Here is a 57671-nt window from a genome sequence, read left to right on the forward strand (position 1 = left end):
TCGACGAATGGCAGCGCGGCGTCATATTCGACGGCAACGACGAGTTGGCGCTCGCCAGCGACAACCTGCGCGCACTCGCGATCGAGCAAGCCGGTGACTATTCCCACCAGCAGATCATCGCCTGGATGCATCGCCACGACATGACGTTGGATTCAGCCGCCGAAGCATTGGGCTTGAGCCGGCGCATGCTCGCCTACTACCGCAGCGGCGAAAAGCCCGTCCCCAAGAGCATTGGCTTGGCGATGCTGGGATGGGAGGCCGAACAGGCAGGGTTTGATTATTCGAAAGTCGCCTGAGAACGCAGTCGCCAAAGACGACTGGCCGGCGATCGCATTGCCGCAGGGCGTTATCGCCCCCTCAACCGCCGTAAAGCGCCTTGCGCGACGCACCGGTCAGTTCGGCGGCCAGCTTCGCGGCGGTGGACGGCGGCAGGTGTTCGCTGAGCTTGGCGTAGACACGGCGGCCTTCGGCCAGTTGCGCGTCGGCGTCGTCGCCGGCGCCCTGCACCATCAGCACGAACTCGCCCTTGCGCTGGTTGTCGTCGGCCTCGACCCGCGCGTGCAGGTCGGCCAGGGTGCCGTCGAGCACGGTCTCGAACAATTTGGTCAGTTCGCGCGCCATGACTGCCGGGCGGGCGTCGCCGAACGCGGCGCGGCAGTCGGCCAGGGACTCGGCGATGCGGTGCGAGGCTTCGTAGAACACCAGGGTGCGTGGTTCGCCGGCCAGCCGCGCCAGGCGCTCGCGGCGCGCCGAGGCCTTGGCCGGCAGGAAGCCCTCGAAGGCGAAGCGGTCGCTGGGCAGGCCGGCCACGCTGAGCGCGGCGATCGCCGCGCAGGCGCCGGGCACCGGGCTGACCCGGACCCCGGCCGCGCGTGCGGCGCGCACCAGGCGGTAGCCGGGGTCGCTGACCAGCGGGGTGCCGGCGTCGCTGACCAGGGCCAGCGACTGCCCCTCCAGCAGGCGCGCGACGATGCGCTGCGACAGCGCCTCTTCGTTGTGTTCGTGCAGCGCCAGCAACGGCCGCTCGATGCCGAAGTGGGCCAGCAGCTGGCCGCTGCGGCGGGTGTCCTCGGCGCAGATCGCCGCCACCGAGCGCAGGGTCTCCTGGGCGCGCGGCGTCAGGTCGGCGAGGTTGCCGATCGGCGTGGCGACGACGTGCAGGGTTCCGGGCTGGGCGCTCATCTACGGGCTTTCCATGGTCAAGGGTAGAATCGTAGCGGTTTTCCCCGGCGCGCCTGGCGTGCCCAGCCGAATGGACCAGAAATGAACAAGCGATTCGCAAGGATTTCCGCCCTGTCGCTGCTGGCGCTGCTCGTCGCCGGCTGCGCCACCACCAGCGTGACGCCGAGCGCCTCGCCGGCCCAATCGGCGGCGCTGGCGCTGCTGGACCAGGGCAAGCCGAAGGACGCGGCGCAGCAGCTCGAGGCGCAGGCCGCCAGCGCCACCGGCAGCGCCCGCAACCAGTTGCTGGGCGACGCCGCCTTCGCCTGGTACGAGGCCGGCGATACCGCCCGCGCGCGCAGCCTGCTGGCGCAGGTGCAGCCGCGCCAGTTGCCGCCGCTGAGCAAGGTACGGGTGGCGCTGGTCGAGGCCGAGCTGGCCCTGGCCGACCGCCAGCCGGCCAAGGCGCTGCAGGCGCTGGGCAGCGATCCGCAGGCGGTGCCGCAGAACCTGCGCGCGCGCTGGCACCTGGCCCGCGCGCAGGCGCTGGAAGGCACCGGCGACGCCACCGCGGCGCTGGACGAGCGCGCCCGCGCCGACAACGGCCTCAGCGGCCAGGCGCGCAGCGACAACCAGCGCGCCATCGTGCGCCAGCTGGCCGCGCTCAACGACGCCACGCTGCAGGCGCGCGCCGCCGCGCTGCCGGCCGGCGACCCGCTGTACAACTTCGTCGGCCGCGCCCTGCTCAGCCGCGGCCTGGCGCTGCCGCGTCCGTTCGACCGCGGCGAGCAGTGGGGTTTCGACACCAGCAAGCGGCCGCCGGCCGAGCGCGACGGCTATCGCCCGCCGGCCAAGCTGGCGGTGCTGCTGCCGCTGAGCGGCAGCCTGGCCACCGCCGCCGCGCCGGTGCGCGACGGCCTGCTCGCTGGCTACTACGGCGAGACCCGGCGGCGTCCTGCGATCGACTTCATCGACACCACCGGCACCGCGGCCGGGGCGCTGGCCGCCTACCAGAAAGCGGTCGACAGCGGCGCCGATTTCGTGGTCGGCCCGCTCGGCCGCGACGAGGTCACCGCCCTGTTCGGGCGCGACGCGCTGCCACTGCCGGTGCTGGCGCTGAACCGCGGCACCCACGCGCCGCCGGGCGGCAGTGCCGGTTTCTCGCTGGCGCCGGAAGACGACGGCATCGCCGCCGCCGAATACCTGCTGGCGCACGAGCGCCGCAACGCGCTGGTGATCGGCAGCAACGACGACAACGGCCGCCGCGCGGTGGCCGCGTTCCGCGACCGCTTCAGCGAGCGCGGCGGCAAGGTCGCCGGCAGCGTCAGTGTGGCCGACACTCCGGGCGACATCGGCGCGCAACTGCGCAACGCCGGCGCCGCCGACTCGGTGCTGCTGGCGGTGAAGGGCAACACCGCCCGCGCGCTGGCGCCGCAGCTGGCGCTGGCCGGTTTCGCCGGCAAGACCCGGGTGGCGACCTCGCAGTTGGTACTGGGCACCGGCAAGCCCGAGGACGACCTGGTGCTGGACGGCATCGTCTACCCGAGCGAGCTGTGGAACGTGCGCGGCGTCGGCGGCCTGCCGGCGGCGACCAGCGTGGCCGACATGCTGCCGACCGCGCGCGGCCCGGCCGGGCGCCTGTTCGCGTTCGGCTACGACGCCTGGCAGATCACCGCGTATCTGGAAAAGCTGGCGACCGGCAAGGACAACGGCCTGCGCGGCGCCACCGGCGTGCTGCACCTGGACGGCTTCGGCAACATCGTGCGCACCCCGGCCTGGTCCACCTTCAGCGGCGGGCGCCCGACCCCGCTGCCCGATGGAAACTGAGCGGCGCCGACGCGGCAACGCGGTGGAAGCGGCGGCGCGCGCCGAACTGGAGCGCGCCGGCCTGCGCCTGATCGCCGCCAACGTCGCCTTCCGCGGCGGCGAGCTGGACCTGGTGATGCAGCAGGCGCAGAGCCTGGTGTTCGTCGAAGTGCGCTACCGGCGCAGCGCCGCATTCGGCGGCGGCGCGGCCTCGGTCGATCTGCGCAAGCGCCGCCGCCTGCTGCTGGCGGCGCAGCTGTTCCTGGCCGCGCATCCGCAGTACGCCAACTGGCCGTGCCGCTTCGACGTGGTCGAGGCCGAAGGCGATCCGCCGCGGCTGACCTGGCTGCGCGACGCCTTCCGCGCCGAGGATTGCTGAGGTGCCCAGCGTCTTCACCCACGCCGCGGTGCCGCTGGCGCTGTGGGCCGCCGCCGATCGCGGGCGCATCTCCACGCGACTGCTCGGCGCCGGCATCGTCGCGGCGATGCTGCCCGACGCCGACGTGCTCGGCTTCGCCCTGCACATCCCCTACGCCGACGCCTTCGGACATCGCGGCGCCAGCCACTCGCTGCTGTTCGCCGCGGCACTGGGCATGCTCGGCGCGTTGCTGCACCGGCCCCTGCGCGCCGGCGCGCTGCAGGCGGCCGTCTGGCTGTTCGTCTGCACCGCCTCGCATCCGCTGCTCGATGCGATGACCTCCGGCGGCCTCGGCGTGGCCCTGGCCTGGCCGTGGAGCGAACAGCGCTGGTTCGCGCCATGGCGGCCGATCCGGGTCTCGCCGTTCGCCAACGGTTTCTTCAGCGCGCGCGGCATGGCCACGCTGCTGTCGGAACTGCGCTGGGTATGGCTGCCGCTGGCGCTGGCCGTGCTCACCTGGAAACTGCTGCAGCCGCCCTCGCCCTCCACTTCGTCGTCGCCACCTTCACCATGACCACCGCCCTGCCCACTGCGCTCACCGACACCCTTTCCGCCCTGCTCGGCACCGAGGGCTGGCGCACCGACGCCGACAGCCGCCGCAGCTACGGCGAGGACGATTCGCGGCGCTGGGCCCTGGCCGACGCGGTGGCGCTGCCGCAGACCCGCGAGCAGGTGCAGGCGATCGTGCGCGCCTGCCGCGCGCACCGCGTGCCGCTGGTGGCGCGCGGCGCCGGCACCGGCACCGCCGGCGCCGCGGTACCGTTCGCCGGCGGCGTGGTGCTGTCGTTCGCACGCATGAACCGCATCGTGCAGTTGCGCCCGGCCGACCGCTGCGCGGTGGTCGAACCCGGCGTGCTCAACGGCGACCTGCAGCAGGCCCTGGCGCCGCACGGGCTGTTCTGGCCACCGGATCCGTCCAGCGCGGAGATCTGCAGCGTCGGCGGCAACCTGTCGACCAATGCCGGCGGACCGCGCGCGGTGAAGTACGGCGCCACCCGCGACAACGTGCTCGGCCTGGTCGCGGTGACCGGCAGCGGCGAGCTGATCCGCTGCGGCGGCGCCTACACCAAGGACGCCACCGGCTACGACCTGACCCACCTGCTGGTCGGCAGCGAAGGCACCCTGGCGCTGATCGTGGAAGCCACGCTGAAGCTGTCGCCACGGCCGCTGGCGCAGGCTGGGCTGCGCGCGCTGTACCGCGACGCCGCCGCGGCCGCTGCCGCGGTGTCGCGGCTGATGGCGCAGCCGAGCACGCCGACCATGCTCGAGTTCATGGACCGCAGCGCGATCGCGCTGCTGCGCCGCAATGGCAGCGACGTGCCCGAGGCCGGCGCGATGCTGCTGATCGAGGCCGACGGCGACCACGACACCCTGCCCTACACGCTGCAGGCGTTGGGTGCGGCGGCCGAGGGCGAGGGCCTGCTGACGCTGGACGTGGCCGCCGACGGCAGCGCGCGCGACCGTCTGTGGGCCGCGCGCCGCGCGCTGTCGCCGGCGCTGCGCACGATCCGTCCGGGCAAGATCAACGAGGACGTGGTGGTGCCGGTGTCGCGCATCCCTGAGCTGGTCGCCGGCGTGGAAGCGCTGGCCGCCGAGTTCGACCTGCCGATCGTCGCCTTCGGCCATGCCGGCAACGGCAACCTGCACGTCAACATCATGTACGCGCCCGACGACGACGGCGAAACCGCGCGCGCGCAGGCCGCCCTGCCGCGACTGTTCGCGCTGGTCCTGTCGCTGGAAGGCACGCTGTCCGGCGAACACGGCATCGGCGTGGCCAAGCGCGACTACATGGACCAGGCCTTCAATGCCGCCACCCTGGATGCGATGCGTGCGATCAAGCGTGCGCTGGATCCGGATGGGATCCTCAATCCGGGGAAGGTGTTGCCGGGGTGTTGAGGTGACTCGGGACTCGGGATTTTCCGCGGGTGCGGAGTATTTGCGATTGCACTGTGGGAGGGACTTCAGTCCCTCCCACAAAATCGGATGGATCGCCGCTTCGGCAAGGCCGGCTTTCCTTTAAGAACTCACCACTTTGTTATCGAATCGCTCGACGGTGATTTGGCTCCGGACATCATTCTGCAGTCCCGAGTCCCGACGAAAGCCCCCTGCAACATCAGGCAGGAGCACGCCACGTTAGCCATGGCACTGCACGCCGATGAAGCGCAGCCCCACGCCCGGCTCGGTGGCGATGTAGCGCGGGGCCACGGCGCTGTCGCCGAGTTTCTGCCGCAGCTTGCCGACCAGGATGCGCAGGTAGTGGGTGTCGTCCTGGTGGGTGGGGCCCCACAGTTCGCGCAGCAGTTGCGGCTGCGTCACCACGCGGCCGCTGTGTCGCAGCAGCAGGGCGAGCAGCGCGTACTCCTTGCGACTGAGCGGCAGCGCTTCGCCGTCCAGGCGCACTTCGCGCAGCCCCAGGTGGATGTGCAGGTGGCCGTCGTCGAACACCGGCTCGGCCTCGCCGGCCACCGGCTGCATGCGCAGCAGCACGCGGATGCGCGCCATCAGTTCCTGCACGCCGAACGGCTTGGTCACGTAGTCGTTGGCGCCGGCGTCCAGCGCCTGCACCTTTTCGTCCTCGCCGGCGCGCACGGTGAGCATGATCACCGGCACCGACGACCATTGCCGCAGTTCGCGCAGCACGCTGTGCCCGTCCTGGTCGGGCAGGCCGATGTCCAGCACCACCAGTTCGGCGCCGTGCGCGGCCAGTTGCGCCAGGCCGGCGGCGCCGGTGTCGGCCTGCAGCACGCGGTAGCCTTGCGCGCGCAGGCTGATGTCGAGGAAACGGCGGATCTGCGGCTCGTCGTCGATGACCAGCACGCGCGGCGGCGGAATCGGATCGGCGTGGGACTCAGTCGGCATCGGGGCGGGACGGCGGCGCGGCGGGTTCGATGAGCGGCAGGGTAATTCGGATCGTGGTGCCGCGGCCATCGGGGCCGGGCAGCGCCTCGACGCTGCCGCCGTGCGCGCCGATCATGCCCTGACAGATGGTCAGGCCCAGGCCGGTGCCGTGGCGGCCGCGGTCGCCGCGCTCGACGCTGTAGAACATGTCGAAGATGCGCGCGCGCTCGTCCTCTGGAATGCCCGGGCCGCGGTCGCTGATGTCGATGCGCAGGCGGCCCTCGACCATGCCCGCGGCGACGCGGATCGCCGCATCCGCCGGCGAGAACTTGGCCGCGTTCTCCAGCACGTTGAAGATCGCCTGCTCGACCAGCGCCGGGTGCACCCACAGCGTCGGCAGCTCGGCGGCCAGGGCGATATCCAGCCGCACCTGCGGCTGGTAGCGCTGCAGGCGCCGCGCGGCCGAGCCGATCAGTTCGTCCACGCCGATCCAGTCGCGGTTCAAGGTCAGCCCGGTGTGACCGAGCCGGGTCATGTCCAGCAGGTTCTGGATGTAGCGGTCCAGGCGTTCGCCTTCCAGTTGGATCGTCTCGAGCAGGCTGCGGCGATCGTCCGCGTCCATCGCCTTGCCGTAGCTGGACAGGCTGCTGGCCGCGCCGATCATCGCCGCCAGCGGCGAGCGCAGGTCGTGCGAGACCGAGGACAGCAGGGCCGAGCGCAGCCGCTCGGTCTCGCCGCTGACCCGCGCGCTCTCCAGGTCGGCGACCAGCCGCGTGCGCAGCGCGGCCTGGCCGATGTCCTCCACCATCGCCTCGGCCAGGCGCTGCTGCTCCAGGCCCGGGCGCTGCACGCCGGTGCCGAAGCGCAAGCCGACCACGCCGATGGTGCCGTGCTCGTGGCGCACCGGCAGGAACCACCAGCTCGCGCCGGCCAGCGTATCGGTGAAGCGACCGGTGGCCTGGCCGTGGCGCTGCGCCCAGTCGGCGGCGCTGCGGTCCACCGCGGCCATCGTCGGCGCGTAGTCGTCGGCGCCGTCATGCGCGCGCTCCAGCGGCTGCAGGCGCAGCCAGGCCTCGGCATCGAGGGTGCCGGCGAGCGCACGGCGCCCAGCCTCCAGCACCTGGCCGAGGTCGGCGGCACTGGTCAGTTCGCGGCCCAGCCGCTGCAGCGCGGTGGTCTGCGCGTTGACCGCGCGCAGCGCCAACACCTGCATGCGCAGGCGCGAGGCCAGGCGCCCGGCGACCAGGGCCGCGACCAGGAACAGCAGCACCGTGACCACGCCCTGGCGCGCGCCGATCTGGAAGGTGAAGCGCGGTTCGATGAAGAAGAAGTTGTAGCTGAAGAAGCTCAGCAGCGCCGCCAGCACCGCCGCGGTCATCCGCGTCTTCGATGCCACCATCACCACTGCGACGATGAACACCATCGACAGGTCGTCGATGCCGACCCAACTTTCGGCGATCCAGGCCACCACCACCGCCAGCGCCGAGGCCACCGTGGCGAACAGCAGGTCGTCGCGCGACAGCCAGTGCGCGGGGCTGCGCCAGCGCCGCCGCGCCCGCGCGCGCGCTTCCGGCGAACTGATGATCACCAGTTCGTAGTGCGCGCCGCGTTGCAGCAGCTGCTGGGTCAGCGTGCGATTGATCATGCGCGCCAGCGGACGCTCGCGGGTGCGGCCCAGCACCAGCGTGGACACGCCGCTGCGCGCGGCGTGGTCGAGCAAGGCATCGGCGACGTTGGCGCCGTGCAGCAGCGCGGCCTCGCCGCCCAGCCGGCGCGCCAGCGCGAAGGCGCGGTCGATCTCCAGTTGCCAGTCGGCATCCGGCTGCGCCTGGGTCTGCACGGTGACCACCGTCCACGGCGCGCCGCGGCGCTCAGCCAGGCGCCGCGCTACGCGCACCAGGTAGTCGGACTGGCCGCGCCCGTCGATCGCCACCATCACCGTGCGCCGCAGCGCCACGCTGGTGCGGCCCTGCGCGGCCTGCACGTCGCGCAGATCGTTGTCGACGCGGTCGGCGGCGGTCTGCATCGCCAGCTCGCGCAGTGCGGCCAGGTTGGACGGCGAGAAGAAGGCCTGCAGCGCCTGCCCGGCCTGCTCGGGCAGATACACCTTGCCCTGCTGCAGGCGTTCGATCAGCTCGCGCGGCGGCAGGTCGACCAGCACGATGTCGCGCAGGCGATCGAAGATCGCATCGGGCACGGTCTCGCTGACGCGCACGCCGGTGATGCGGTGGACCACATCGTTGAGGCTTTCCAGGTGCTGGATGTTGACCGTGCTGTAGACGTCGATGCCGGCGTCGAGCAGTTCCTGCACGTCCTGCCAGCGCCGCTCGTGGCGGCTGCCCGGCGCGTTGCGATGGGCCAGTTCGTCCACCAGCACCAGCGGCGGGCGCAGCGCCAGCAGCGCATCCAGGTCCATCTCGTCCAGGGTGCGGCCGCGGTACTCCAGCCGCCGCCGCGGCTGCACGGTGAGACCCTCCAGCAGCGCCGCGGTCTCGGCGCGGCCGTGGGTCTCGACCACGCCGACCACCAGGTTGCTGCCCTGCTGCTGCAACTGCCGCGCACGCGACAGCATCGCGTAGGTCTTGCCGACCCCCGGCGCCGCGCCGAGGAACACGGTCAGGCGCCCGCCGCGCTCGCGCTGCAGTTCGCCGATCAGGGCGTCGGCCTGTTGGGTGCGGGGGTCGGGCATTTGGAGCTGGGAATGGGGAATTGGGAATGGGGAATCACAAAGCCTACAGCGCGGCGCGCCTTACCGCTTTTGCTCCCTCCCATTCCCGATTCCCGTTTCCCCATTCCCGGCATCCAAGGCCAGATTCAGCGCCAGCACGTTCACCCGCGGCTCCCCCAGCACGCCGAACTGGCGCGGCTGGGTCTGCGCGGCGACCAGGGCGGCGACGCTCTGCGGCGGCAGGCCGCGCGCGGCGGCCACGCGCGCCACCTGAATCCGCGCCGCGGCGACGCTGATGTCCGGGTCCATGCCGCTGCCGGACTGGGTGACCAGGTCGTCCGGCACCTGCGCCGGGTCGATGCCCTCGCGTGCGGCCACCGCCTGGCGGGTGGCATCCAGGCGCTTGCGCAGGTCGGGGTTGCTGCGCGCCTGGTTGCTGCCGGCCGCCGACATCGGATCGTACTTGGCGCCGGACGGACGCGGCTGGAAGTAGCCGGCGGCGGCGAACGGCTGCGCCACCAGCGCCGAGCCGACCACGCGGCCATCGTGGCTGCGCAGGCTGCCATTGGCCTGCTCGGGGAACAGCGCGCCGGCCAGCACGGTGGCCAGCAACGAGTACAGCGCCGCGGACGCGAGCACCAGCAGCGGCAGCACCAGCACCGCGCGCCAGCGCATCGGTTCGCGAAGGGAAACGGAAGACACGGTCATGGAGGCAATTCCGAAGGAGCGTGAGAATCGGCGCTGGGGTCAGCCCAGCGCCACCAGCAGCAGATCGATGGCCTTGATCCCGACGAACGGCAGCAGCACGCCGCCCACGCCGTAGATCAGCATGTTCCGGCGCAGCAGCGAGGTCGCCGAGGACGGGGTGAAGCGCACGCCGCGCAGCGCCAGCGGGATCAGCGCCGGGATCACCAGCGCGTTGAAGATCAACGCCGCCAGCACCGCGTTGGTCGGGCTGGACAGGCGCATTACGTTCAGCGCGGCCATCTGCGGGATCGAGGCGGCGAACAGCGCCGGCAGGATCGCGAAGTACTTGGACACGTCGTTGGCCAGCGAGAAGGTGGTCAGCGCGCCGCGGGTGATCAGCTGCTGCTTGCCCACTTCCACCACCGCCAGCAGCTTGGCCGGATCCGAATCCAGATCGACCATGTTGCCGGCCTCCTTGGCCGCCTGGGTGCCGGAGTTCATCGCCAGGCCGACGTCGGCCTGGGCCAGCGCCGGCGCGTCGTTGGTGCCGTCGCCGACCATCGCCACCAGGCGTCCGCCGGCCTGCTCCTGGCGGATGCGCGCCAACTTGTCCTCGGGCGTGGCCTCGGCGATGTAGTCGTCGACGCCGGCCTCGGCGGCGATGGCCGCGGCGGTCAGCGGGTTGTCGCCGGTGATCATCACCGTCTTGACGCCCATCGCGCGCAGCCGCGCGAACTTCTCGCGCACGCCGTGCTTGACCACGTCCGACAGCTCGACCACGCCCAGCACGTGCCGGCCCTCGGCCACCACCAGCGGCGTGGCGCCGCTGCGCGCGACCTGCTCGACGCGGCTCTTCAGTTCCGCCGGCACCTGCCCGCCCAGCGCGGTGACGTGGCGGATCAACGCATCGGCGGCGCCCTTGCGGATCGACCGCGGCGGCTGCATGCCGTTGGCCGGCAGGTCGACGCCGGACATGCGCGTCTGCGCGGTGAAGGCGACGAACTCGGCGCCCGCCGGATCGGCCGGCGGCAGGCCCTGTTCGCGCGCCAGGCGCACGATCGACTTGCCTTCCGGTGTCGGGTCGGCCAGCGACGACAGCATCGCCGCCTCGCGCAGCTGCGCCACGTCCACGCCACTGAGCGCATGGAACACGGTGGCCTGGCGGTCGCCGTGGGTGATGGTGCCGGTCTTGTCCAGCAGCAGCACGTCGACGTCGCCGGCCACTTCCACCGCCTTGCCCGACTTGGCCAGCACGTTGGCCGACAGCGCGCGGTTCATGCCGGCGATGCCGATCGCCGGCAGCAACCCGCCGATGGTGGTCGGGATCAGGCACACCAGCAGCGCGATCAGCAGCAGCGGATCCACGTGCACGCCGACGAAGCCGGCGATCGCCGGCAGCGAGGCGACCACGATCAGGAAGGTCAGGGTCATCGCCGCCAGCAGCATGGTCAGCGCGATCTCGTTCGGCGTCTTCTGCCGGTTGGCGCCTTCCACCAGCGCGATCATCCGGTCCAGGAAGCTGTGGCCCGGCTCGGCGGTGACCTTCACCAGGATCTCGTCGGACAGCACCTTGGTGCCGCCGATGACGCCGGAGCGGTCGGTGCCGGCCTCGCGCAGCACCGGCGCCGATTCGCCGGTGACCGCAGCCTCGTTGATCGTGGCTAGGCCGTGCACGATCTCGCCATCGGCCGGGATCAGCTCGCCGGCCGACACCACCACTAGGTCGCCCGGGCGCAGTTCGGCGGCGGGCACGCTGGTCTCGGCGTCCAGCCGCACACTGGCGACCCGGCGCGCCACCAGGTCCTTGCGTGCGCGCCGCAACGAGGCGGCCTGACCGCGGCCGCGGGCCTCGGCCACCGCCTCGGCGAAATTGCCGAACAGCACGGTGACCAGCAGGATCGCGGTCACCGCCCAGCCGAAGCCGGCCGGGCCCTGGCCGGACACGGTGATCAGCGCCGACAGCAGCGTGCCGGCGAACACCACGGCCATCACCGGGCTGCCCAGCAGGTGCCGCGGCGACAGCTTCAGCACGCTGTCGCGCAAGGCCGCGCGCAGCGCCGCGGCATCGAACAGCCCAGGCCGGCGCGCCGGCGAAGAAGCCACGGAAGTAGAAGGAAGCGGGGTGCTCATCGTCGTCGTCTCAGTGCGCGGCCAGGGTCAGGTGATCGGCGATCGGTCCCAACACCAAAGCCGGCGTGAATTGCAGAACGGTCAGGATCGCGATGACCGCGATCAGGGTCAGCGCGAAGGTCGGGGTTTCCACCTGCAGGCTGCCGCCGGTTTCCGGCGCCACCCGCTTGCGCGCCAGTTGCGCGGCCACGATCAGCGGCACGATCAGCGCCGGATAGCGGCCCAGCAGCAGCACCACGGTGCAGCTCAGGTTCCACCATGGAATGCCGTCGCCCAGCCCCTCGAAACCGGAGCCGTTGTTGGCGAACGCCGAGGTGTACTCGTAGAACACCTGGCTGATGCCGTGGAAGCCGGGATTGGAAGTCGCCGAGATCGAGGCCGGCAGGGCAAGGGTGATCGCGGTGAAGCCGAGCAGCACCAGCGGCTGCAACAGGATCAGCAGCGCCAGCAGGCGCACTTCCGGCGCCTCGATCTTGCGCCCGAACAGTTCCGGGGTGCGCCCGGTCATCAGGCCGGCCAGGAACACGCTCAGCAGCAGGTACACCAGGAACTGCTGCAGGCCGCAACCGATGCCGCCCCAGATCGCGTTGATCAGCATGTTGACCATCGCCACGCCACCGGTCAGCGGCGCCAGCGAATCGTGCATGGCGTTGACCGAGCCGTTGGAGGTCTGCGTGGTCAGCGACGACCAAGCCGCCGAGGCATCGACGCCGAAGCGCACCTCCTTGCCCTCCATCAGCGCGGCACTGCCGGGCGCGTGGCCTTCGGCCCACAGCGACACCGCGGTGGACGCCAGCGACATCACCAGCATGCTGCCGAACACCAGCGCGGTGAACTTTCGGCGCCCGGTGAACGGGCCGACCATGAACGCCACCGCCACCGGGATCAGCACGATGCCCAGCATCTCCAGCAGGTTGGAGAACGGCGTGGGATTTTCCAGCGCCATCGCGCTGTTGGGGCCGTACCAGCCGCCGCCGTTGGTGCCGAGCTGCTTGATCGCCACCATCGCCGCGACCGGGCCGAGCGGGATCTTCTGCGTCTGCTGGCCGGCGCTGGCGTCCAGCGGCGTGGCGACCGGACCGGCCGCCAGCGTCGAAGGCACGCCCTGCTGGGTCAGCAGCAGCGTCCACAGCAGGCACAGCGGCAGCAGGAAGCGCAGGGTCGGACGGATCACGTCGGCCCAGTAGTTGCCAAGATCGACCTCCTGCGCCGTCTCGCCGCCAGTCGCGGCCGCCTTGCGCGCCGCATCCTGGCCACGCCCACCGAACAGGCCGCGCAGCGTCGCCGCGACCAGCGCCAGGCCCATCATCGGGGTGATGAACTGCAGGCCGACCACACCCACCGCCTGCGACAGGTACGACAGCTGCGCCTGGCCCGAGTAGTGCTGCTGATTGGTGTTGGTCAGGAACGAGACCATGGTGTGCAAGGCCACGTCCCAGCGCATGTTGGGCACCGCATCCGGATTGAACGGCAGCCAGGCCTGGGTCACGAACAGCACGAACACCAGCGCGCCCAGCACCAGGTTGCTGGCCAGGAACGCGCCGGCATAGGTGCGCCAGTGCATACCGCGCGCCGGATCGGTGCCGAGCAGGCGGTACAGCGGGCGTTCGATCCAGCCGAACAGCGCGTCGCCGCGCATCGGCGCCCCGCGCATCACCTTGGCCAGGTACAGGCCCAGCGGCCATCCCAGCAGCAGCGCGAGCGCATAGACAAGCAATGTATCGATCATGGAAGTGGCACTCGGCTCAGAAATCTTCGGGGCGCAGGATCACGTACAGCAGGTAACCGGCCGCGACGATCACCGCCACGCCGCAAACGAACGAAAGCCAACCGCTCATGGTCTCAACTCCGAAACAAAGGGACGGCCCGCCGCAGGGCAGGCCGCAATCGTGTGGGAACACCGCCGGACGCGGCATGCGCACGGAGGCAGAAGGGAAGCGCAACATGGCCACGCACGCCGGGTCGGACAGGCCTTCTGGCCCAGGCCGGCATTATCGAAGCCGCCGCCATAAACTCTCCGTGGCGAAGGCGCGCGGCACGCATAAATTCTGCGTAAAACCGCGCGACGCAGGCGCGTGCGCCACGTCTGCCGGCGCCGCGCCGCCGCCTGCACGGCAGCGCGCGACGACCTCAGTAATGCAGGATCGCGTCGATCAGCGCCGTCGCCTGATGGTTGCGGCGCCCGCCGTCGTAGGCGGGGAAATCGTAGGCATGCTCGTAGCGCAGCTCCGGGCGGATCTCCAGGTCCTGCGACACCCAGTGGGTGAGGCCGATGGTGTGGCTGGAGTAGCGCGTGGCGAAACCGGTGCGCTGGCCGTCGTGGTCGTTCACGAACTCGTTGCGGATCGCCAGCATGTCCGACGCGCCGAGCTGGATGTTGACGTAGTTGACGATGGCGTCGGCAGTGCTGCGCCCCAGCGGGAAGTCCGGCGCCTCGCCCAGCGCATAGCCCGGGCGCCCGGTCGGCGCGTGCGACTGCGACGGATCGGTGGCCAGCGCCTGGTCGCGCACGTAGATGTGGTAGGCCTCGGTGAGCATGTGCACCTTCGGCGAGAAGCGGTGGCCCCAGGTGAGCACGAATTCCTGCAGGTTGTTGTAGGTCTGCGCGGCGTTGTTGTACGACTCCACGCACGGATACAGCATGTCGTCGTTGCTCTTGGAGACCCAGCGCAGGCAGGCCTGCGCGCTCAGGCGGCTGGTCGCGTCCCAGATCGCCGAATCGTCGCCGCCGTGCACGCCGAGCTGCAGCGTCCACTGGTCGTTGAGCTTGGTGGTGGTGAGGATGCCCATGTTGGTATAGGCATCGACCGTGTACAGGATCGAATGGGTCAGCAGGTAGTTGTTCGGCGAGAACTGCGCTTCGATGTCCGGCAGCGACAGGTAACGGCCGACCGTGACCAGCATGCCCTGCGCCACCGACGGCAGGTACAGGTCCACGTGCGCGATCATCGGATCGTTGCCATAGATCTTGCCGTTGAGCGCGCTGTTGGGCTGCGGGTGGTGCAGCAACTGGTCGCTGGTGACGCCCTTCATCGTGGTGTAGTGGTAGTCGTAGCCGTACAGGTCGTCGAGGTGGAAGCCCCAGTCGACATGGTCGGTCTGCACCGTGTCCGGCACGCGCTGCAGGCGGATCAGCGCCTGGTTGAACTCGCCGCGATTGGGCCGCGTGGAGTAGGACAGCGGGTAGTTGCTGCGCGAGGACGTGCTGGCGTTGAGCGAGGGATTGATCCAGCCGTACAGCTCGATGCGGTTGCGCTGCATCCATTGCCCCACGCGCGTGCACGCCAGCGCCTTCTCCACCGGATACTGCGCATTCTCGTTGGGCACCCCGACCGGGTAGTCCACCGCACCAAGCTGCCATTCGGCCGACGGAAACGGCGGCGAGGAGAACGGCGCCGGCAGCCCCCGGCGCGCCGGCGTCGGCGCATCGGGATCGGCCGGTTGCGCATCCTCGCGATAGGCCGAGGCCAGGCGCGAGAAGAAGCCATTGGAACAATCTGCGCTGCGTGCCGGCGGCACGGGGGCGGGCTCCGATGCCGGCATCGCCTCCGACACGGGCGCAGCCAGGCCCACGGCGGCGGCATCGCCGGCGCACAGCACGGCCAGGGACAGGAACAGGGGATGGAACTTCATGGACATCGCGACGTCGGCTCGCAAGGAGCCGTCCTTCGTTGGGTGGAGGGGCAACGACGACGCGCCGCTTCACGCGCACGCGCCATCGCAGGCGATACGCCGGGTGGCGCATCGCGGGGAGGAAGTTGGAATGCAGCGCCGCGGTGGTGGCGGCGCTATGTCGTCAACGCGCGTGCAGTGAACGCGCGCGGCCGTGTGGCGGCGGATGCTGCAGCGCGCTGCGGCAGCCATGGTGGTGTCGCGGCGCACGCGGCATGGCCGCCACGCGGACGCGGACGGCACGCCGTTGCGTCTGCGGCACGCGGCGCCTGCAGGCGATCGGTGCGGCCTGCGACACGCTCAAGATTGCAGCCATCGATTCCACGCAAGCATCCCCGTCGTCAGCGCGGAAAGTATAGGAATCGCCGAATATCTTCGTTGCAAAGCGCAGGCGGGTTCGAATAAAAGCTACGTAAATTCGTGTGCTGTGCTGGCGTGGTGTGCGCGCTGCTGTGGCGATGCGCGATGCCGTACCCTCATCCGCCCCTGCGGGGCACCTTCTCCCGGTGGGAGAAGGGAGAGGCCAAAGCCCCTCTCCCGCCGGGAGAGGGGTTGGGGTGAGGGTCCGACGCGCGAAGCGCTGCGCTGATCAAGCTGTACACGGTTACGCCCTACCCTCATCCACCCCTGCGGGGCACCTTCTCCCGGGGGGAGAAGGGAGAAGCCCAAAGCCCCTCTCCCGCCGGGAGAGGGGTTGGGGTGAGGGTCCGGCGCGCGAAGCGCTGCGCTGATCCGGCTACACGAGGCTGCGCCCGTACCCTCATCCGCCCCTGCGGGGCACCTTCTCCCAAGGGGAGAAGGGAAGCGCCGACTATCTCAGTGCAATGGCACACTCAAGAACGACGGCGTCGCCGCTGGCGAGCTGAAGCTCACGGTGCCGCCGAAACGGCTGGCCGAGGCGTAGCGCGGATCGGTGGTGTCCACCACCAGCACCAGGCGGCGGCCGGCCGGGATCTCGACCGCGGTCGCCTGCAGCGCCAGGTCGAGCGTCACCGGTGTGCCCGGGGTCGCGTTGCGAAGGGTGTACGGCACATGGCTCAGCAACTGCGCCGAACCCGTGCCGTCCATGCTGTACAGATAAGCGAACAACGACACGTTGGACTGGCTCGGGGTCACCGTCAGGCGCAGCGAGGGCGCGCCGGCCAGGCGCTTGTCGCTGGATAGCACCGGGCCGCTCCACACTGCGGCACCCACCCGACTGACCAGCGGAATCGAGGTGGTTACCGGCTGGCCGAGGCCCTGCAACAGACCACTGACCATCACCACGCCGGAATCGGCCAGGGTCGGCACGTCGGTGGCGATGCGGTAGTTCCAGCCGCTGCTGTTGCCGCTGGTCAGCGACCCGGTCGGCAACAACAGGCCGCTGGGGCCGGTCAGGCCATAGCGGGTGGCGCCGGCCTGTACGCTGTTCCAGTCGGCATAACTGAGCCAGGTGCCGCCGAGGGTCGACAGTTGCACCGGCGCTTCACGGTCCACGCCGTTGTCGCGGCCTTTCAGGTAGCGATCGAACCAGCGCGTGGCCTCGGTATACACCTGGTTCGGCAGGCCCAGCGCGCCCGGCAGTTCGGCAGTGGCGTGGTCGCCCTGGCTGAACATCAGGTGCTTGGGCACGCTGAGCCGGTTGTAGAGGTTGATGTACTGGTTCGGCGGGAACAGGCCGTCGTTGAACGCATTGGCCAGCAGCACCGCCGGGCCGTTGCGGTTGAGCGCCTGCACCTCGTTGATCACTCCGCGTTCGGCCGCCTTGGGCAGGAAGCCCTGCACCGCGCCGTCGTAGTCGCCCACCGCCACGTGTGCGGTGATCCGCGCCAGGTCCGGACCGGGCCGGCCGGTGGCGACCCCGGCGGCAACCAGCAGGCCCACGCCCTGCTGGCTGACAGTGCTGTTGGCGTACAGCGAGGCCTGCAGGTCGGCCCAGCCGCTGAGCGCGGCCACCGCCTTGATGCGCGGGTCGCGCGCGGCGGCGAGCAGGCTGGTACCGGCGCCGTAGGAGATGCCCGAGACGCCGATCGCCTTGGCGTCGGCCGGGGTGTTGGCCAGCGCCCAGTCGATCACTGCGCTGACGTCCTCCACCGTCGGTGCCCCGGCGATGTCGATCAGCCCCTGCGAATCCCAGAAGCCGCGCGAGGTGTAGCTGACCACCACGTAGCCGTCGTTGGCCAGTTCGCTGGCGCGGCCCACGTATTCCAGGTTGGGCAGCGACCAGCTGGCCGGCATCACCACCAGCGGGAATGGCCCCGGGCCCTGCCCTTGCGGCACCAGGACGAGCGCGCCGAGCTTGGTGCCATCGAAACTGGAAATGCTCTGGTACTGCTTGGTGAAGCCGGCCGCAGCCGCGGCGGCGGAGAACACCAGCAACATCGCGCCAAGGGCGATGCGACGTGACACGGACATGCGCATGGACTGCCTCCCAAGCGGCGCCGGACCGGGATGGCCGGCTGCCGGAACGGTACTGCCAGAACGATGACAAGGGCTCGACACGGGGCCGGGCAGGCGGACCGTACCACCGGGTACGGGCGATATTCACGCCGCAGTGCGGCACAGTATGGAAGGACCTTGGCAGGCGGCCCGAACGTGCTGGCGCCGCGGCCGGTGGCCGGCGTGCGCCCAGGCCGCGCGGCTCAGCTCAAAAAGTGCTGGTAGCCGCTTCGCGGCGGCTGCCACCGCTGGCCGTCGGCATCGCGTACCGCGATGCCATTGCCAGCGACGATGCACCCGATCGGCGTCGCCGTGACCCCGACCGCCTGCAGCGCCTGCACAATCGCCGCGCGCTGCGCCGGGTCGGCGGTGAAGCACAGTTCGTAGTCGTCGCCACCGCCCAGCTGCCAGGCGTGCACCTGCGCAGGGTCCGCGTCGGCCGGGGCGGCGACCGCCGGCAGCGCGGCCAGGTCCAGTTCGGCGCCGACGCCGCTGCGCGCACAGATGTGCTCCAGGTCGGCCAGCAGGCCGTCGGACACGTCCACGCAGGCCCGCGCCAGGCCGCGCAGGCGCAAGCCGGCCTGCACCCGCGGCGTCGGCCGCAGCAGGCGCTGGCGCAGGCGTTCGTGCAGCGGATCGGCGGCCGGCGCGGTCACGTCCAAGCGGCCGGCCTGCCACAGCGCCAGCGCCGCGGCCGCCTCGCCCGGCTGGCCGGTCACCCAGACCTCGTCGCCCGGCTGCGCAGCATCGCGGCGCAGCGCCATCGTCGCCGGCACGCTGCCGATCGCCGTGACCGACAAGGCCAGCGGCCCGCGCGTGGTGTCGCCGCCGGCCAGGCCGATGCCGTGCGCATCGGCCAGGGCGAAGAAGCCCTCGGCGAACGCATCGACCCAGGCCATGTCGACCTGCGGCAACGACAGCGACAGCGTGCACCAGCGTGGCTGCGCGCCCATCGCCGCCAGGTCGGACAGATTCACCGCCAGCGTCTTCCAGCCGATGTCGGCGGCCGCGGTTTCGACCGGGAAATGCACCCCGGCGTTGAGCGTATCGGTGGTGATCGCCAGCAACTCCCCCGGCGGCGGCAGCAGCAAGGCCGCATCGTCACCGATGCCCAGCGGCAGGTCGTCCCGCGCCCGGCTGCGCGCGCGCAGGCGCTCGATCAGATCGAATTCGGGCATGGGGGGCTGAGAATCGGGAATGGGGAGTCGGGAATGGTTAGAAGCAGGAGCGAAAGCCGGAACGTCGGCGATCTCGAAGGAGAACGGCATCTGCTTTTGCCATTCCCCATTCCCTTTTCCCCATTCCCAGCCCCTCAGCCCCCCGACTCCACCGCGCGCCATTCCAGCGCGGCGCGGTCCAGGACGCCGTTGACGTAGGTGTGGCCGTGTTCGGAACCGAAGCGCTTGGCGGTCTCGATGGCTTCGTTGATCACCACGCGGTACGGCACGTCCATGCGGTGCAGCAGTTCGTAGGCGGCCAGGCGCAGTACCGCGCGTTCGATCGCGTCCACTTCCTCGACCGTGCGGTCCAGGTAGCCGACCAGCGCTGCGTCCAGTTCGGCGCGGTGCTTGAGCACGCCTTCGACCAGGTTCTCGAAGTACACCAGGTCGGCGATCTCGTGCGCCTGCTCGTGCGCGAACTGCGCGATCACGTGCTGGGCGTTGCCGCCGGAGATCTGCCAGGCGTAGATCGCCTGCAGCGCACGCCGGCGCGCGCGCGAACGCAGGACCGGATCCACGCCGTCGCGACGTGGGTGGTGCTTGTGGCCAGCGGGTTTGTTCACGGCAGCAGCTCCAGCAGGTTGACCATCTCCAGCGCGCTCAGCGCCGCTTCCTCGCCCTTGTTGCCATGGCTGCCGCCGGCGCGCGCCTCGGCGTCCTCGACCTGCTCCACGGCGAGCACACCGTTGAGCACCGGGATGCGGAAGTCCAGCGACACCCGCAGCAGGCCCTCGGCGCAGCCGTCGGCGACATGTTCGTAGTGGCGGGTGTCGCCGCGGATCACGCAACCCAGCGCGATGATCGCGGCATGCTTGCCGGCCGCGGCCAGGCGGGCGGCGACCAGCGGCAACTCCCACGCGCCCGGCACCCGGATCACGTCCACCGCGTCATCGGCGATGCCGTTGCCGGCCAGGCTCTGCCGCGCACCGGCGACCAGCACGTCGGTGATACGGGCGTTCCAGCGGCTGGCGATGATCGCGAAACGCGCCGACTCGGGAGTGCGGAGGTCGCCTTCGTAGTGGGACATGGCGGTGGCAGCTTGAGGGGGTGGGAGAGTTTAACAGCCGGGACCCGGGACCCGGGGTCCGGGAGAAGCAAACGAGGTCGCGCGCGGGGATCAGGCTTTTCCGGGTCCCGGGTCCCGGGTCCCGATTCCCGGCTCCACATGCTCCACCACCTCCAGCCCGAACCCGGCCAACCCGATCTGCCGGCGCGGCGTGCCGAGCACGCGCAGCTTGCCCAGGCCCAGGTCGGCGAGGATCTGGCTGCCCGCGCCGTTGCGCCGCCACTGGCCCACGTCCTTGCCGTGCGCCGCCTCCGGCTGTGCGCGCAGCCGCGCCAGCAGCGCCTCGCTGTCGCGCGGCGCCGACAGCACCACCATCACCCCGCGCTCGGCGGCGGCGATCGCGCGCAGGGCGTCGCTGGCGGCCACGCCGAAGTCGTCGCGGCGCCAGTGCAGCAGGTCGGCCAGCGGGTTCTCCACCTGCACCCGCACCAGGGTCGGGGTGTCGGCGTCCGGGGTGCCGCGGACCAGCGCGAAGTGCAGGTCGTGGGCGATGCGGTCGCGGTAGGTGACCAAGGTGAAGCCGCCGAACTCGGTGTCGATCGGGCGCTCGTCGATGCGTTCGACGGTGTGCTCGGTGGCCAGGCGGTAGGCGATCAGGTCGGCGATCGAGCCCATCTTCAGCCCGTGGGTGCGGGCGAACGCTTCCAGCTGCGGACGCCGCGCCATGCTGCCGTCGGGATTGAGCACTTCCACCAGCACGCCGGCCGGCTCCAGCCCCGCCAGCATCGGCAGGTCGCTGGCGGCCTCGGTGTGGCCGGCACGGGTCAGCACCCCGCCCGGCTGGGCGATCAGCGGGAAGATGTGGCCGGGCTGGCTGAGGTCGTGCGGCTTGGCGTCCGGCTTGACCGCGGTGCGCACGGTGTGGGCGCGGTCGTAGGCGGAGATGCCGGTGGTGACGCCCTCGGCGGCCTCGATGCTGACGGTGAAGTTGGTATGGAACTGCGCGGTGTTGCGCTGGACCATCGGCGCCAGGCCCAGCTGCGCGCAGCGCTCGCGGGTCAGCGACAGGCACACCAGGCCGCGCGCGTGGGTGACCATGAAGTTGATGTCCGAGGGCTTGACCAGCTCGGCGGCCATGATCAGGTCGCCCTCGTTCTCGCGGTCCTCGTCGTCGACGATGACCACCATGCGGCCGGCGCGGAGTTCTTCCAGCAGCTCGGGGACGGAGGCGAAATTCAGGCTCGGGGTAACGGAAGGCGACATGCGGGGACTCGCGGAAAGACGGAAGGTGCCGCGCGCGCCGCAGGCAGCGGCGCAGCGTGGCGGAGAGGCAGAAGGCCGGACGCGGCCAGGATCAGTCCTGGCGGCCCTGCAACAGGCGTTCGACGTAGCGCGCGACCAGGTCGATCTCCAGGTTCACCGCCGCGCCGACGGCGGTCTGCGCGAACGCGGTGTGCGCCACGGTGTGCGGAATCAGCGCGACCTCGAAGCCTTCGGCGTCGACTTCATTGACGGTGAGGCTGACCCCGTCCACGCAGATCGAGCCCTTCTTGGCGATGTAGCGCAGCAGCGACGCCGGCGCGGCGAAACGCCAGCGCTGCGCGCGCGCATCGTCGTGAATCGACAGCACCTCGCCGAGGCCGTCGACATGGCCGCTGACCAGGTGCCCGCCGAGGCGGTCGCTGGGGCGCATCGCCCGCTCCAGGTTCAGTGTCGCGCCCTCGGCCAGGCGGCCGAGCGTGGTCAGCGCCAGGGTCTCGGTGGAGGCGTCGGCCTGGAACGCCGCCGCGTCGAAGGCGATCACGGTCAGGCACACGCCATTGACCGCGATGCTCTCGCCCAGGCGCACGTCGGAGAACGGCAGGCTGCCGGTGGCGAAGGTGAAGCGGAGATCGCCGCCCTGCGGCTGGCGTGCGGCGAGGTGGCCGACGCCTTCGATGATTCCGGTGAACATAGCTACGTTTCTCGCAATGGGGTGAGCGAAAAACGCCACAAGGCAAACAGGCACGCGCACAGCCGCAAGGCTGCGCGAAGGCCGTCTTCTTTCATCCGGACTATACCGTCGGCTCCGGCATCGCACCGGATCTGCTGACCTTCCCGATTCGGCGCGTCGCGCCTGCGCCGGGAAGCGCTCGCGGGCTCGTGCGCGAACGCACCTACCGCCGGTGGGGAATCGCACCCCGCCCTGAAGACGTTTGTGGTCGCCGGCGAACCGGCCTGGGCATTCTAGCAGGCGCGGCCGCAGCGGCCGCCCGGTACAGCGCGCCACCGGTGGGACAAAGCGTCGCGGTGCGCACGGCAACCTTGCGCGCGGCGACGCGCATCACCGTCGATCGCTCAGGGCGAGGCCGCCCCCGTGCTGGCGGCGATCGCCGGCCGCAACAGCAGACGCAGGTCGTCGCCGAGCTGGCGCACGTCCTGCAATTGCAGCGGTACGCGCTGCGCCATGGTCTCGATGCCGAGCCCGGCCAGCAGCGGACGCGCGGTATCGCCCAATAGGAGCGGCGCCATGTACACCAGCACCTCGTCGACCAGGCCGGCGCGCAGCAGTGCACCGCTCAGCGTCGCCCCGGCCTCGACCTGGACCTCGTTGATGCCGCGCTCGCTGAGCAGGCGCAGCGCCGCGTGCAGGTCGCAGCGGCCGTCGTGCAACGGCACCGCGGCGAACGCGGCGTGAGCCAGCGCCGGCGGCACGCAGTCCGGCGCATGCAGGTACAGGGTCGGTGCGCTGCCGTCGCGGACCTTGGCCTGCGCCAGGCTGCGCAGTTGCGCGTCCAGCACCACGCGCAGCGGCGGGGCCACCTCGATCGCCGCGTCCAGGCGCACGGTCAGTGCCGGGTCGTCGGCCAGTACGGTGCCGGCGCCGGTAAGGATGGCGCCGGCGCGGGCGCGCCAGTGGTGCACGTCCTGGCGCGCCGCCGCGCCGGTGATCCATTTCGATTCGCCGCTGGCCAGGGCGGTGCGTCCGTCCAGGCTGGCGCCGAGCTTGATCCGCAACCACGGCCGGCCGCGCTCCACCCGCGACAGGAAGCCACGGTTGAGCGCGCGCGCCTGCGCCTGCATCAACCCGGATTGCACCGCGATGCCGGCCTCTCGCAGCAGTGCGAAGCCGCCGCCGTTGACCTGCGGGAACGGGTCGGCCATCGCCGCCACCACCCGCGCCACCCCGGCCTCGATCAGCGCCAGCGCGCACGGCGGGGTGCGGCCGTAGTGCGCGCACGGCTCCAGGGTCACGTAGGCGGTGGCGCCACGGGCGCGTTCGCCGGCGGCGCGCAGCGCGAACACCTCGGCGTGCGGCCCGCCGGCGCGCTGGTGGAAGCCCTCGCCCACCACGACACCGTCGCGCACGATTACGCAGCCGACCATCGGATTGGGCCGCGTGGTGTAGGCGCCGCGCTCGGCCAGGCGCAGGGCCTGCGCCATCCAGCGATGGTCGTCGGCGGAGAAGCCGGAGACGACGTCGGTGCTCATGCGGATGCGGTAGCAGCACTGACGTCGCGGCGCATCACCACGATCTGCAGCAACCCCAGCGGCAGGTCGGCATGGCGCTGCCAGCCCAGGCGCTCGTAGAACGGCACCAGCACCGGTTCGCAGTACAGGTACAGCCACTGCACGCCGAAGCGCGCGGCAGCCTGCACGCAGTGCGCGACCAAAGCGGCGCCGACGCCGGCACCGCGCGCCTGCGGCCGCACGTACAGCGTCGCCAGCCACGGCGAAAACTGGCGGATGCGCGCGTCGTCGTTCTGCAGCAGGCTGACCGAGCCCAGCCAGTCCTCGCCGTCCAGGGCGATCCAGCTGGTGGGGATGCGGCGTTCGTCGCGGTGGCTGCGCAGGTCGGCCTCGGCCTCCACCACGTTCCACTCCGGCAGCAGCGGGCCGAACGCCTGCAGATGCTCCTGCGCCAGCGCGGGAATGTGCTGCGCGGCCTCGGCCAGACAGACGATGCGCATGCGCTCAGCGCTTGCCGGTCTTGTCGCCCGGCTTGGCCGCGCGCACCAGGTCCAGCAGCGGCAACTGCTCGCTGCCGACCGGCAACTCGCGCTCGAGCTTCTCGATCTCCTCGCGGAAATCGGCCACGTCCTGGAAGCTGCGGTACACCGAGGCGAAGCGCACGTAGCCGACGTGGTCGAGCTTGCGCAGCTCGGCCATCACGTACTCGCCGACCCGGATCGAGGGCAGTTCGCGCTCGCCGGACATGCGCAACTGATGCACCACCGCGCGCACCGCCGCCTCGATCTGCTCCTCGGACACCGGCCGCTTCTGCAGCGCGCGGTCGAAGCTGGTGCGCAGCTTGCGCGCATCGAACGCCTCGCGCCCACCGTCGCTCTTGATCACCGTCGGCAGCTTGAGTTCGATCGTCTCCAGCGTGCTGAAGCGCTCGCCGCAGGCCTCGCACTCGCGACGCCGGCGGATCGTCGCGCCGTCCTCGGACACGCGCGAATCGATCACCCGGGTATCGGTGTGCTGGCAGAAGGGGCAGTGCATTCAGGGCGCCGGGAATGGGGAAACGGGAATGGGGAATGGGAACGTCAACCGCGCAAGCGTAGCGCTTCTGACCATTCCCGATTCTCCATTCCCCATTCCCGTTTTTCAGCCATACACCGGATACTTGCGGCACTGCGCGGTCACCGCGTCGCGCACGCGCGCCAGCACGGTATCGTCGGCCGGGGCGTCGAGCACGTCGGCGATCCAGTTGGCCAGATCGACGCAATCCTGTTCCTGGTAGCCGCGGGTGGTGATCGCCGGGGTGCCCAGGCGCAGGCCCGAGGTCACGAACGGCGAGCGCGGGTCGTTGGGCACCGAGTTCTTGTTGACGGTGATGTGGGCCTTGCCCAGCGCCGCTTCCGCGTCCTTGCCGGAGACGTCGCGGCCGATCATGTCCACCAGCATCAGGTGGTTCTCGGTGCCGCCGGAGACGATCTTGTAGCCGCGCGCGATCAGGGTCTTGGCCATGGCCTGGGCGTTCTTCACCACCTGCTGCTGGTAGCGGGTGAATTCCGGCTCCAGCGCTTCCTTGAACGCCACCGCCTTGGCCGCGATCACGTGCATCAGCGGGCCGCCCTGGATGCCGGGGAAGACGATCGACTGCAGCTTCTTGGACAGGTCTTCGAGCTTGTCGCCGGCGCCGGCGGCACTGGCGACGATGATGCCGCCACGCGGGCCGCGCAGGGTCTTGTGGGTGGTGGAAGTGACCACGTGCGCGTGCGGCAGCGGGGTCGGATAGACACCGGCGGCGACCAGGCCGGCCACGTGTGCCATGTCCACGAAGAAGTAAGCACCGACCTTGTCGGCGATGGCGCGGAAGCGCGCCCAGTCGATCACCTGCGAGTAGGCGGAGAAGCCCGCCACCACCATCTTCGGCTTGTGCTCCACGGCCAGGCGCTCGACTTCGTCGTAGTCGATCAGGCCCTGGTCGTCGACGCCGTACTGCACGGCGTTGAACAGCTTGCCGGAGGCGTTGACCTTGGCGCCGTGGGTCAGGTGGCCACCGTGCGCCAGCGACATGCCGAGGATGGTGTCGCCCGGCTGCAGCAGCGCGAAGTACACCGCCTGGTTGGCCTGCGAGCCGCTGTGCGGCTGCACGTTGGCGTAGTCGGCGCCGAACAGTTGCTTGACCCGGTCGATGGCCAGCTGCTCGGCGACGTCGACGAATTCGCAACCGCCGTAGTAGCGCTTGCCCGGATAGCCTTCGGCGTACTTGTTGGTCAGCTGGCTGCCTTGCGCTTCCATGACCAGCGGGCTGCAGTAGTTCTCGCTGGCGATCAGCTCGACGTGGTCTTCCTGGCGGCCGGCTTCGGCGGCGATGGCGCGGGCCAGGTCGGGATCGTAGGTTTCGATGCGGGCGTCGCGCGGGAACATCGGGTCTCCGGGGGGCATGGACAGAAGGCAGACGACTAGTTTAAGCCCCGCGCGCGGCCGAGGGCGAACCAAAACGCAGACGGCCTCCCGAAGGAGGCCGTCTGGCGATGCCGCAGCAGGGCTCAGCGGCCGCTGAGCACCAGATCGGCGATGATGCCGGTGGCGATGGCGACCAGCAGCAGGTTGCCGGTGTCGTCGCGCACCCAGCGGTAGCCGTACGGCGGGCGCCGGACCTGGTAACGGTCGTAGTCGTAGACCACGTAGTTCGGGCCGTAGTAGCGCTGGCCGCGCGCCCAGCGCGGCGGGCCCGGGCGGTAGTAGACGACGTCGGGGCCGTTGCGATAGCCATCGCGGTAGCCGCGGTCGTAGGCGCGACGGGCGTCGCGGCGGTCGCGCTCACGGTCGCGCCAGTAGCGCTCGCGATCGGCGTCGCGGTAGCCGCGGTCGTACCAGCCATGGTCGCGCGGACCCGGTCCCGGCGGCGGGGGCGGCGGTCCCGGAGGACCTGGCGGGCCCCAGCCCGGGCCGGGACCCGGACCGCCCGGACCCCAGGCGAATGCGGATGGCGCCATGAAACCCAGCGCCAGCGCGGACGAGAGGGCGATTGTGGCAATGCGTTTCATGTTCATGGCAACTCCGTCACGTGGTGTGGCGGTTGCATTTAGGCCGTTTTCGTCTGAACCGTCTCCTGCTGGAATCGGTTACGTATTCAGCTTCCCGGAACGGGCTAGGAAAGCGTTCATCCAGCGGCATTTCCGGCCTGCGCGTGCAGGCGCAACAGCGCCGCCTGCGCCGTGTCATCGGCTGGCAAATAGACCACCAGACGGTTGCCGTTGCGCGGCGCCGACCACCAGTTGACCTGCTGCAGGTGCAGCTCGCCTTCCTGCGGATGGCGGAAGCGCTTGAGCTGATTCTCCACGCCGCGCACCTCGCGCCGCTGCCGCCACAGCGCATCGAACTCGGGAGAGGCCGCACGGTAGCGCGCCAGCAGCGCCTCCCATTCCGGCTCGCCCAGGTGTTCGGCCATCGCCGCGCGCAGCAACGCCACCATGTGCTGCAGCACCTCCTGGCGATCGAGCAATGCGTCGCGCCAGCGCGGATTGGTGAAGGCCTGATAGACGCAGTTGCGGTCGGCGTCCGCCAGGTCGGCCAGGGTCACACCCATCAGCCGCTCGAAGGCCGGGTTGGCGCCGAGGATGTCGAAGCGCGGGGTCTGCAGCATTGCCGGCCACGGGCCGAGCTGGTCCAGCAGCATGCGCCCGGTGCCGGTCAGGCGTTGGCACGGCGGCGGCGCCAGGGCGGTCGTGCCGCCCACGCCGGCCAGCGCCAGCACGTGCGCGGTTTCCACCTCCGAACACTGCAGGGCGCGGGCGATGGCGGTCAGCACGCGCGCCGAGGCGCGGACCGGGCGCCCCTGTTCCAGCCAGGTGTACCAGGTCACGCCGACATCGGCGAGCAAGGCCACTTCCTCGCGGCGCAGGCCGGGGGTGCGGCGCCTGCCGCCGCGCGGGAGCGCCAGCCGCGCCGGGTCCAGGCTCTCGCGGCGGGCGCGCAGGAAGGCGCCCAGCGCGCGGGCACGCTCGCTGGCCAGGGCCGGGCCCGACGTAGCAGGCGCGACCGCCCGCTCCGGCCTGGAGGTGGAATGCGCGAGGTCCGGTTGCATCGTCTTCTCCACTTTTGCTGTCCGCCGGTGCCCGACGACGCCGCGTCGACAGGCGGCGCAGGCGTGTCTGTCGCGCCGCAGGAGACGGCGCCCCGACGCGATTGTTCGGGACACCAGGGAGGCAGCGCCAGTACCAGGATAAATGAGTCCTTGTACCAGTTTATCGACTCACCATACTGCGCGCCATGACCACACCCTCCCCCGCCTCCGCCATGCCCGCCACCACCCCCACCCTGAGCCACCGCGGCCTCGGCATCCTGCTGATCGGGCAGATGCTGCCGCTGATCGATTTCTCCATCCTCAATGTCGCGCTCGGCTCGATCGCCCACACGCTGCACGCGTCGGCGACCCAACTGGAGCTGATCGTGGCCGTCTACGGCGTCGCCTTCGCGGTGGGCCTGGCGGCGGGCGGCCGGCTCGGCGACAACCTCGGCCGGCGCCGCGTGTTCGGTGCCGGCGTGCTGCTGTTCGGCCTGGCCTCGTTGCTGTGCGGGGTGGCCGGTTCGGTCCCGGCCCTGCTGGCCGGCCGCATCCTGCAGGGACTGGGGGCGGCGCTGGCGGTGCCGCAGATCCTGGCCACCATCCACGTCAGCCTGCAAGGCAAGGCGCACGCCCGGGCATTGGCGCTGTACGGCTCGCTGGGCGGCATCGCCTTCGTCATCGGTCAGGTGCTGGGCGGCTCGCTGGTCAGCGCGGACATCGCCGGATCCGGCTGGCGCAGCGTGTTTCTGATCAACCTGCCGTTCTGCTTGCTGGCGCTGGCCTGCCTGCGCGCCGTGCCGGAGACCCGCGCGGCACGGCGGATGCCGCCCGACCTGGCCGGCGCCGGGCTGCTGGGGCTGTTCCTGGCCTGCCTGCTGCTGCCATTGGCGCTGGGCCCTGCCCTGCACTGGCCGCCGGCGTGCCTGGCGGTGCTGGCGGCCTGCCTGCCGCTGCTGGCGGCGCTAACCCGGGTCGAACTGTGGCAGGAACGCCGCGGACGGACGCCGTTGCTGCCGCTGGCCTTGCTGCGGCTGCCCAGCGTGCGCTTCGCGCTGCTGGTGGGCGGGGTGTTCTTCACCTGCTGGAGCGGTTTCATGTTCGTGCTGGCGCTGACCCTGCAGACCGGCGCCGACCTCTCGCCGCTGCAGTCCGGCAATGCGTTCATCGTGCTGGGCGCGGCCTACTTCGCCTCCGCGCTGGTCAGCGCCCGCGTGGCGGCGCGCTGCGGCCCGCTGCCGACGCTGCTGCTGGGCTGCCTGGTGCAGATGCTGGGCCTGCTGGCGCTGGGCTGGACGCTGCACGCCGTGTGGCCGCATCCGGGCGCGGGCAACCTGGCCCCGGCGACCGCACTGATCGGTGCCGGCCAGGCCTGGATCGTGGCCAGCTTCTACCGCATCGGCCTGTCGCAGGTGCCCACCGACCACGCAGGCGCGGGCAGCGCCATGCTCTCCACCATCCTGCAGGCGGCGATGGGCCTGGGCCCGGCAGCGCTCGGCGCGATCTACGCCCACGCCCGCGGTGGCGGCAGCCTGGCCGCGATGCAGGCGGCGCTGCACAGCGAGTGGCTGGCGATGCTGGTGCTGGTGATCTGCGCACTGTTCTATCTGCGCCGGCAGCGCCGCGCGGGGGAAACGGCGACGGCACCGAGCGCAGCGCTGCCGCCGATCGCCGAGTAGGCCGCGCGGCACCGCCCGCGCGTCTGCCGCCGCCACCGTGCGACAACGAATGCCGGCGGCCGTCCGGCTATAATCCGCCATCCCTTTCGACGCCCTCCGGCCGCCGGCCGGCGGGCGCCCTGCGCCTTTGGAGCCGCCATGTCGCAATACATCTACACCATGAACCGGGTCAGCAAGACCGTGCCGCCCAAGCGCCAGATCATCAAGGACATCTCGCTGTCGTTCTTCCCCGGCGCCAAGATCGGCCTGCTCGGCCTCAACGGCGCCGGCAAGTCCACCGTGCTGAAGATCATGGCCGGCGTGGACACCGATTTCGAAGGCGAGGCGCGTCCGCAGCCCGGCACCAAGGTCGGCTACCTGGCGCAGGAGCCGGAGCTGGACCCGAACAAGACCGTGCGCGAGTCGGTCGAGGAAGGCGTGGGCGAAGTGCTGCAGGCGCAGGCCGCGCTGGAAGCGGTGTACGCCGCCTATGCCGAGGAAGGCGCCGATTTCGACGCGCTGGCCAAGGAACAGGAGCGCCTGGAGGCGATCCTGGCCGCCGGCGATGCGCACACCCTGGAGAACCAGCTCGACGTGGCCGCCGATGCGCTGCGGCTGCCGCCGTGGGACGCCAAGATCGCCAACCTGTCCGGCGGCGAGAAGCGCCGCGTGGCGCTGTGCCGGCTGCTGCTGCAGAAGCCGGACATGCTGCTGCTCGACGAACCGACCAACCACCTCGACGCCGAGTCGGTGGAGTGGCTGGAACAGTTCCTGGCGCGCTATACCGGCACCGTGGTCGCGGTCACCCACGATCGCTACTTCCTCGACAACGCCGCCGAATGGATCCTGGAACTGGACCGCGGCCGCGGCATTCCGTGGAAGGGCAACTACACCGAATGGCTGATGCAGAAGGACGAGCGCCTGAAGCAGGAAGAGAACCAGGAGAAGGCGCGGCAGAAGGCGATCCAGAAGGAACTGGAGTGGGCCCGGCAGAACGCCAAGGGCGGCCGCTCCAAGGGCAAGGCACGTCTGGCGCGCCTGGACGAACTGCAGTCGGTCGATTACCAGAAGCGCAACGAGACCAACGAAATCTTCATCCCGCCGGGCGAGCGCCTGGGCAACTCGGTGATGGAGTTCAAGAACGTCTCCAAAAAGTTCGGCGACCGCCTGCTGATCGACAACCTGTCGATGATCATCCCGCCGGGCGCCATCGTCGGCATCATCGGCCCCAACGGCGCCGGCAAGTCGACCCTGTTCAAGATGATCACCGGGCAGGAGAAGCCGGATTCGGGCGAGATCGTGGTCGGCCCGACCGTGCAGCTGTCGTACGTGGACCAGAGCCGCGACAAGCTGGAAGGCAACCACAACGTGTTCCAGGAGATTTCCGGCGGCCTGGACATCCTCAACATCAACGGCGTGGAGATCCAGTCGCGCGCCTACATCGGCCGCTTCAACTTCAAGGGCCAGGACCAGCAGAAGATGGTCGGCTCGCTGTCCGGCGGCGAGCGCGGCCGCCTGCACATGGCCAAGACCCTGCTGCAGGGCGGCAACGTGCTGCTGCTCGACGAACCGTCCAACGACCTGGACATCGAAACCCTGCGCGCGCTGGAAGACGCGCTGCTGGAGTTCCCGGGCAACACCTTCGTGATCTCGCACGATCGCTGGTTCCTGGACCGCATCGCCACCCACATCCTCGCCTTCGAGGGCGACTCGCACGTGGAGTTCTTCCAGGGCAACTACCGCGAGTACGAGGAAGACAAGAAGCGCCGCCTCGGCGACGACGCCGGCCCCAAGCGCCTGCGTTTCAAGGCGCTGAAGTAAGCCGCAGCGCGTTTCTGGCAGCACCCGCCACGGCCCGCTTCGCGCGGGCCGTGCGCGTTTTGGCTGACTGTCGGGTGGGTCCGCTCTCTGGCTCCGGGAGTCTGCGGGAGTCGACTGTCATACAACGGCGACACGCGAAGCGGTGCGCTTTCCGATGGCGCAATGCGTCGGGACTGAAGTCCCTCCCACAGTGCACCCGCCGAGTTCGTTGCACGTCCCTGTGTCGCGATGGGCCTTACCGGTAAAACCGTCGCGACTGGAGCGCTCCTACAAGCGCGTGGCACTGCACGCATGCGGAAGTGAGCGCTACGCATCGCCAACGCGGGGGCATCCCGGCACTACAAGTCGTAGGACAGCACGTCCTCGAAACCAAACCTGTCGAAATCGCGGATGCGCGAGGGATACAGGCGGCCGATCAGGTGGTCGTGCTCGTGCTGCACCACGCGGGCGTGGAAGCCCTCGGCCTCGCGCTGCAGCGGGGTGCCGTCCGGCAGCACGCCGCGGTAGCGGATGTGCCGGTAGCGCGGAATCACCGCGCGCAGTCCGGGAATGGACAGGCAGCCTTCCCAGCCATCCTCCAGGTCGTCGGACAGCGGCTCGATCTCCACGTTGGCCAGGGCGGTGCGCGGCACCGGCGGCGCGTCCGGATAGCGGGCGCTGCGCTCGAAGCCGAACACCATCAGTTGCAGATCCACCGCGATCTGCGGCGCGGCCAGGCCGACGCCGCGCGCAGCGTCCATGGTCTCGAACATGTCGGCGACCAGCGCATGCAGTTGCGCGCTGTCGAAATCGGTGACCGGCGGCGCCTGGCGCAGCAGACGCGGGTCGCCCATGCGGATGATGTCGCGGATCATGTGCGGACTCCTGGCAGCGGGGAATGGCAGCGATTATCCGCCGTGGCGGCGACGCGTGCAGCGCGGGCTGCGGCCTCCCCTGCCCCGACTGCGACACGCCGCGGTGCAATCCCCGTGTTGCGGCAAAGCGCTTGGCGAATTCTGCAGGCGTGAACTGTCCTGCAGCCGCGACGCGCGACGTGGCGCGCCTCCCGGTGGCGCAATGCGTCGGGACTGAAGTCCCTCCCACCGTGCACCCAGCCAGCGTAGCGCGCGTTCCGTCACGCGTGGTTCCGCAGCGCCGTGGGCCATCCGCCGAGATGGATGTGCACACGTGACGCCCGCCTGACGTCGCTCCCACAGGGATGCGCTGGGCATCCTTGTGGGAGGGACTTCAGTCCCGACGACGCAGGGTGTCAGTCGGGTTTCGGTGCCGCTTGTCGCGGCTGTAAGACAGTTGACGCCTGCGCCGGTCTCCGCGCGGCACGCGCCCTACTCCGGCACGTACGGCGAGGCCAGCACCTGCGGGCGGCGGCCGAGGCCGGCGCCGAGCCGGTCGAGCACGAAACGCACGTAGAGGTTGGTGCTGAACTGGGTGTAGTCGCGGGCGTTGTTGAACAGCAGGCGTCCACCCAGGAACAGCTGCGGGGCGATCTGCCATTCGGCCGCGCCGGCGATGTTGTACGACATGCCGGTCTTGCTCTGCCCGGCATACACCGGTGCGACGTAGCGGTCGGTCAGCCCCAGCAGCGCGGCCAGCGAGGCGGCGTCGTAGGCGGCCTGCTGCATCTGCGCGCTGGTCGGGAAGTACGGGCTGTCGTCGCTGCGGAAATGCTGCACGCCGACGCTGGCGTCCACGCTCCAGTTGACCGTGCGCCCGGCGGTGCGGCCGCTCCAGTGCACCGGGAAGCCCAGGTCCACGTAGTCCTGCGGGCTGAAATAGCCGCCCTGGCCGTAGGTGTAGCCGCCCAAGTTCTTGTCGTACTGCATCGCGGTCAGGTTGAGGCCGGCGGTCAGCGACTGGTTCTCGGTGTCCAGCGCGTGCACGTACACGCCCAGGTCGACCTGGCGGTGGTCGTTGCTGGCGACATTGCGGCCGACCAGGCGGTCGGCACTGACGCTGGCGTAGCCGCCGAGCAGGCCGTTGTCGAGGGTGGCCGACAGGCGCAGGCCGTTGCTGGTCACGCCGCCCCAGCCAAGTCCGGCGCGGCCGTCGTCGACGCCGCCGAAGGACAGCAGGCTGTCGCTGACCGCGCGGCGGAACACCTGGCCGGAATAGGTGAGGTTGTCGCCGGCCTGGCCGCGGTAACCGACGCCACCGACGATGCGGCGCTCGGGGAAGCCGACCGGGGTGCTGCCCAGGTCGGCGCTGAAGCCGCCGTTCTTGTAGGTCACCGCCATGCCGACGCCGCGCGCGTCCTGGTCCATGCGCCGCGCGCCGTTGCCGTTGGCGGCCATGGTGTACAGCGCCTGGCTGAAGCCGGCCGGGGTCAGCGCCGCGGCGGTGGGGTTGGCGGCGAGGTTGCGGAAGCGGGCGATGTCGGCGGCGCTGAGGTCGGCGCTGCGCGAGGCGTCGCCGAGGATGGCGCTGGCCAGCGTGCCGATCGCGGTGTCGGCGGCGGTGTTGCCGAGCAGGAACGCCGACAGCGGCTCGGCGTACAGCGCCTGCAGCGCTGCCGCCTGGCGCTGTGCGTTGGTCAGCGCCGGGTCGGTGTCGTTGAACAGCTTGTTGTACAGCCCGGTGTTGACCGCGTAGGTGCGCAGCGCGTTGCGGGTGGCATTGCTGTTGCCTTCGGTGAGCAGCAGTTGGTACAGGTCGCTGCCGACCAGGCTGTCGATCGGCGTGCGGTCGGCGGCCAGGGCATCGCCCATCGCCGCGGCCGGGCCGGCGCCGAAACGGCTGGCGGTGGCGTAGCCGGTGCCGAGCGTGCCGGCGTCGAGCAGGGTCGGGGTGACGTCGACCTGCAGCTTGCCCTCGCCCACCGCGAACTCGCCGTGCAGCGGCACTTCCAGATCGCGCAGCCGGCCGAGGCCGGCCTCGCCGTCGCGGGCGCGGTAGCTGGCGCCGGTAGCGAGGCTGTCGCTGTTCTCGGCCTGCACCTCGCGCAGTTCGTCGAGCACGGTTGAACCGCCGCCGGCGCTGGCCGGCGCGGCCGGCTGGCGCAGGGACGCACGCGGCGCCGCGGCCAGCAGCCCGTCGTCGGGCAGGTCGCGCGGCACGCTGCGGGCGGTGCTGCGCTGCCCGGGCACCGGCAACGCGGCCAGGGCCACGCCGACGGCGCTGGCGCTGGCCGGCGGCGGCAGGTCGTCGCCGGCGGCCACGGCCGGCGCGGACGCCGGCAGCGCGGACGCTGCGTAGGCCGGGGCCGGCACGCCGCCGCCGAGGCGGTCGGACACCACCGCGGCGCTGCGCGGCATGCGTCCGTTCATGCCGGCGAACGGATTGAGCGGGCGCCCGGCAGCGGCGTAGGACGCCGGGCCGTTGGCGGCCGGCAGGCCGTTGTCGTACTGGCCCGCCTCGCGCGCCTGCGCCGCCAGTGCGGCGCGGAAGTAGCTCTCGGCCTTGCGGTTCTTGCCGGCGCTGCGGTACACGCGGCCGGCGGCGCCAAGCACCTGCGGCGAATCCGGCGCCTGCGCCAGCGCGCGCTGCAGGTAGTCCTCGGCGCTGTGCAGGTCGCGCAGCGCGGCGGCGGTGTTGGCCGCGGCGATCAGCGTGTCCAGGTCGTTGGGCGACTGCTGCAGTTGCTGCTGATACAGCACCAGCGCCTGGCGCTGGTCGCCGGCGGCGGCGTACAGCCGCGCCAGCGCGGCCACCGCCTGCGGATCCTGGTTCTGCTGCGCCAGCAGCGGCGCCAGCGCGTCGTAGGCGGCTTCGAGGTTGCCGAGTTCGCGCAGGGCATCGACCTGGCGCAGCACGTAGCCGCTGCGCAGCGCCTGGTAGCGGCGCTGCTGCTCGGCGCTCATCTCGCTGTCGCGCAGCTGGCGCAGGGTCGCCGCCAGTTCCGCGTCCTGGTGCGCGCGCAGCAGCACGCCGGCGTATTGCAGGCGCGCCTCGGTGGAGGGGTTCTGCGCGACCAGGCGCTGCGCCAGGGTCAGCGCGCGCTGGTTGCTGCCGATGTCGGCATAGGCGCCGGCCATCGCCGCCAGCAGCGCCGGCTGTTCCAGCGCGTCGCCCAGCGCGGCCTCGGTGCGGCCCAGCAGCAACTGCGCTTCGCCACCGCGGCCCTGCTGCTGCAGCAGGCGCGCCGTGGCCGCCTGCTGTTCGACCCAGGCGGTGTTGCGCAGCGCGCTCATCTCGGCGGTGCGGGCATTGGCCGGAATGCGTTCCAGGCTGGCGTAGGCGCTGGCCCAGTCGCCGCGTTCCTGCGCCAGCAGCGCATTGGCGTACAGCGCCTCGGGCATGTCGCCGTGCACTGCGAGCAGGCCGTCCATGACGCTGCGCGCCTGGTCCGGACGCCCGGCCTGCTGGTACAGGCGCGCCAGGTCCAGCCGCACCCACGGATCGCCCGGGTTGTCGACCATCGCCTTTTCCAGCTCGCTCTGCGCGGTGACGGTGTCGCCGGCCTCCAGCGCCTGCTGCGCGCGGGCGCGCTGCAGGTTGGCTTTCAGCGCGGACTCGCCGCCGGCCTGCTGGCGCTGCGCCGGGCTGAGCCTGGCGAACAGCGCATTGGCCTCGTTGGCGCGGCCCTGGCGGCTGTACAGGGCGATCAGGCCCTGCAGCGCGCCGGCATCGTCGGCATGCAGGCGCAGCGCCTCGCGGTAGCTCTTTTCGGCGGCGGCGGCATCGCTGGCCGACTGCAGGTCGCCCAGCAACGCGTAGCCGGCGGCCTCCTCGGGCTTGAGCTTGACCGCCTGCTGGACCAGGCGCAGCGCGGCGTCGGTGTCGCCGCGGGTGCGCGCGGCCTGCGCCTGCTGCAGCTGCAGCCAGTAGCGCGCGCTGTCCAGCGCGCTGCGCCACTTGCCGTTGGCGGCCGCGGCCGGGCGCAGCAGTTCCTGCGCTTCGCCGAAGCGCTGCTGGCGCAGCCGCACCGAGCCCAGGCCACCCAGCGCCTCGGCATCGCGCGGACGCGCGCGCAGCACCTGCGCGAAGCGCTGTTCGGCCAGCGCCAGGTTGCCGGCGTTGAGCGCCTTGAAGCCTTCGCCCAACTGTTCGCCGGCCGGATCGCCGCCTTGCGCGCGGCGCTCCTGCAGTTGCGCGGCCTTCTTGGCGATCTCGGCATCGTTCGGATTGGCGGCCAGGAACGCCTGGTACAGCGGCGCATCGGCGGGGCCGGCATTGAGCCACAGCAGCGCCTGGCGCCAGCCGGCACGCGCGGGACCGGCGACATCGGCGCGCTTGCTCAGCGCGGCGAGCTGGGCGATGCCCTCGCGCCGCGACGGTTCCCGGTAGGTCTGCACCTGCGCCAGCGCCAGCGCCGCGGCGGTGTTGTCCGGCTGCGCGGCAGCCAGGCGGCGCAGGCCGTCGCGTGCGCCGTCCCAGCCCTGCGGGGTGCCGGCCAGCGCCTGGTAGTACTCCAGCGCCAGCGAGTCCGGCGGGCCCTTGCCGTCGAACAGCGCCTGGTAGGCACGCACCGCGTCCACGTAGCGGCCGGCGGCGGCGGCGCGGCGTGCGTTGCGCAGGTCGATGTTATCGCCGGTGCCGCCGATCGACATGGCCAGGCGCTGGGTCTGCGGCGCCTGCGGATGCGCCTTCTGCAGCTGCGCCAGGCGCTTGCGCGCGTCGGTCTGGCGACCCTGCGCCAGATCGATCTGGGCCAGGCCGAGCAGGGCGTCGGGCTGGTTCGGGTCGACCCGCAGCAGCTTGCGCCAGGCATCGGCGGCGAGATCGTCGCGGCCCTGGTCGTGCCAGTAGTTGCCCTGGCTGACCAGTTGCTGGGTGGCGTCGGCGTTCTGCGCGTGCGCGCTGCCGGCGAGCAGGCACAGGTCGATCATGCCGGCCAGGTACAGGGGTTTGAGGTTCATGCGGAGCATTGGGTTCTCCAGGCGGGCTGCAGCGCGCCGTCTGCGGAAAAGCGGTAGCGGTTGTCGAGCCAGGCGCGTCCGAACAGGATCAGCACCCGGTCGTAGTAGGGAAGCCGTGCCGCGGCGGCGTCGCCGGGCGCGGGAATGCGTTGCGCCTGCGCCTTGAGCAGCGCCGGTTCGCGCAGCGCGCTCAGGTACGGCAGCAGGGCCGCGGCGAAGCCGGGCGGCGCCTGGCCGCTGCCGACGCCCTGGCGGCTGTCGATCTTCTCGTCGAGACGGCCCTGCGCGCGCAGTTGCTGCAGCGGGCCGGACAGGTCGTCGAGCAGCGCCTTGCGCAGCGGATCGGCGGCATCGAGCATGCCGGCCCACAGGTACACGCGGATGGCGTCGTAGCTGCCGATCGCGCCCTTGTCGGGGTCGACACCGAACGCGCGGCCGTCCCAGGCGGTCCAGTCCGGCGCGAAGCCGACCGGCGCGCTGTCGCGCAGCATCCGTGCGCTGCGCGTGGCCAGGCCGGCCCACGGTCCCTTCGGATCGACCGCGGCGAAGCGCCGCAGCAACTGCAGCGGCAGGTAACTGGGGTTGAGCGTCCAGCGTTGCGGCCTGACGAACCCCTTGGCCGCCGGCAGCAGCATGCTGCCGAACCCGGGCAGCTCGGCCAGCTCGGTGCGTCGCACCAGCGCCAGCATCTGCAGACCGGCCTGGGTGTAGCCGGGCCGTTGCCACAGGCGCCCGGCCTCGAGCAGCACGTAGGCGATCCACAGGTCGGCGTCGCTGGCGCTGTTGCCATCGAGCACGCGCCAGCTGCCGTCGCTGGCGCGGCCCCACAGCCAGGCCGGCAGCACCTGCTGCGGGCGGCCGCCGCACAGGTTGTGCCGGGTCCAGCCGAGCACGCGCTCGAACAGCACTTGGTCGTTGGCCACCAGCGCGAAGAACAGCGCGTAGGACTGGCCTTCGGAGGTGCTGCGCTGGTCGGCGTGCTGGAAATCGATCACCCGCCCGCTGGCATCGAGGTGCTTGCCGACGAACGCGATCCACTCGCGCCACGGCGCGCAGGCCGGCGCCGCCGCCAGCGCGGCGCGCGCCGGCGGCAGCAGCGTCGCCGCACCGGCGGCGAGCAGGCCGCCGAGCAGGCGTCGGCGTTGGCCGGTGTGTCCGTTCACTGCCCTGCCTGCAGCCGCGCCGCCGAATGCCGGCGCAGCACCACGCGCGCGGCCAGCGCCAGCAACACGCTCAGCAGCACCACCGCCAGGCCCAGCAACAGCGGGTGCTGCGAGAAGTACCAGCGCGCCCAGGTCGGCAGCGGCAGGTGACCGACATAGTAGGTCTGGTTGCCGGCCAGGCTGCGCACCTTGCCCTTCTGCAGCAGCACCACGCTGCCCTGGAAGTCCTTCAGCGTGGCCGGCTCGAGCCAGGCGTCGAAGAAGTCCTCGACGCTGGCCGGGTCCTCGGCCAGCAGCGCGACCACGCTGCGCCCGGCCTTCAGCGGCGACTGGAAGCCCATCAGCACCACGTCGCCGGGTGCCGGCTTCACCGCCACCTCGGCGGTGGTCGGCAGGTCGGTGCGGCGCGCATCGAACGACAGGAAGCCGGGCAGCTTGTCCAGCACCCAGTCGCTCATCGCAAAGCGCCGCCCGCTGGCGCCGTCGCCGATCGGCAGCGCCGCGCTCCAGCGCTGGAACAGCGGTTGCGAGCGCAGGCTGCCGAACACCAGCAGGTCGCTGTCGGCGTGCTTGTCGACCTCGGCGGCGTGGATCAGGGTCACCCGCAGCGCCGGGTAGCCGGTGGACGCGCCGAGCCGGCCGAGCAGGGTCAGCAGGTTGGCCATGTCCTGGTCGCCGATCTCGTTCGGCACCACCACGGTGGACTCGGACAGGTCGGCCAGGCGCGTGAACGGGAAGCCGGCATTGCCGAACGCGGCCAGGTTCGGCATCGCCATGTAGTGATGGAACGAGCGCAGGTCCACGCTGGAATCAGCGTCGATCGCGCCGGACACGTCGGGGAAGGTGTTCTTGCACGCCTCCGCCTGCGGGCGGTCGAAGAAGAAGTGGAAACGCAGCTGGCTGTTGGCCGAGAACGGCCCGGTCGGCAGCAGCAGTTTCTGCTCCACCGGCATCGCCCCCTTGGGCGAGAGTTCGTGCCACCAGCGCAGCGGCAGCGACTCGGCATAGGCGTGGCCGTTGAGCGGCAGCGTGGTGACGAAGGCATCGTTGATGCTGACGTTGAGCGCCGACTTGTTCTGCGTCTCCGGCACCGTGTAGCGATAACGCAGGTTGACCGGGATGCCGTCGCGCTGCCACACGAACAGATCCGGCGGCAGTTGCAGGCCGACCCGGATCAGGTCGGGGTGGTAGCCGCTGACGTTCAACTGCGAGGTCTGCGCGACCAGATCGCCGAAGCGCACCGGCTTGTCGCCGGAGATCCAGTTGGGCGCGTCGTAGGGCTTGCGCGGCTGCGCCGGCTTGAGTTCGCCGATGCGCGCCACCGGGCCGTTGAACGGCGTGCCCAGGCTCAGCGCGGTGGCGGCCTGCTGCAGGTCGTTGTCGTTGCGGCCCAGCACCAGCAGCAGCTTGCCGGTGGCATCGCGCGGATTGGTGATCATCGCCAGGGTCGGGCCGGCGATCTCGGTCAGGCCGGCCTGGGTCGCGGCCAGCTCCGCCGGCAGCGTCGCGGCGGTGGCGAACAGCACCGCGTTGCCGGTGGCCGGCACGTCGCCGATGACCACGCCGAACGACGCGCCGCGGTAGCCGGCCTGCGCGCCGAACCAGGAGGCGACGATGCCGGCGCTGCGCAGCGTGGCCAGGTCCGGGCGCTGCGGGAACACGAACGGCAGTTCCAGGCGGCGCGTATCGCGCTTGTCGTAGAACGGCACCGGCAGCAGCGCCAGGTCGTTGCGCAGCACCAGCGGGGTGGCGGTCAGCGACAGCCGCGTGGACGGATCGATGTTGGCCCACAGGCTGGTGTGGTCCGGATCCTCGCAATCGCGGGTGTAGTGGCCGATCAGTTGCAGGTTGAGCCGGTTGTAGTCGCTGATCAGGCGCGGATCGATCGGCACGTCGCTCTGCTGCAGCTTGCCGGCGTTCTCGCGGCTGACCGGCAGGGTCGCCACGGTGACGCCGTTGACGCTGACCTTCAGGTGCGACAGGTCCGGCAGCAGCGCCGGCGAGTAGCTGTAGACCAGATGCAGGTTCGCCGCCTGCACCACTTCGTCGGTGCGGGTGCTGAAGGCGATACCGGCGCTGCCCTGGATGCCGCGCAGGGTCATCTCGTAGTCCACACCCAGTTGCTTGAGCGTGGCCGAGCGCTCGCGTTCGGCCGGAGACGGCAGCGGCGTGGCGGTCGCGGCGGCGGCCGGCGCCTGCGCGGTGGCGGGAAGGGTCGGCTCCTGGGCCAGGGCGAGGCCGGACAGGACCGTGAGACAGCATGCAGCCAGGGCGGGTAGACGCATCGACGGCGACCGGAAAGAAGGGAAAGAAAGGAAGGAACGCAGCACAGCGGGACGGCGGATCACGGTGCAGCCTCCTCGCCGGCGGTGCGGCCGCGCCAGCCGCTGCGCGCACTGCTGGCGACGTGCTGGCCGAGGCGCCTGAAGCCGCGCATGCTGGCCGCGAACACGCGGCCCAGCGACACCCAGAAGCGGTCGCGGTCGTGACGGCCCCACTGCGACACCCAGATGTCGGCACGGGCGAAGGTGCAGGCCACCAGCCAGCGCTCCTGCTCGATCGACATCGGCCGGAACTGGATGCTGATCTCGCCGTCGCGGTCGTGGCGCACCATCGCCGGCAGACGCTTGGAGCTGCCGCGCTGCGGCAGCGCGATCTCCACCGGCAGGTCCGGCTCCACCGGCACCGGCTCGAGCAGACGCAGCGCCATGCCGCCGGTGGAGAAGTTGACCGTGCGGCAGGCCAGTTCGCGGCCATCGGCCAGGTGCAGAGTGGCCGGGATATCCAGCGGCACGCGGTGCGAGCGGCGCACCTGGCGCATCTCGCTGGCGGTGGCGATGGTGGCGCCGAGCAACAGCACGTTGTACGCGGTCCAGGCCAGGTTGAACCAGATCGTCTGCGCCTCGCCACCGGGCTGCACGCTGAGCAGGCGCATCACGCCCGCAGCCAGGCCGGCCAGGTTCAGCACCAGCAGGAACAGGTAGGGCTTGGCGATCTGCCCGTCGAAGTAGCTGCGCGGCACCAGGCCACCCTTGGGGGTGACGTTGAACTTGCCGAGCTTGGGATTGAGCAGCGCCACCAGCGTCGGGCGCAGGATGTACCAGGCCAGGGTGGTCTCGTAGACCTCGTTCCACAGCAGGTGGCGGAACTTGCCCTGGGTGCGCAGGTTGGTCAGGTTGGCCTGCAGGATGTGCGGCAGCGCATAGGCCAGGATCATCAGCGCCGAGGCATGGATCACGTGCGCGCCGAAGAACAGGAACGCCAGCGGCGCGGTGAGGTAGACGATGCGCGGCAGCCCGTAGAAGAAGTGCAACATCGCGTTGGCGTAACACAGGCGCTGCGACAGGCGCAGACCCTTGCCCAGCAGCGGGTTGTCCAGCCGCGCGATCTGCGCCATGCCGCGCGCCCAGCGGATGCGCTGGGCGACGTGGCCGGACAGGCTCTCGGTGGCCAGGCCGGCGGCCTGCGGCACCGCGATGTAGGCGCTGCGGTAGCCGCGGCGGTGCAGCTTCAGCGCGGTGTGCGCGTCCTCGGTGACGGTCTCCACCGCCACCCCGCCCACTTCCTCCAGCGGCTTGCGCTTGATCACCGTGCACGAGCCGCAGAAGAAGGTGGCGTCCCACTGGTCGTTGCCGTCCTGCAGCAGACCGTAGAACAGCTCGCCCTCGTTGGGCACCTTGCCGTGGTTGCCGAGATTGCGTTCGAACGGATCGGCGGAGAAGAAGTAGTGCGGCATCTGCACCACCGCCAGCTTGGCGTCGCGCAGGAACCAGCCCATCGCCACCTGCAGGAACGAGCGCGTGGGGATGTGGTCGCAATCGAAGATCGCCACATACTCGCCGCTGGACTTCTTCAGCGCCGCGTTGATGTTGCCGGCCTTGGCGTGGAGGTTGTTGGTGCGGGTGACGTAGTGGATGCCGACCTGCGCGCAGAACGCGCGGAACTCCTCGCGGCGGCCGTCGTCGAGCAGGTAGATGTTGAGCTTGTCGGCCGGCCAGTCCATCACGCTGGCGGCGAGGATGGTCGAGCGCACCACCGACAGCGGTTCGTTGTAGGTGGGAATGAACAGGTCGACGCTGGGCCATTCGCGCTGGTCGGCCGGCAGCGGCAGCGGCCGCCGGTTCAGCGGCCACAGCACCTGGAAATAGCCCAGCGCCAGGATCACGAACGCGTACAGTTCGGCCAGCAGCAGGCCCAGGCCCAGGCTGAGGTCGACCGGGCTGCTCATGCCCACGGTCTGGGTCAGGCGCCACCAGATGTAGCGCGAGGACACCGCCAGCGACAGCGCCATCATCACCAGGATCGCCAGGCGGCTGCCGCTGCGCCGCAGCAGCATGGCCGCGGCGAACACCACCAGCGAGAACAGCAGTTGCTGCGGCACATCCATCGGGATGGCGACGACGAAAACCAGCAACACGGCACCCAGCAGCCACAGCGACCAGTTGGCCAGGACATGCAGCGGGCGCGCGGCACGCGACGCGGAGGCAGCGCTCATCGGCGATTCCTAACAAGGGGAGGAGGTCGGCGCGCGGTCTTCCCCACCGCGCGGCGACGGCAAACAGGTGCGGCGCCCGCAGGCGCCGCATGGCATCAACGATTCAAGAAGCGCTTGAGCGGACCGCCCGGCGCCGGCACCGCGGCCTCGCGGCCGACCTCGAGCAGGCGCTGGAACAGCTGCTGCAACGGCGTGCCGGTCGCGGTGCCGATGACGGCGGCCGACACAGGCGCCGCCGGTGCGGCGGGCGCCACCGGCAATGGTGCAGCCGGCCTGGGCTCGACCGCGGCGCGTACCACCGACAGCACCGGCGCCGGTGCGGGCGCCGCCGGCGGCGGCGCGGCGGCGGCCGGCTCCGCGGCGCTGAGCCGGTCGGCGGAAAAATCCTGGTAGGCGGTCGCGCCACTGCTGCCGAGCTTGGCGAACAGGCTGGAGACGTCGTCGCCGGTTTCGGCACCCGTTTGCTTGGACTTCTTGGACATGACGCCCCTCATGACGATCTGAAAATAGTCGGTCGCTACAGCCGCGCTCAGCCGGCCCTGGCCAGCACGAAGCGGCGCAGGTCTTCGTGTCCGGACGACAACGCACGCACGCCCAGGCCGGCCGACATCCCCACCTGCATGAACCATGCCTGATACACCCCTTCCAGGAAGCCGTCGGCACCGCCGGCCTGCCCGGCCAGGCCGATGTGCAGCGGCGAGCCGGCGTGCAGCAGCTCGACGCGGTCGGCGTGCTCCTCGAAGCGCGCATAGCCCCACTCAAGCTGGTCCCAAACGCGGTTCACCGCGTCCTCCAGCTCCTGCAGGGTGGTGCAGGCGCCGACCGGGTGTTCGGCGGCGAAGCGGCGGCCGATGCGCGCCATCAGCAGGGCCAGGTCCTCGGCGCCCAGCTCCGCGGCGAACTCCTCGGCGAGCGCGCGCAGAAAGCCGCGCCACTGCCGCGAACAGGCATGGGTGCGGTAATGGGTCTGCAACGCGTGAGCGCTCATCGAGGAAGTCTCTGGGCAGGGACGGAACGACAACGGCGTAGCGGGTGTGGCGCCCCGGGCCGACCGTTGCCGGCCGTCACTATTGCGACACAGTTCTCACTTTGAAGCGCAGTGTATCTCACTCTTTCTTCACCGCAAAGCCCTGATGCGCTGAACTGCGACCCCTGCCCGCCCACTCCGGGACCGGCGCTGGGTCGGCACCGGCAGGGCCGCCCAGGCTCAGTGCCGTTCCTCGGCCGGCACCTGGAACACCTGCCGCAGGTAGGCCAGATAGGCCGGATCGTCGCACAGGGTCTTGCCGGGCGAGTCGCTGAGCTTGGCCACCGGCTGGCCGTTGCAGCGGACCATCTTGATCACGATCTGCAGCGGCACCAGGCCCAGATCGTTGGTCAGGTGCGTGCCGACGCCGAACGCCAGCATGCAGCGATCGCGGAAATGCGCGTACAGCCGCATCACCTTGTCGATGTCCAGGCCATCGCTGAACACCAGGATCTTGCTGCGCGGATCCACCCGATGCCGCTGCAGATGCGCCAGCACCCGCTCGCCCCATTCGAACGGATCGCCGGAATCGTGGCGCATGCCGTCGAACAGCTTGCAGAAGTACAGGTCGAAATCACGCAGGAACGCATCCAGGCCGACCACGTCCGACAGCGCGATGCCGAGATCGCCACGGTACTCGCGCGCCCACGATTCCAGCGCCGCCGCCTGCGAATCGCGTAGCCGCGGCCCCAACGCCTGGAACGCCTGCAGGTATTCGTGCGCCATCGTGCCCAACGGGGTCAGGCCGTAGCGGCGGGCGAAGTACACGTTGCTGGTGCCGACGAACTGCTTGCCGAGGGTCTGCTGCAGCACCGGCAGCAGTTCGCCATGCCAGGCGCGCGAATAGCGGCGGCGGGTGCCGTAGTCGGCGATGGCGCAGTTGTCGTAGCCCGGGGTATCGCGCAGCAGCGCGATCTTGGCCTGCAGGCGGCGCAGGCCTTCGGCATGGTCGGCGCCGCCGGCGTTGCGGAACCACACCTCGTTGACGATCGCCAGCAGCGGCACCTCGAACAGGATGGTGTGCAGCCACGGCCCACGGATATGCAGCTCGATCTCTCCGGGCACGCTGGCCGAGGCCTGCAGTTGCAGGTACTTGCGGTCCAGGTGGAACAGCACCAGGAAATCGACGAAGTCCGGCTTGATGAAGCGCATCGCGCGCAGGTAGTCCAGCTCGTCCTCGCGGAAGCGCAGCGCACACAGCGCGTCGATCTCTTCGGAGATCTGCGGCAGGTACTGCGCCAGGTCGATGCCCGGGGTGCGGCACTTGAAACGGTATTCCACCTGCGCGCCGGGATGCTGATGCAGCACCGCCTGCATCATGGTGAACTTGTAGAGGTCGGTGTCCAACAACGAGTCGATGATCATCCGCCGATTATGCGCTCAGTGCGTTGCGGCCCCGTGGTGGCCAATCGCAGGCGTCGCGATACACACGCGCAACTCACCGCTTCAGCACCGCCTGCGCCGGCTTGTGCTGCACGGTGAAATCGCTGTCGCGCGCGCCGCCGGCGTCCGGATCGGTGTACCAGCACCACAGCGCGATGCCGGCGATGCGCGGCTGCGCGTCGAGCACGTCGCGCCACTCGCGCAGCACCTGCGCCTGCAACGCGGTGTCGACCTCGGCCGTGCGTTGCTCCGGGCTTTCCCAGGGCGCCGCCAGGCTGCCGTGCGCCGAGCGCAGGCCCAGCTCGGCCACCCACACCGGGCGGCCGCTGCGCTCGCCCAATGCCTGCACCCGCGCGGCCGCCGCGCGCATCTGCGCGCGCCGCTGCTCCGGCGCGGCGGCCAGCGCCGGATACAGGCTGGTGCCGACGAAATCGAAACGGTCCCAGTAGCCGAAGCGCTCGGCCTGCTCCAGGCCGTCGGCGACGTAGCCGATCGGGCCGCGGTAGACCTGGCGCACCGCCGCCAGCAGCGCCGGCCACTGCGGCGCATCCTGCAGCTGACGCAGCTCGGTGCCGACGATCAGCGCGCTGGCGCGCTCGTCGGCGGCGACCTGGGCCAGTTGCAGCAATGCACGCCGGTAGGCGGCGAACCAGGCGTCGCGATCGGCCGGTGCGGCCTCGCCGGCCCAGTGCCCGGGAATCCACAGGTGCACCTTCAGCACCGGCTGCAGGCCGGCGGCGCGCATCTGCCGCAATCCGACGCGGACCAGCGCCGGGCTGCTGTCGCTGCCCAGCACCGGGGTCGAAGACTGCGGCGCCGCCTGCCAGACGAAGGCGACCAACAGCGCACGCGAAGCGCCGGCCTCGGCCAGTTGCCGCAGCGACTGCTGCGCGGCGGCGCTACCCCACGGCGCCTGCGGCGACACCTTGACGTTGGCGCCCATCCAAGGCGGCGGCGCGGCACTGCAGCCGCCGGCGCTCAGCGCCAGCAGCAGTGCGGTCAGCAGTCTCACGGCGATCGGCGCCATACCCGGTAGATGCCCTGGTGGTAGACCAGACTGTAGCCCGGCAAGCCCTGCTGCCACAGCTGCGGGAAGCGTCGGTTGAGGCTGTCCAGGGCGCCGGCCTGGCTGGCCGGGTCGCTGACCACCACTTGCGCCGGCATCTGCCGCGGATCGACCAGCGCCTGCTTGAAGCGCGGGTCGAACGGCAGGATCAGTTGTTTGGCGTCGCCGCGCGCGACGATCACCGGATAGCTGGCGCGGTCGTCGAGCAGGGTCGGCAGCCGCGCCTCGGCCAGCCACGCGCCCAGGTGCGCAGCGTCGGCATGGCGTGGCGGCGCCGGTGCCTGCAGCGCGGCGATCCAGTCGCGGGTGGTGGAGGTGGCGGTGCGGGCGATCACCCAGCCGCTGGACACCGCGCCGGCCAGCAGCAGCGCCAGGCCCAGCCAGCGCAGGTTGCGGCGCAGGTCGCCCAGCACCAGCGCCGCCGGCACCAGCAGCAGGGCGAGGAAGTCCAGCGGCTGCGCCGTGAAACGCGCCCAGGTGGCCAGCGTACCGGCACCGATCACGGTGGCGGCGGCGGCCAGCACGCTGCGCCAGGTGTCGCTGTCGCGGGTGTGGCGCAGCAACAGCAACAGCGGCGCGCTGACCACCCCGGCCAGCAGCAACCACAGCGGCGGCCACCACAGCTGCGCCGCGGCCTGCTGCAGCCACGGCTGCAGCGCCGCCTGCGCCGAGATGCCGCGGAAGGCGGACGTGGCGTCGCGCACGAACAGCAGCGGGTCGCCGAAGAACATGTAGTTGAGGTACATCCATGCCCCCACCGCGAACAGGAACGGCAGGTAGCACACCAGGTAGAACGCCAGCGGCGCCTGCCGCATCAGCCGCGGCGGCGCGATCAGGAACAACCACGGCGCCAGCCCCACCGCCAGGAAGCAGGCACGCTCGTCGACGAAGAACAGCAGGCACAGGCTCGCGGCCAGGCGCAGGTAGGCGAAGGCTTCCGGATCGTCGCGGAAATGGCGCAGCGCGCGCGCGGCCACGTAGAACACCAGCAGGCCCAGGCCCTGGTTGTTGCCGGACAGGGTCGGCCACAGGAAGAACGGCTGGATCACCACACCCGCACTGAGCGCCCAGGCCCAGCCGCGGCCCAGGCCGGCGGCAATGTCGCGCCACAGCAGGGTCACCAGCGTCGCCCCGGCCAGCACGTCGACCAGGTACGGCAGCAGCGGCGTGGACAGGCCCGGCAGGCCGCCGAGCAGCACGCCCAGGTACAGCGAGGCCTGCGCGTACAGGAAGCCCAGGTACTCGATGCGGAAGCCGGCCGCGTCGCGCAACAGCAGCAGCTTGGCGTACTGCGCCATCGCGTCGTCGCTCATGTAGCCGTGCGCGAGCAGCCGGTGGCACAGCAGCGCCAGCAGCGCCGCGGTGAATACGAACACCGCGGTGCCGCGCGCGCGCGGCGGAGCGTCAGTCGTCGAGCGCGGCGCGGCGCTCTTCGGCCATGTGCTTGCTGATGCCATGGGTGGTCTTTTCCCAGTAGAACGGGTTGCGGATGAGCTGCCACAGGCCCTTGTAGGCGGCGATGGACTGCAGCAGCCAGTACAGCGGCACGGTCAGCGCGTAGGGCGCCAGGCGGAAGTAGTCGCGCTTGAACGCCGCCACCAGGGTCATGTAGATCAGGAAGCCATTACCGAGCAGCAGGTTGAGCAGGCTCAGGTACAGCAGCGCCGGCGGGAAGAACGGATCGAAGAACTTCGAGCCCACCGCCAGCCACAGCCCGTAGCTCAACCACATCAACGGCGCGGCCAGCGCGGTGAAGAAGGTGCCGCCGACGAACAGCTGGAAGCCCCAGAACCCGCGCACGCCGGTGGAGCGGTACAGCTGCACCGGGTCGCGCATGTGCACCAGCCAGGTCTGCATGTAGCCCTTGAGCCAGCGCGAGCGCTGCCGGATCCAGTTGGGGATGCTGACGTTGGCTTCCTCGAACGTGGTCGAGTTGACCACGCTGACCCGGTAGCCCTGCTGGGTCAGGCGCACGCCCAGGTCGGCGTCCTCGGTGACGTTGTACGGGTCCCAGGCGTGGACCTTGCGCAGGATGTCCAGGCGGAAGTGGTTGGAGGTGCCGCCGAGCGGAATCGGGATGCGCAGGGTCTCCAGCGCCGGCAGGTAGAAGTCGAACCACAACGTATATTCCAGCGTGAACATGCGCGTGAGCCAGTTCTCGTCGGCGTTGTAGTAGTTCAGCCGCGCCTGGATGCAGGCCACGTCGGCCGGCGACTTGCGGAACGCGGCGACCACGCGCTTGAGTTGGTCCGGCTCCGGCTTGTCCTCGGCGTCGTAGATCGTGAGCATCTGCCCGCGGGCGAAGCGCAGCGCGTAGTTGCAGGCCTTGGGCTTGGTCTTGGGCTGCGACGGCGGCACCCGGATGATCTCGAAGAACGCCTCCAGGCCCAGCGCCTTGGCCGCCTCGATGGTCTCGGTATCGTCGGCCTCCAGCACCAGCTTCACGTCCAGCTTGGACGTCGGGTAGTCGAGCCGGCGCAGCGCGTTGGCCAGGATCGGCAGCACGTCCGGCTCCTTGTACATCGGCACCAGCACCGTGTAGACCGGCAGGTCCTCGTCGCCGAGCGCGGCCACTTCCTCGTCGCTGACCTTGATGTCGATGCGGCGCCGCGCACCGCGCCAGGCCAGCACCAGCTTCAGCCCGAAGGTGGCCAGGAACGCCACCGCGATCAGCGTGTTGAGCGCGATCAGGGTGACCAGCGGCCACAGCGCCAGGGCCGCGGCCAGCACCACCGTGAGCGCCACCAGGAACACCGACTGCGCGCGGGTGATCACCTGCCGCGCCGAATGCTCGGGCGCATGTTCGGCCAGCAGGTTCAACGCATCGTGGGTGAGCTGCGCGTCGGCGTGCTGCTGCAGGCTCCAGACGATGTCGAACTTGGAGGTGCCGACGAAGCGCACCTGCTCGCCGTAGGTGGCGCGCGCCCAGGCGAAGATCTCCGGGCCGGGATCGGCCACCGCCAGCACCAGGTGGCCGTCCTCCTCGCGCCACGGCAGCACCAGGCGCTGCGCGTAGTCGGCCAGCCGCTCCGGCTGGAACAGCGCCGGGTCGATCGGCTGCTTGAGCAGGTTGGCGAAGTGCAGCCCGAAGTGCTGCGCCAGCACCGTGTAGAAGCGCAGCGGCGCGACCCCGCGCTGGGCCAGCACCACGTCGCCCAGCCGCGAGCGCCAGCGCGCCTGCAGCGACAGCGCGTTCTGCAGCTGCGGCGGGTCGATCACCCCTGCGGCGACCAGCGCCTCGCCGATCGGCGCCTGCAGACCGCCCTCGGTGGGCAGTCGTCCGAGCCGGCCGGGCACGCTCGCCTCGGCGGCGACGCTCTCGTGTTCGCCGGACACGGTTAGAACCGCCACCAGGCGGCCACGAACGGACCGCCCGCACCGCCGGTGTTGCGCCCGGCCACCGGCTGCTGGTAACCGAGCTGCAGCTGCGTGCCGCCGGGCAGCGTGTACAGCACCGAGGCCTGCAGCTTGCTGAAATCGAAGTTGTTGCCGCGGATCGGCGTGTTGTCGCCCGGCGCGTAGATCCGGTTCGGCCCCTTGCCGTTGCCCAGGCTCTGGATCACGTTGAACTCGCCGATCAGCATCCAGCGCGGCGCCAGCGCCACGCCGCTGGACACGTCCAGGCGTGCCTCGTCGGAGGCGTCGCCGCCGCGCAGCCGCACCGCCGTGCCGAGGTCGACATAGCCGTCGTGTTCGCCCAGGCGATAGCCGCGGCCGACGCTGTAGCGCAGCTCGGCGCCGTAGTCGCCCTGGCCCAGTGCCGGCCGCTCGCCATCGCGCTGGCGCGCATACGCGGGCACCAGCGCCAACACCTGCAGCGCGCCCTGCCAGGGGCCGTCGCGGCCGTCCGGGTCGAGCCGGTAGCGCAGGCCGATTTCCTGGTCAGACCAGCCGCTGCTGTGGCGGTCGCCGTAGCCGCTGTCGTTGCGGTAGCCGACCTTGCTGAAATAGAAGTTGCCGACCAGGGTCAGGTCCGCGCTCAGCCCGTATTCGCCGTAGAGATTGAGCTGGTCCTGGCGGCTGCGCCCGGCATCGGGGAAGTTGCCCGACTGGCCGTGGCTGTTGAACACCGCGCCGCCATTGGTATGGCTGGCCTTGAGGATCACCAGCCCGTGACCGGCCTCGTCGACCCAGGCGCTGGCCCAGCAGGGGCCGGCCGCCAGGGCGAGCAGCGCCAGCGCCAGCCGCGCGCGGCGCGCAGGCGTGGCGCGGTGGGCAGCGGGCATGGGCACAGCGGACGCGCAGGCGCGCGCGTGGGTGCGCGGACGCACGCCGTCGAAATCATGCATGGTTGAGTTCCTGGTGGGGTTCCCCCGAACCGGAAAGCAGGCGCGGTCCAGGAGAGATCGGCGGAACACGTCATTTGTTAAGTGACGTACTTCCCAATATAGCGAATTTATGTTGCCATGCCGCACGCGCGCGCAACGCGGCCGATTTCGTTCAGCCTGGGCGGCGCCAGCACAGCCGGGCGAAGGTGACCCAGGCATGCAGCCAGATCACCGCCCACACCGCCACCCGCACCGGCCAGGCCCGGGTCGGCGCCTCGAACTTGCGGAAGTAGCGCCACAGCCCGCGGTGCTTGTGCCACTCGACGAACCACGGGCTTTTGCGGCTGGACACGCCGCGCACGTGCAGCACGCGCAGGCGGTTCAGCACCGCCACCGTGGCACCGGCCTGGCGCACCCGGCGGCACAGGTCCAGGTCCTCGGCATGCAGCCGATAGCCGGCGTCCCAGCCACCGATGCGGGTGAACAGCGCGCGCGGCAACAGCATCAGCGCGCCGGACAGCGCCGGCACCGGCTGCAGCGGCTGCGCCGGATCGGCCGCCAGCGCCAGCCGCGAGCCGGCCAGAGGATGCCGCAACATCGCCGCGAAGTCCGGATCGCGGCGGCGTACCGCGGCGTCGGCGCGGCCGTGCTCGTCGACCTGCTCCACGCCCAGCAGCGCCTCGCCGAGCGCGGCGGCCTGCGCGCGCAACTGCGCCAGGGTGTCGGGCTCGACCATCAGGTCGGGATTGACGAAGGCCAGCCACGGCGCGTCGCTGGCCGCGGCGCCCTGGTTGCAGGCGGTGGCGAAGCCGGGGTTGTCGGGATTGGCGATGAAGCGCACCCGCGCATCGTCCAGCGCGTGCCGCTGCACCACGGCGAGGGTGTCGTCGCGCGAGGCGTTGTCGACCACCCGGATCTGCGCCACCTCGGCTGCCGCGCGCAACCGCTGCAGACAGGCATCGATGGTGCTGCCGCTCTCGTAGGTCACCACCACCACGGCTATCTGCTGTTCGCTCATCCGCCAATTATCCCGCATGTGCCGCCCGCCACGCGCACGGCGGGCATGGCGGCGGCGGCGATTGCCGCGCATACTCTGCGCCCCGTGCGCTGCGCGGCCGCCTGCGGCCCCGCGCGCATGGGAGACGGAGCGATCCGTGTCCTCTCCTTCGCCCAGTGCAGATGCCGGTCAGCGTTGTTTCCTGTCCCAGGCTGCCGCCCCACCCCGCAGACCGCGCGCGCCGCCCGAGCCCGCGCCCATGCCGAGATGCCGGCGGCGCCCGCTTCTCCGCTCCCGATCGCGCGACCGGGCCCTGTCCCAGGCCTCCTCGCTTCTGGTCTAGACCAACCACCCGCAAGGGCCGCGCTGTGGCGCATGGCATGCCCAGGCTGCGGCCGCTGGCACGGCGCGCCGGGTCGTGCCGGCACCGCGAGGCACGCGCATGAGCGCCCGCCACCAGATGCACGGCATGGGCACGCAGACCGTGGCCGCCGACTGGCCGCCGCTGTCCGACGGCGAGGTGGAAGCCCTGCTGCAGCAGTACGCCCTGCCCGGCCGCCTGCACGCCTTGCGTTGGCACAGCCCGCGCCCGTTTTCGGCGGCGGCGGAGGTCGAGACCGGCGTCGGCACGCTGTTCGTCAAGCGCCACCACCGTCGCGTGCGCGACCTGCACGCGCTGGGCGAGGAGCATGCCTTCATCGCGCAGCTGCGCGCGCAGGACGTGCCGGTGCCGGAGGTGCTGCGCAACCGCGATGGCGCCAGCGCGGTGCGGCGTGGCCACTGGACCTACGAGGTGATGCGCGCCGGCGAGGGCGAGGACCGCTACCGCGAGGCGATGTCGTGGACGCCCTTCGCCGACACCGCGCAGGCCGCTGCCGCCGGCCGCGCGCTGGCCGCGCTGCACCGCGCCGCCGCCGGCTACGCCGCGCCGCCGCGCAGCACCACCGTACTGGTCGCCAACCTGCGCCTGTTCGGCCAGCCGCAGCCGTTGCAGGCGCTGGAACACGATCTGGCACGGCGTCCGGCGCTGGCCGCATGGCTGCAGCAACGCGACTGGCAGGACGACCTGCGCGTGCAGTTGCTGCCCTGGCACGCGCAGGCCTGGCCGCTGCTGCAGACACCGCCGCCGGCACTGTGGACGCATGGCGACTGGCACGCCTCCAACCTGCTGTGGCGCGGACACGGCACCGCCAGCACGGTCAGCGCGGTGTTCGATTTCGGCCTGGCCGACCGCAGCTTCGCTCTGTTCGACCTGGCCACTGCGATCGAGCGCAATCTGATCCCGTGGCTGCAACTGGACGACGGCGGCACCGCCGTCGCCGACCTCGACCAGCTCGATGCGCTGCTGCACGGCTATGCCACGGTGCTGCCGCTGGACGCGGCGCACCTGCGCCTGCTGGCCGCGCTGCTGCCGCTGGTGCATGCCGATTTCGCGCTCAGCGAGATCGAGTACTTCGCCGGCATCACCGGCTCGCAGGCGCACGCCGACATCGCCTACCGCCGCTACCTGCTCGGCCACGCCGCCTGGTTCGGCGAGGACGAAGGCCAGCGGCTGCTGCGGCACCTGCAGCGGCGTGCCGCGGCCGCGCCATGAACCACCGCATCCACCCCGACACATCCGCCGTCACGCCTGCCGCGCACGCACCGCGCGGCGCTGCCGCTTCCCACTTTCGTTTCGTTTGCCCGAGGTCGTTCCGCATGCTTCCCACCCGCCGTTTCCCCGCTCCGCACGCCCTCGCGCTGGCCCTGGCCACCGTCCTGCCGTTGCCGGCCCTGGCCGCCGACGATGCGCCGGCATCCGCCAGCACGCAGACCCCGGTCGAACTGGACGCGGTCAACGTGCAGGGCCGGCAATCGCACAACCGCAGCAGCCTGAGCGGCTACGGCGACGCGCCGCTGCTGGACACGCCGATGGCGATCGACACCATCGATCGCACGCAGCTGTCCGACCGCCAGGTGCGCGTGCTCAGCGAGGTGCTGCGCGCCGACGCCGCGGTCGGCGACAGCTACGCGCCGATCGGCTACTACGAGAACTTCCTGGTGCGCGGCTATTCGCTGGATGCGGCCAACAGCTACCGCATCAACGGCCTGACCATCGCCGGCGAACAGAACGTGGCGCTGGAGAACAAGGAGCAGGTGCAGGTGCTCAAGGGCCTGTCCGGGGTGCTGTCCGGCATCACCACCCCGGCCGGCGTGATCGACTACCAGACCAAGCGCCCCCAGCACGTGCGCAGCCTGGTGCTGAGCGGCGACGACGACGGCAGCCGCGGCGCGGCGGTGGACCTGGGCGACTGGTTCGGCAGCGAGCGCCAGTTCGGCCTGCGCGTCAACGCCGCGCACGAGACCCTGCGCAGCTATGTCGATCACGCCGACGGCCACCGCAATTTCCTGTCGCTGGCCGCGGACTGGAACATCGACCCGCAATCGACCCTGCAACTGGACGTGGAGTACCAGGACCGCCAGCAGCGCTCGGTGCCGGGCTACCAGTTGATCGGCGGCACGCAGTTGCCGAGCGGAGTGTCCGTGCATCGCCTGCTCGCCTACCAGCCGTGGTCCAGGCCGGTCGGCATCGAGGCGCTGAATGCGCAGGCGCGCTACGAATACCGCTTCAGCGACGCCTGGCATCTGCAGGTGGCCGCCTCGCACAGCCGCGCGCTGATCGACGACTACTCCAGCTTCGCCTGGGGCTGCTACGGCGCGGCCAGCTGCGCCGGCGACGCGGTGCCCAACCATTTCAGCCGCGAAGGCGACTACGACATCTACGACTACCGCAGCCCCGCCGACAGCCGCCGCAACGACGAACTGCAGGCGATCGCCAGCGGCAGCGCCAGCACCGGCGTGCTGCAGCACCAGTTCCAGGTCGGCGTCGACTACCTGCATCGCACCATCGACCGCCACGGCTCGATCAACGAGATGATCGGCAGCGGCAAAATCGACGCCGATCCGCCGCTGCTGTCGCCTGCCGACGCCGTGCTCGGCCCCAAGCGTCGGCGCCTGGACAGCGCGCAGACCGCGCTGCTGGCCAGCGACCGCATCGGCATCGGCGAGGCCTGGCAGTTGCTGCTGGGCGCACGCCAGGTGCGCTACGACGAACGCGCCTGGGACCGCGACGGCAGCCTGACCCGACGCACGCGCCGTTCGGTGTTTCTGCCGCAGGCGGCGCTGCTGTTCAAGCTGCGGCCGTCGCTGTCGCTGTACGCCAGCTTCGCCAAGGGCCTGGCCCCCGGCGGCACCGCGCCGTGGTTCGCCAGCAACGCCGACAGCATCCTCGCCCCTACCAGCGCCTACCAGCGCGAGGCCGGCATGAAGTTCGAGCGCGATGGCGTGACTTTGGGCGCGGCGCTGTTCGACATGCGCCAGGCCAACCAGTACGCGCAACCGCAGGCCGACGGCAGTTTCCTGTTCGTGCAGCAGGGCCGCCTGCACAACCGCGGCATCGAACTGTCCGCCGCCGGCACGCTGGGCGCCGGCCTGCACCTGCAGGCCAGCGTCGCCGGCATCCGCGCGCGCGCAGAGGACACCGGCACGCCGGGCGACGAAGGCCACCAGGCACTGAACGTGCCGCGGCTGCGCGCCAGCGCCCAGTCCAGCTGGGACGTGCCCGGCGTCAGCGGCCTGGCGCTGCTGGGCGGCGCGCAGTACAGCGGCGCCAAGTACGCCGACCGCAGCGGCCAGGTCGCCGTCGGCGGCTACAGCGTCTACACCCTCGGCGCCCGCTACGCCACCCGGCTGGGCGCGGTGCCGACCACACTGCGGCTGAGCGTGGACAACCTCACCGACAAGCGCTACTGGCGCGACGTCGGCGCCTACGAAGGCGACGATTATCTGTTCCTGGGTGCGCCGCGGACGGCGCGGCTGGCGGTGCAGTTTGATTTTTGAAGGGCCGGGAATGGGGAATGGGGATTCGGGATTGGTAAAAGCCAAAAGCGGGACATGGCGCGTCACCTGTGTCGGAGCGGCTTCAGCCGCGACGCGCTATTGCTGACCGGTCGCGACTGATTCCCACAGACAAGCGCTGCTCCTTCGACGAACACTGTCTTCTTCGCTCACAAAAGCGCCTACCCCTGTTCTCCGGATCCACCATGAGGTCATCCACTGCTGCCACTTTCGAACACCAGCCGCGCCGATGACCAAGGTGGCAATCCACTGTCATGCAGTCGAGACGCGCGAAGTGATGTGCTTTCCGATGGCGCAATGCGTCGGGACTGAAGTCCCTCCCACAGTGCACTCGGCCGGTTTGCCGCCAGCCCCTGCGGGAGCGGCTTCAGCCGTGACGCGCTATTACTGACGGGTCGCGGCTGAAGCCACTCCTACAACACGCGCGTAATGCACTGCGCTCGCGAACAATCCCCAATCCCCAATCCCCAATCCCCACTCCCGGCCTCCCCACCATGTCCCCGCTCGAATTGCTCGCCGTACTGATCAACGTCCTGGGTGTATGGCTGACCGCGCGGCGGGTGCGTTGGTGCTGGCCGGTCAACGTGGTGGCGGTGCTGCTGTACGCGTGGCTGTTCTATCAGTGGAAGCTGTATTCGGACATGCTGCTGCAGGGCCTGTACGTGGTGCTGCAGGGTTACGGCTGGTGGCGCTGGAGCAACGGGCTGGGCGACGACGGCAAGGTCCAGGTCGGGCCGCTGCCATGGGGCGAAGGCCTGCGTTCGCTGCTGGCCGGCGCCGTCGGCGCGGCGCTGTTGGGCTGGTGGATGCACCGTCACACCGATGCGGCGCTGCCGTGGCTGGACGCGGCGTTGTCGGCCTTCAGCGTGGTCGCCAGCGTGTGGGCCGCGCGCAAGCGCATCGCCAACTGGGGCCTGTGGATCGTGCTGGACTGCGTCTACGTCGGCGTGTTCGTGTACAAGGGGCTGTACCCCACCGCCGCGCTGTACGCAGGTTTCGTGGGGTTGGCGGTGTACGGACTGCGCCTGTGGCAGGCCGATCTGCGCCGCGCGCAAGCCGGCACCTGACACGCCACGCGCTCTTTGCTGCCTGGCGGCACAGCGCGTGACGTCGTCAACTCGATGCGAATGGCGCGCCGCAGCCGCACGAGCATCACGCGAACATCAGTCGCCCGCATCGTCCGCGGCCCTGCCGGCAGCGTAGTCTTGTCAGCAACGCTTCTCCACGCTCTGGATTTCGCATGCACTTCGCCACCACCGCCGGCTTCGCCCAACGCATCGCCGATGCGCTGCTGGCGCGCATCGCCGCCGGCGAATGGCGGGCGGACCAGCGCCTGCCGGTGGAGCGCGAACTGGCCGCGCTGTTCGGCTGCACCCGCATCACCTTGCGCGAGGCGCTGCAGCAACTGGAATCGGATGGGTACATCTACCGCGAGAATCGCCGCGGCTGGTTCGTCAGCGCGCCGCGGGTACGCCACGACCCCAACAGCATCGCCGGCTTCATGCAGTACGTGGCCGCGCAGGGCGGCGTCCCGCGCACCGAACTGCTCGCCGCGCAGCGCCAGCCGGCCGGCCCGGCGCTCGCCCGGCACCTCCACCTGGACGATCCCGATGCCGAGGTGTTCGTGCTGCGACGCCGCCGCTGGATCGGGCGCCGCGCCGTGCTGCTGGAGACCAATGCGATCCTCGCCGCGTGGGCGCCGCGCCTGCTCGATCACGACCTGGCCGGCTCGCTGAGCGCCGTGCTGACCCAGCGCCTGGGCTTGCGCCAGGCGCGCAGCCGGCTGTCGATGTATCCGGCCACGCTCGATGCCGAGCAGGCGGTGCTGCTGCAATCCACCGCCGGCACGCCGTGCTTCCGTCTGCAACGCGTCAGCTACGATCCCGACGGACGTGCCGTGGAATTCGACATCGAGTCCTGGCGCCACGATGTGCTGGAAGTGTCGGTGGATGTCTACGCGCCGCCGGAATGAGTCCGGCTTGTTCGCTATCGCGACACGAGGCGGAGACGCAGCGGACCACACCCGCTCCCACCCAGGAACCAACAGCGACGCCGCTAGCGTCTGATCGCATATCAGTCGTGACCGACTGCCGCGCCAGCCGAGGGGTCAGGGAGCAACGCTCCAACAACCCTATAACAGGCGCACGTCGGCAATTTCCGCCTCACCACCAGAACCATAGACGATGGCTGCCCTTGCCGATGGCGTAGTCCCCCTGCCCGTTCGCAATGCCCGCGATGCCTTCCCGCAACGCCGCAAGCCACGCCGAGCCGACCTCAAGTGCAGCCGGCGCTGCGTCTACGGGAAAAGACCAGTGATCGTCGGTCGTGGACAGCGTGAAGCGCAGCTTCTCCGGCGCCACCCAAGCGGCGAGCCCGCGCCGGTTGTTCGGCACGCCAAGTTCGGTCTTGCTCGGTGCAGTAATGAGAAGCGTGCGGGAACCGGCGCCGTCGGCAGCCAAGGCGTCCAGCAACGCCAACAGCGACTGTCATCCAGCTGGATCTGCGTTGAGATGCCAGCCGGGATAATTGCGCTCGTTCTCGAGATAGCGCCACAGCGAGATGCGGCCGGTTTGCGT

General features: G+C 70.8%; 45 protein-coding genes and 1 riboswitch (1 of these 46 only partly in view). Of the genes, 11 read left to right on the forward strand and 34 right to left on the reverse strand.

The window, feature by feature from the left end:
* A protein-coding gene (locus tag SLW56_RS09260; protein WP_017911117.1) for a DUF2442 domain-containing protein crosses the window boundary here: on the forward strand, positions 1–296 show its 3' portion. The gene continues 169 nt to the left of window position 1, outside the view; only the last 296 of its 465 coding nucleotides appear in the window; its start codon lies beyond the left edge, outside the window; it ends in the stop codon at positions 294–296.
* A gap of 61 nt (positions 297–357) precedes the next feature.
* Here the strand turns inward: SLW56_RS09260 and rsmI are convergent, their stop codons facing one another.
* Positions 358–1182 carry a 16S rRNA (cytidine(1402)-2'-O)-methyltransferase gene (rsmI, locus tag SLW56_RS09265; protein WP_017914495.1) on the reverse strand — a complete coding sequence of 275 codons (825 nt, stop codon included), beginning with the start codon at positions 1180–1182 and terminating at the stop codon, positions 358–360.
* An 81-nt stretch (positions 1183–1263) separates the two neighbouring features.
* On the opposite strand from rsmI, the gene SLW56_RS09270 reads away from it, so the two are divergent.
* Genes SLW56_RS09270 through SLW56_RS09285 form a run of 4 tightly spaced genes read left to right on the forward strand, consistent with a single transcriptional unit; the run spans position 1264 to position 5281 of the window.
* A complete protein-coding gene (locus tag SLW56_RS09270; RefSeq protein ID WP_320694742.1) occupies positions 1264–2988 on the forward strand; it encodes a penicillin-binding protein activator in 1725 nt (574 codons plus the stop codon).
* Positions 2978–3346 (forward strand): YraN family protein, encoded by a 369-nt coding sequence (locus SLW56_RS09275; protein WP_026143653.1) that lies wholly within the window; start codon positions 2978–2980, stop codon positions 3344–3346. Before SLW56_RS09270 ends, SLW56_RS09275 begins: the two co-directional genes overlap by 11 nt.
* Before the next feature lies 1 nt (position 3347).
* On the forward strand, positions 3348–3899 hold the full coding sequence (locus tag SLW56_RS09280; RefSeq protein WP_320694743.1) for a metal-dependent hydrolase: 552 nt from the start codon (positions 3348–3350) through the stop codon (positions 3897–3899).
* Complete coding sequence (locus tag SLW56_RS09285; RefSeq protein ID WP_320694744.1) at positions 3896–5281, forward strand: FAD-linked oxidase C-terminal domain-containing protein; 1386 nt, start codon at positions 3896–3898, stop codon at positions 5279–5281. The genes SLW56_RS09280 and SLW56_RS09285 overlap by 4 nt, the downstream gene beginning before the upstream one ends.
* 237 nt (positions 5282–5518) lie before the next feature.
* Here SLW56_RS09285 and SLW56_RS09290 read toward each other — a convergent pair whose 3' ends face one another.
* The 19 genes from SLW56_RS09290 to SLW56_RS09380 form a co-directional block, all read right to left on the reverse strand.
* Positions 5519–6244: a response regulator gene (locus SLW56_RS09290; RefSeq protein WP_017911970.1), complete on the reverse strand. Its 726-nt coding sequence runs from the start codon at positions 6242–6244 to the stop codon at positions 5519–5521.
* Positions 6234–8912, reverse strand: a complete 2679-nt coding sequence (locus tag SLW56_RS09295) for a sensor histidine kinase KdpD (RefSeq protein WP_152235535.1) — start codon at positions 8910–8912, stop codon at positions 6234–6236. The genes SLW56_RS09290 and SLW56_RS09295 overlap by 11 nt, the downstream gene beginning before the upstream one ends.
* A gap of 60 nt (positions 8913–8972) precedes the next feature.
* Positions 8973–9566: a potassium-transporting ATPase subunit KdpC gene (kdpC, locus tag SLW56_RS09300; RefSeq protein WP_320694792.1), complete on the reverse strand. Its 594-nt coding sequence runs from the start codon at positions 9564–9566 to the stop codon at positions 8973–8975.
* A gap of 72 nt (positions 9567–9638) precedes the next feature.
* Complete coding sequence (gene kdpB, locus SLW56_RS09305) at positions 9639–11708, reverse strand: potassium-transporting ATPase subunit KdpB (protein WP_026144370.1); 2070 nt, start codon at positions 11706–11708, stop codon at positions 9639–9641.
* A 10-nt stretch (positions 11709–11718) separates the two neighbouring features.
* On the reverse strand, positions 11719–13437 hold the full coding sequence (gene kdpA, locus SLW56_RS09310; protein ID WP_320694745.1) for a potassium-transporting ATPase subunit KdpA: 1719 nt from the start codon (positions 13435–13437) through the stop codon (positions 11719–11721).
* Between the two features lie 16 nt (positions 13438–13453).
* The gene (locus tag SLW56_RS09315; protein ID WP_010341961.1) at positions 13454–13546 is read right to left on the reverse strand and encodes a potassium-transporting ATPase subunit F; all 93 of its coding nucleotides are present in this window, start codon (positions 13544–13546) and stop codon (positions 13454–13456) included.
* A 292-nt stretch (positions 13547–13838) separates the two neighbouring features.
* A complete protein-coding gene (locus SLW56_RS09320) occupies positions 13839–15347 on the reverse strand; it encodes an outer membrane beta-barrel protein (protein WP_320694746.1) in 1509 nt (502 codons plus the stop codon).
* An 849-nt stretch (positions 15348–16196) separates the two neighbouring features.
* A complete protein-coding gene (locus tag SLW56_RS09325; RefSeq protein ID WP_320694793.1) occupies positions 16197–17768 on the reverse strand; it encodes a CocE/NonD family hydrolase in 1572 nt (523 codons plus the stop codon).
* Between the two features lie 233 nt (positions 17769–18001).
* Positions 18002–18976, reverse strand: coding sequence for a thiamine-phosphate kinase (thiL, locus tag SLW56_RS09330; RefSeq protein ID WP_320694747.1), 975 nt, complete (start codon positions 18974–18976; stop codon positions 18002–18004).
* Between the two features lie 134 nt (positions 18977–19110).
* Positions 19111–19581 carry a transcription antitermination factor NusB gene (gene nusB / locus SLW56_RS09335; RefSeq protein WP_017910046.1) on the reverse strand — a complete coding sequence of 157 codons (471 nt, stop codon included), beginning with the start codon at positions 19579–19581 and terminating at the stop codon, positions 19111–19113.
* Positions 19578–20045: a 6,7-dimethyl-8-ribityllumazine synthase gene (ribH, locus tag SLW56_RS09340; RefSeq protein WP_017910047.1), complete on the reverse strand. Its 468-nt coding sequence runs from the start codon at positions 20043–20045 to the stop codon at positions 19578–19580. Before ribH ends, nusB begins: the two co-directional genes overlap by 4 nt.
* A gap of 90 nt (positions 20046–20135) precedes the next feature.
* The gene (gene ribB / locus SLW56_RS09345) at positions 20136–21263 is read right to left on the reverse strand and encodes a 3,4-dihydroxy-2-butanone-4-phosphate synthase (RefSeq protein ID WP_320694794.1); all 1128 of its coding nucleotides are present in this window, start codon (positions 21261–21263) and stop codon (positions 20136–20138) included.
* 115 nt (positions 21264–21378) lie between these two features.
* Complete coding sequence (locus SLW56_RS09350) at positions 21379–21978, reverse strand: riboflavin synthase (protein ID WP_320694748.1); 600 nt, start codon at positions 21976–21978, stop codon at positions 21379–21381.
* Positions 21979–22057: 79 nt separating this feature from the next.
* A riboswitch (FMN riboswitch) is annotated at positions 22058–22221 on the reverse strand.
* Positions 22222–22361: 140 nt separating this feature from the next.
* Positions 22362–23495, reverse strand: a complete 1134-nt coding sequence (gene ribD, locus SLW56_RS09355; RefSeq protein ID WP_320694749.1) for a bifunctional diaminohydroxyphosphoribosylaminopyrimidine deaminase/5-amino-6-(5-phosphoribosylamino)uracil reductase RibD — start codon at positions 23493–23495, stop codon at positions 22362–22364.
* Entirely contained in the window at positions 23492–23974 is a 483-nt protein-coding gene (locus SLW56_RS09360) for a GNAT family N-acetyltransferase (protein ID WP_267086338.1), read from the reverse strand. The genes ribD and SLW56_RS09360 overlap by 4 nt, the downstream gene beginning before the upstream one ends.
* A 4-nt stretch (positions 23975–23978) precedes the next feature.
* Positions 23979–24509, reverse strand: coding sequence for a transcriptional regulator NrdR (gene nrdR, locus SLW56_RS09365; RefSeq protein ID WP_295920662.1), 531 nt, complete (start codon positions 24507–24509; stop codon positions 23979–23981).
* Positions 24510–24614: 105 nt separating this feature from the next.
* The gene (glyA, locus tag SLW56_RS09370; RefSeq protein WP_017912204.1) at positions 24615–25883 is read right to left on the reverse strand and encodes a serine hydroxymethyltransferase; all 1269 of its coding nucleotides are present in this window, start codon (positions 25881–25883) and stop codon (positions 24615–24617) included.
* A 122-nt stretch (positions 25884–26005) separates the two neighbouring features.
* Entirely contained in the window at positions 26006–26512 is a 507-nt protein-coding gene (locus SLW56_RS09375) for an RcnB family protein (RefSeq protein ID WP_295909234.1), read from the reverse strand.
* A 110-nt stretch (positions 26513–26622) separates the two neighbouring features.
* A complete protein-coding gene (locus SLW56_RS09380; protein ID WP_320694750.1) occupies positions 26623–27546 on the reverse strand; it encodes a helix-turn-helix transcriptional regulator in 924 nt (307 codons plus the stop codon).
* A gap of 185 nt (positions 27547–27731) precedes the next feature.
* On the opposite strand from SLW56_RS09380, the gene SLW56_RS09385 reads away from it, so the two are divergent.
* Together SLW56_RS09385 and ettA are read left to right on the forward strand one after the other, a co-directional pair.
* Positions 27732–29204, forward strand: a complete 1473-nt coding sequence (locus SLW56_RS09385; RefSeq protein ID WP_320694751.1) for an MFS transporter — start codon at positions 27732–27734, stop codon at positions 29202–29204.
* Positions 29205–29342: 138 nt separating this feature from the next.
* Positions 29343–31004: an energy-dependent translational throttle protein EttA gene (gene ettA / locus SLW56_RS09390; protein WP_017908418.1), complete on the forward strand. Its 1662-nt coding sequence runs from the start codon at positions 29343–29345 to the stop codon at positions 31002–31004.
* 338 nt (positions 31005–31342) lie between these two features.
* Here the strand turns inward: ettA and SLW56_RS09395 are convergent, their stop codons facing one another.
* The 13 genes from SLW56_RS09395 to SLW56_RS09455 all read right to left on the reverse strand — a co-directional run bounded on the left by SLW56_RS09395 (position 31343) and on the right by SLW56_RS09455 (position 51219).
* Complete coding sequence (locus SLW56_RS09395; protein ID WP_150411280.1) at positions 31343–31858, reverse strand: peptide deformylase; 516 nt, start codon at positions 31856–31858, stop codon at positions 31343–31345.
* Between the two features lie 471 nt (positions 31859–32329).
* On the reverse strand, positions 32330–36808 hold the full coding sequence (locus SLW56_RS09400) for a cellulose synthase subunit BcsC-related outer membrane protein (protein ID WP_320694752.1): 4479 nt from the start codon (positions 36806–36808) through the stop codon (positions 32330–32332).
* Entirely contained in the window at positions 36796–37962 is a 1167-nt protein-coding gene (bcsZ, locus tag SLW56_RS09405; RefSeq protein ID WP_295909214.1) for a cellulose synthase complex periplasmic endoglucanase BcsZ, read from the reverse strand. Before bcsZ ends, SLW56_RS09400 begins: the two co-directional genes overlap by 13 nt.
* A complete protein-coding gene (gene bcsB, locus SLW56_RS09410) occupies positions 37959–40247 on the reverse strand; it encodes a cellulose biosynthesis cyclic di-GMP-binding regulatory protein BcsB (protein ID WP_320694753.1) in 2289 nt (762 codons plus the stop codon). The genes bcsZ and bcsB overlap by 4 nt, the downstream gene beginning before the upstream one ends.
* Before the next feature lie 59 nt (positions 40248–40306).
* Positions 40307–42457, reverse strand: coding sequence for a UDP-forming cellulose synthase catalytic subunit (gene bcsA, locus SLW56_RS09415; protein WP_148829900.1), 2151 nt, complete (start codon positions 42455–42457; stop codon positions 40307–40309).
* 95 nt (positions 42458–42552) lie between these two features.
* Positions 42553–42939, reverse strand: coding sequence for a hypothetical protein (locus SLW56_RS09420; RefSeq protein ID WP_152181962.1), 387 nt, complete (start codon positions 42937–42939; stop codon positions 42553–42555).
* 47 nt (positions 42940–42986) lie between these two features.
* Positions 42987–43445, reverse strand: a complete 459-nt coding sequence (locus tag SLW56_RS09425) for a cellulose biosynthesis protein BcsD (RefSeq protein ID WP_193312645.1) — start codon at positions 43443–43445, stop codon at positions 42987–42989.
* Positions 43446–43664: 219 nt separating this feature from the next.
* Positions 43665–44849, reverse strand: coding sequence for a nicotinate phosphoribosyltransferase (pncB, locus tag SLW56_RS09430; RefSeq protein ID WP_267124878.1), 1185 nt, complete (start codon positions 44847–44849; stop codon positions 43665–43667).
* Between the two features lie 73 nt (positions 44850–44922).
* Positions 44923–45885, reverse strand: a complete 963-nt coding sequence (locus tag SLW56_RS09435; protein WP_295926682.1) for a glycosidase-like protein — start codon at positions 45883–45885, stop codon at positions 44923–44925.
* A complete protein-coding gene (locus SLW56_RS09440) occupies positions 45876–47309 on the reverse strand; it encodes a hypothetical protein (protein ID WP_320694754.1) in 1434 nt (477 codons plus the stop codon). Before SLW56_RS09440 ends, SLW56_RS09435 begins: the two co-directional genes overlap by 10 nt.
* A gap of 28 nt (positions 47310–47337) precedes the next feature.
* On the reverse strand, positions 47338–49230 hold the full coding sequence (locus SLW56_RS09445; protein WP_226978589.1) for a glycosyltransferase family 2 protein: 1893 nt from the start codon (positions 49228–49230) through the stop codon (positions 47338–47340).
* 41 nt (positions 49231–49271) lie between these two features.
* Positions 49272–50222, reverse strand: coding sequence for a hypothetical protein (locus SLW56_RS09450; protein WP_267113185.1), 951 nt, complete (start codon positions 50220–50222; stop codon positions 49272–49274).
* A gap of 151 nt (positions 50223–50373) precedes the next feature.
* Positions 50374–51219 (reverse strand): glycosyltransferase family 2 protein, encoded by an 846-nt coding sequence (locus SLW56_RS09455; RefSeq protein WP_043093231.1) that lies wholly within the window; start codon positions 51217–51219, stop codon positions 50374–50376.
* Positions 51220–51640: 421 nt separating this feature from the next.
* Here SLW56_RS09455 and SLW56_RS09460 point away from each other — a divergent pair, with 421 nt between their 5' ends.
* From SLW56_RS09460 to SLW56_RS09475, 4 genes are all read left to right on the forward strand, one after another.
* Complete coding sequence (locus tag SLW56_RS09460) at positions 51641–52792, forward strand: aminoglycoside phosphotransferase family protein (protein ID WP_320694755.1); 1152 nt, start codon at positions 51641–51643, stop codon at positions 52790–52792.
* A gap of 104 nt (positions 52793–52896) precedes the next feature.
* Complete coding sequence (locus tag SLW56_RS09465) at positions 52897–55077, forward strand: TonB-dependent siderophore receptor (protein ID WP_320694756.1); 2181 nt, start codon at positions 52897–52899, stop codon at positions 55075–55077.
* Positions 55078–55589: 512 nt separating this feature from the next.
* Positions 55590–56162 carry a nicotinamide riboside transporter PnuC gene (gene pnuC, locus SLW56_RS09470; protein ID WP_267097161.1) on the forward strand — a complete coding sequence of 191 codons (573 nt, stop codon included), beginning with the start codon at positions 55590–55592 and terminating at the stop codon, positions 56160–56162.
* 173 nt (positions 56163–56335) lie between these two features.
* Entirely contained in the window at positions 56336–57067 is a 732-nt protein-coding gene (locus SLW56_RS09475; protein ID WP_267097162.1) for a UTRA domain-containing protein, read from the forward strand.
* A 190-nt stretch (positions 57068–57257) separates the two neighbouring features.
* Here the strand turns inward: SLW56_RS09475 and SLW56_RS09480 are convergent, their stop codons facing one another.
* A complete protein-coding gene (locus tag SLW56_RS09480; RefSeq protein WP_320694757.1) occupies positions 57258–57572 on the reverse strand; it encodes a hypothetical protein in 315 nt (104 codons plus the stop codon).
* Positions 57573–57671 lie beyond the last annotated feature (99 nt).

The organism is Xanthomonas sp. LF07-6, from assembly GCF_034105445.1.
Lineage (GTDB): Bacteria > Pseudomonadota > Gammaproteobacteria > Xanthomonadales > Xanthomonadaceae > Xanthomonas_A > Xanthomonas_A sontii.

What these genes read in the sequence shown, in the direction of transcription:
- rsmI (WP_017914495.1), bottom strand. Translation starts at nt 1,182, where the DNA reads ATGAGCGCCCAGCCCGGAACCCTGCACGTCGTCGCCACGCCGATCGGC.
- SLW56_RS09270 (WP_320694742.1), top strand. Translation starts at nt 1,264, where the DNA reads ATGAACAAGCGATTCGCAAGGATTTCCGCCCTGTCGCTGCTGGCGCTG.
- SLW56_RS09275 (WP_026143653.1), top strand. Translation starts at nt 2,978, where the DNA reads ATGGAAACTGAGCGGCGCCGACGCGGCAACGCGGTGGAAGCGGCGGCG.
- SLW56_RS09285 (WP_320694744.1), top strand. Translation starts at nt 3,896, where the DNA reads ATGACCACCGCCCTGCCCACTGCGCTCACCGACACCCTTTCCGCCCTG.
- SLW56_RS09290 (WP_017911970.1), bottom strand. Translation starts at nt 6,244, where the DNA reads ATGCCGACTGAGTCCCACGCCGATCCGATTCCGCCGCCGCGCGTGCTG.
- SLW56_RS09295 (WP_152235535.1), bottom strand. Translation starts at nt 8,912, where the DNA reads ATGCCCGACCCCCGCACCCAACAGGCCGACGCCCTGATCGGCGAACTG.
- kdpC (WP_320694792.1), bottom strand. Translation starts at nt 9,566, where the DNA reads ATGCGCTGGCGCGCGGTGCTGGTGCTGCCGCTGCTGGTGCTCGCGTCC.
- kdpB (WP_026144370.1), bottom strand. Translation starts at nt 11,708, where the DNA reads ATGAGCACCCCGCTTCCTTCTACTTCCGTGGCTTCTTCGCCGGCGCGC.
- kdpA (WP_320694745.1), bottom strand. Translation starts at nt 13,437, where the DNA reads ATGATCGATACATTGCTTGTCTATGCGCTCGCGCTGCTGCTGGGATGG.
- SLW56_RS09315 (WP_010341961.1), bottom strand. Translation starts at nt 13,546, where the DNA reads ATGAGCGGTTGGCTTTCGTTCGTTTGCGGCGTGGCGGTGATCGTCGCG.
- SLW56_RS09320 (WP_320694746.1), bottom strand. Translation starts at nt 15,347, where the DNA reads ATGTCCATGAAGTTCCATCCCCTGTTCCTGTCCCTGGCCGTGCTGTGC.
- thiL (WP_320694747.1), bottom strand. Translation starts at nt 18,976, where the DNA reads ATGCCCGAATTCGATCTGATCGAGCGCCTGCGCGCGCGCAGCCGGGCG.
- ribH (WP_017910047.1), bottom strand. Translation starts at nt 20,045, where the DNA reads ATGTCCCACTACGAAGGCGACCTCCGCACTCCCGAGTCGGCGCGTTTC.
- SLW56_RS09350 (WP_320694748.1), bottom strand. Translation starts at nt 21,978, where the DNA reads ATGTTCACCGGAATCATCGAAGGCGTCGGCCACCTCGCCGCACGCCAG.
- ribD (WP_320694749.1), bottom strand. Translation starts at nt 23,495, where the DNA reads ATGAGCACCGACGTCGTCTCCGGCTTCTCCGCCGACGACCATCGCTGG.
- SLW56_RS09360 (WP_267086338.1), bottom strand. Translation starts at nt 23,974, where the DNA reads ATGCGCATCGTCTGTCTGGCCGAGGCCGCGCAGCACATTCCCGCGCTG.
- nrdR (WP_295920662.1), bottom strand. Translation starts at nt 24,509, where the DNA reads ATGCACTGCCCCTTCTGCCAGCACACCGATACCCGGGTGATCGATTCG.
- glyA (WP_017912204.1), bottom strand. Translation starts at nt 25,883, where the DNA reads ATGTTCCCGCGCGACGCCCGCATCGAAACCTACGATCCCGACCTGGCC.
- SLW56_RS09375 (WP_295909234.1), bottom strand. Translation starts at nt 26,512, where the DNA reads ATGAACATGAAACGCATTGCCACAATCGCCCTCTCGTCCGCGCTGGCG.
- SLW56_RS09380 (WP_320694750.1), bottom strand. Translation starts at nt 27,546, where the DNA reads ATGCAACCGGACCTCGCGCATTCCACCTCCAGGCCGGAGCGGGCGGTC.
- SLW56_RS09385 (WP_320694751.1), top strand. Translation starts at nt 27,732, where the DNA reads ATGACCACACCCTCCCCCGCCTCCGCCATGCCCGCCACCACCCCCACC.
- ettA (WP_017908418.1), top strand. Translation starts at nt 29,343, where the DNA reads ATGTCGCAATACATCTACACCATGAACCGGGTCAGCAAGACCGTGCCG.
- SLW56_RS09395 (WP_150411280.1), bottom strand. Translation starts at nt 31,858, where the DNA reads ATGATCCGCGACATCATCCGCATGGGCGACCCGCGTCTGCTGCGCCAG.
- SLW56_RS09400 (WP_320694752.1), bottom strand. Translation starts at nt 36,808, where the DNA reads ATGCTCCGCATGAACCTCAAACCCCTGTACCTGGCCGGCATGATCGAC.
- bcsB (WP_320694753.1), bottom strand. Translation starts at nt 40,247, where the DNA reads ATGCGTCTACCCGCCCTGGCTGCATGCTGTCTCACGGTCCTGTCCGGC.
- bcsA (WP_148829900.1), bottom strand. Translation starts at nt 42,457, where the DNA reads ATGAGCGCTGCCTCCGCGTCGCGTGCCGCGCGCCCGCTGCATGTCCTG.
- SLW56_RS09420 (WP_152181962.1), bottom strand. Translation starts at nt 42,939, where the DNA reads ATGTCCAAGAAGTCCAAGCAAACGGGTGCCGAAACCGGCGACGACGTC.
- SLW56_RS09425 (WP_193312645.1), bottom strand. Translation starts at nt 43,445, where the DNA reads ATGAGCGCTCACGCGTTGCAGACCCATTACCGCACCCATGCCTGTTCG.
- pncB (WP_267124878.1), bottom strand. Translation starts at nt 44,849, where the DNA reads ATGATCATCGACTCGTTGTTGGACACCGACCTCTACAAGTTCACCATG.
- SLW56_RS09450 (WP_267113185.1), bottom strand. Translation starts at nt 50,222, where the DNA reads ATGCATGATTTCGACGGCGTGCGTCCGCGCACCCACGCGCGCGCCTGC.
- SLW56_RS09455 (WP_043093231.1), bottom strand. Translation starts at nt 51,219, where the DNA reads ATGAGCGAACAGCAGATAGCCGTGGTGGTGGTGACCTACGAGAGCGGC.
- SLW56_RS09460 (WP_320694755.1), top strand. Translation starts at nt 51,641, where the DNA reads ATGAGCGCCCGCCACCAGATGCACGGCATGGGCACGCAGACCGTGGCC.
- SLW56_RS09465 (WP_320694756.1), top strand. Translation starts at nt 52,897, where the DNA reads ATGCTTCCCACCCGCCGTTTCCCCGCTCCGCACGCCCTCGCGCTGGCC.
- pnuC (WP_267097161.1), top strand. Translation starts at nt 55,590, where the DNA reads ATGTCCCCGCTCGAATTGCTCGCCGTACTGATCAACGTCCTGGGTGTA.
- SLW56_RS09475 (WP_267097162.1), top strand. Translation starts at nt 56,336, where the DNA reads ATGCACTTCGCCACCACCGCCGGCTTCGCCCAACGCATCGCCGATGCG.